Genomic DNA, 56,680 nt, shown 5'->3' on the forward strand with positions numbered 1-56,680 from the left:
AAAAAATTATCACCCCTGCAAAGACTTTGAATCAAAATATTGAACAGAATTCGGTAAACCTATGGTTTACAGCAGGAAATAATATTAATCCATGCAAAACAATTGGAACTCCCCGCTGTTTAAGCAAACTTTTTAGCTGTTCAAACCTATCAGGTTTCCTCAGACAAACCCACCCCTGTACGGGCAAGCGATTGAAATGGAAAGCGGAAATCAATTAGATAGTAGCACTAAAACCGCTTTAATGAAAAAACAATAACATTAAATATATCCTAAAGGAATAAACAAATCCTAACCATGCATAATGGTATCGAGATTTCGAACAATAATTAATACTTTTATAGCTTTAAAATGCCCTATAAATGAAATTGATGCTCAGATTATACGCTATCCTACTATTTATTGGCATAGCTGAAATTGGCTATGCTCAAAATTTTAAAAACGAGCTTGTTATTATCTCTGAAAACGATGCTTATATCGACATTACCAGCGACCGCTATTATACTAATGGAGCTTTTATTAAATTCAGGCATGCTTTAAATGGAGAAAAGCTTAAAGCAGGAAGAAGTAAAGAGATTATCGGCTTTGAGCTTGGTCAAAAAATATACAACCCTTATTATAGTTTTGTACCTAATCCGGCTTTGCACGACAGGCCTTTTACAGCATATCTATATGGAGAGGCAAACTATAGCCGCTTTTACGACAACAAACAACTGTTAAAGGTTTCTGCCCAGCTTGGGGTTACCGGAAAAGATGCTCTTGGAGAAAAATTTCAGAAGGCCTTTCATAAACTGGTTGGCCAAAACCAGATTGAAGGATGGGAATATGGCTTAAACAGCGAGCCGACACTGAGCCTCGGTGCTGAATACAACAAACTTTTAGTAAGCACCAACAATAAGGTATTCGATGTTACAGGAACAGCTTCGGCTGCACTTGGCAATGTGATTACAAAGGCTAATCTTGGTGCCATGTTCCGTTTGGGAAGATTTAATGACATGGAAGGCTCTGCTGCTTTCAACAGTTTGGTGAGCAACAACAATAGCTATAAAGTTCCGCGTAAATACGAACTTTTCCTTTCAGTTAGTCCACAATTACATGCTGTTGCATTTGATTCGAGCTTGCAGGGTGGTTTATTTAGAAGTGACAAGGGGCCGATCACTTTTAAACCAAAACCATTTGTTTTTACCACACAGGTAGGTTTAACTTTTGCCATTGCAAGGTGGACAGCCAATTATACAGCCACCTTTACTTCAAATGAAGTTAAAAACAGTGCAACGGGATACCGATATGCCTACTACAGCCTCGCTTACCGTTTTAGTAAAAGTTAATATGAAAAAACAGTTACTCTCTTTTGCCTTACTTTTTACTGGTTTGTCTTTTACTAAAGCGCAAATTGTGCCGGAAAATCATTCGATTGTTTTTAAACCGGTATTCGGCACACACATCAATAACGATCAGGGACATTTGTTCCAGGATCAGATTACAGGATTTGATGCCGCCTATTTTAAAGATATTAGCCAGAATAGCGATAAATGGATTGGCTTTAGCGGGGCAAAATCATATGGAATTGGCTTTGTTTTCAGAGACCTGAGTAAACTGAAGGGCAATAAAGATACTTCTGCCCATGCCTTTGGCCAGATTTATGGCGCCGTATTGCAGCTAGATTTCCAGCTTTTTAAAATTGGAAAGGCTAAGTTTAACTTTACACCGGGTGTGGGCTTGGGTTACACCAATAAATACTACTTCAATAATACCAAAAACCGTTTTCTGGGCAGCCCGATTAATGAAACAATAAAGGCCGACCTGGGTGTGGAGCTGCCACTAAGTAAGTATACGGATTTAATGGCCGGTTTCGGCTTCCTGCATGTATCAAACGGTGGTGCAACAGTACCTAATGGTGGCTTAAATACCGGAAATGTATATATAGGACTAAAACTTGGCAATCCAAAAGAACTTACTGCCGAGAGAAAAAGCACATATACTACTTTACAACGCAACTCCATTGAGCTTAGCGCAGGTTTGGGCGCCAGGGGGGTATTTGGCGATAACACCAAAAGTCTTTATAAAAGTGGGCTGTACGCAGGCTATAATTTTTACTTAAACGATATCATGTCGTTAAAAGCGGGAGCCGATGCCGTTTACTATTACAGCGTTTTTGATCCTGATCGCTATGGCGAAACCTATCAGAACTACGGCACTTCTTATGACAGATGGCGTACAGGAATAAGCATTGGTGCCGATATCAATTTATGGCGGATAACTGTTGCAGCTCAGATTGGAAAATACATCCATTACAACAGGCTGATGGAGAAAGCAACCTGGTACTGGACATTTGGTCCAACCTTTAACGTTACCCCTCACCTGGGCTTACAGGCAAAAACCTATATGCACTTTGCACAAGCCGATTACGTAAACTGGGGCGTAGTGTACCGGTTTTAGTACTGCCCGGTGCTCAATAACACTAAAGTACAGGCCTCAACAGGCTCTATATCATGCTGATCTAATAATTTCTCCAGCTCGTAATTTTCAGTTCCGGGATTGAAAATCACTCTTTTTGGCTTTGTAGCTAAAATATAATCGTGGTATTGTGCCTGCAGATCAGGGCCTATATACAGGGTGATGGTATCGATATCATGATGGATTTCTCCGGGCTTTTCAATTTCAACGCCTGCAACCTCTCCCTTTTTTATCCCCACGTTAACAATTTCATGATTAAAACGCCTGAGCATATTGGCCGCTTTATAAGCATATCTTGAAGGATCTGGCGAAGCGCCAATAATTAATGTCTTTTTCATTTTAAATTGATTACACAGATGGAGAGACTACATGAATTAATATTTTGACAATAATGCAATCTGACCTGAGTGATAGGCATGATGCTGCGCTAAACCGCTCACCAGTTCAATATTGGTTACCCCTGTGCCTAAAGCTGGATTACGCTCGCTCTTTACTTCATCATTCCACTGGTTGTTTTTCAGGCTTTCGCAAAGGCGGATCAGTTCTTCGTTCGCAATCTTAAAATCGAAGATGATACGCTCCCAGGCCTGCGGTGTCCTCGCTTCAGGTTCAGGCCAATCTCCCCTCTCAGGCTCAGCAGCTGGCTTACCGGTTAATCTCGAAGTAACTTCTTCTGTCCAGGCCGTTAAATGCAAGGCTATTTCGGCAATGGAATGTGCGCCTGGCACAAAATGGCTGAATGCACTTTCAGGATTCACATTATTCAGTATCTGCATAACATGATTGCCATGCCAAGCATCACCATTAAAAGCTTTTTTTATTTCGTTCGTAATATTAAACATATCAAAACAACAATTGGTATACTATAAAGTTTGTTAAGACCTGCTCAATATTGCATTTGCACAGTTGATTCCATCAATCGCTGCCGACACAATTCCGCCTGCATAACCTGCCCCTTCAGCACATGGATATAAACCTTTTACCTGTGGATGCTGGTAGGTTTCTTTATCCCTCGGAATCCTTACCGGAGAAGAAGTTCTGCTCTCAACACCCACTAAAATAGCTTCATTGGTATAATAACCCCTAATTTTTTTTCCAAACAAAGGTAATGCTGCACGCAAACTACCAGACACAAATTCAGGCAGGATATTATCAAGCATCGAACTTTTGGTGCCTGGCAAATAAGAATTTTTTGGCAGATCGAGCGACAATTTGTTGTTCACAAAATCGACCATACGCTGTGCTGGAGCAACCAGATTTCCACCCCCCGCTTCAAAAGCAGCTTTCTCTATTTCAGATTGAAAATTCAGCATCCTTAGTGGATCATAACCTAGAACATCATTTAAAGTTACCTGAACAACGGTCCCTGAATTTGCGAAGGGATTGTTCCGTTTAGATGGCGACCAACCATTAACCACGATTTCTTTTTCACCCGTAGAACAAGGTGCAATAATTCCGCCCGGACACATGCAGAAAGAAAATACCCCCCTTGCCCCTACCTGCTCAACCAAACTGTAATAGGCAGGAGGCAAAAATTCTGAACGGATGTCGCAATGGTACTGTGCAGCATCAATAATTTCTTGCGGATGTTCGATCCTGACCCCCAGGGCGAAAGGTTTTGCTTCAATCAGGATGTTTTTACTGTTCAACAATTCGTACACATCTCTTGCAGAATGTCCTGTTGCCAGGATAATATCATCAGCCAGGAGTTTTTCTTCAAAATTAATCTCTATGCCTTTTACCTTTCCAAATTCGATTAAAATATCGGTCATCCTGCTATCAAACATCACCTCGCCACCCGCATTCAAAATGGTATCTTTTATAGCAGTAATGATGTGGGGAAGTTTATTGGTACCAATATGCGGGCGGGCATCAATCGCGATATCGGGCTCTGCGCCATGGTTTACAAAAACCTGCAACACTTTGTTAATATCGCCCCGCTTGTTAGAGCGGGTATAGAGTTTACCATCAGAATAGGTACCGGCACCACCTTCGCCATAACAATAGTTAGATTCGGTATTAACCAAACCTTGCTTATTTATTGCGGCCAGATCTCTGCGGCGTTGTTTAACATCTTTACCCCGTTCGATAATAATGGGCTTTAATCCATTTTCAATGCATTGTAAAGCCGCAAACAAACCCGCTGGACCAGCGCCGATAATAATTACCGGTTTGGCCCCAGTCACATTTGGATAGTTGATGGTGTAAATTTCAGGAACGGCTTCCTCATCCACAAAAACTTTTACCTGTAAACGGAAAATCACCTTTCTGGAACGGGCATCGATCGATCTTTTCAGAATTTCGTAGCCTTTAATCCTTGTTTCCGAAAGTTTTAGCCCTTCAGCAAGTTTTTGTTTAATAACTTCAGTTTGCTCAACCTGTTCTGGGAGCAAAGTAATTTCGACGTTTTTTTGCATACCTGGTCAGGTTTTTATCCCGAACGGTACAAAGATAGGCAACTATAAATAATAATTAATACAATTTAGTGCAATGGAGGTTCGAAAAGATATTATGGCATCCAGAAAGCATTTATTGATTTGCAAAGCAATTGCAGTATTCTATGGGCGACTTTCTTCCCGCTCTATCTCCAGCCCCGATGAAAAATCTGGGGCATCTGTTACATCCGGTTTAGGTGGCGACCTTGTTGCTACTATACAGGTTTTCCTTGTTATAGCTTAAAGTTTTTAGTCACGGTCGGAGCGAGCATCCTGTTTTCTCTATCGCGATAAAGCGGAGAGCAGGACGAACATTAAAAAAGCTAAAAGCTAAGTGCTCCAAAACAAACGAACCATACCAGATATACACAGGTTTATTATTCAATTACTCAATCAAAATGTCCCGATTTTATCTTATCGAAATCAATGAGTAGCTTGTCAACCTGTCAGGTAAAAACCGAAACTGTAACAAAGGCATGCAATTTGATATCTAATTCGTAAATTGAACCATAATTCAATTTGCTTAAAAAGACAAAAACCATAAAAATGAAAAGATTAATATTTGGAATTCTGGCTGCAGTAATTGTAGTAAGTACTTTAAGTTCGTGCGGTTATAACAGCATGGTAAAACTTGATGAGAACGTTAAATCGAAATGGGGAACTGTACAAACCCAGTATCAGAGAAGAGCAGATTTAATCCCTAACCTGGTAGCAACCGTAAAAGGAGCAGCTAAATTTGAACAGGGTACACTTACTGCCGTAACTGAAGCACGCGCTAAAGCTACGCAGATGACGGTTAGTACGGATGATTTATCACCAGAAAACATTAAAAAATTCCAGGCTGCACAGGGAGAATTAAGTCAGGCATTAGGTAAATTATTATCCATTACCGAGAATTATCCTGAATTAAGGGCAACACAACAGTTTAGTGATTTATCGGCTCAGTTGGAAAGTACTGAAAACAGAATTACAGTTGCTCGTAAAGATTTTAATGATGCTGTGCAGGAGTATAACGGTAAAATCAGGTCGTTCCCTACCAATTTAACAGCCGGAATGTTCGGTTTTAAACCAAAAGGATATTTTGAGGCTGATGCTACCGCAAAAAATGCACCTAAAGTAGAGTTTTAAAAATCTAACGATAATATTGAAGGGTAATGGATGTTTATAATTAAACGTTTGTTACCCTTTTTAATTCTTATACAAATAAGCTCATGCCATTATTTTCAGATATAGAACAAGAAAAAATAGCAAGCGCGATAGCTGATGCTGAGAAAGCCACTTCTGGCGAAATCAGGATTGCGGTTGACAAGCTTTGTGCGGGAGATCCGTACGAAAAGGCCATCGAATATTTCAGCAAGCTGGGTATGGATAAAACCGCCCGGAGAAACGGGGTACTGATTTACCTTGCTCATGCCGACCATAAATTTGCCATTATAGGCGATGTGGGTATTGATAAGGTAGTACCAGAAAATTTCTGGGAAACAACTAAAATTGCGATGACTGCTCATTTTGCCAAAGGAAATTTAGCCGAAGGCATTATTGCCGGCATTGCTCTGGCGGGAGAAAAGCTGGCTTTATTCTTTCCTCCACAAAAAGGCGACATTAATGAGCTGCCGAATGATATTGTTTTTATGGATAATTTAGAAAATTAATAAGCGATGAAGAAAATATTCCTTTTATCGCTGCTGAGCCTGTTTTTCAGTTTTGCGTTTTCACAAGATTTCCCGGAAAGACCCAATACGCTGGTTAATGATTATGCGAATGTGTTATCAGCCGATCAAAAACAGGCACTCGAAAGCAAACTGGTCGCTTTTAACGATTCGTCTTCAACACAGATTGCCATTGCTATATTAAAATCGGTTGGCGATTATGACATTAATGAATATGCGGTAGAACTAGGTAGAAAATGGGGTGTTGGCCAAAAGGGCAAAAACAATGGTATTATGATCGTTGTTGCTGTGGGCGACCGAAAAATTTCGATACAAACCGGCTACGGCTTAGAGGGTGCTTTACCTGATATTTATGCCAAACGGATTATCGATGATGATATTAAACCCAATTTTAGAGCCAGTAACTATTATGCCGGTCTGGATGAGGCAACAACATCAATTATAAAATACGTACGCGGTGAATATAAGAATGATAATCCAAAGGTATCTAAAAGTAAGGGAGGCTCCGGAAGCATTATCATTATCATCATTATTGTAATTGTTATCATCATTATTATGAGAAAAGGCGGTGGTGGAGGCAGCCAGGTGATTGGAGGCCGCGGCGCTTCTAACGCTTTGTTCTGGGCAATGCTTTTTGGCAGCGGCGGCGGAGGCCGTGACAGCGGATGGGGCGGCGGTTCATCCGGAGGTGGAGGCTTTGGTGGTTTTGGAGGTGGAAGTTTTGGCGGTGGAGGTTCAAGCGGAAGCTGGTAAGCTGGTTCATTAGCCATTTGTTTACTGGTTATTCGGTTAACTGGTAAATTGAAAACTGATTATTGGCTCACAGTTAATCAATTCCTATCTTCGGACCTCTGGCACCAGACTTCGGACTAAAACATGACAACAAAATGTACAGAAGAGATTTAATCACAGCAGAAATACAGAAACTAGCACAGGTTTTGGCGCGCATTATGGGGCTTAAATTAGAAGGCAAGTTGGCAGAAGCCGGTCAGCTTTTTGATGAAACAATAGAAACTGGTTTTCAGCTACCCAAAGAAATTCTCGAGAACAGAGACCTCACATTTTTTGAAAACTGGCTGAATGAAAATAATCTTCTGCCCGAAAAGCTCGATTCTTTAAGCGAATTTTTGTATTACGAATTAGGAATCAGTGCAGAGAGAAACCTGCTGATTGCCCCGAAGCTTAATTTGGTTTATCAATACTTGTCAGATCGACATAAGATTGTACATTTGGTAAACCTGCACCGCCAGCAAACGATACAACAATACCTGCGCTAAGCAGCATCAGGCACATGGCGCTAAACAAAATAAACAACATAAATAAATGATTATAGAAAAGTGGCAGAAACTTGCCTCTAAATATTTAGTTAGGGAAAAATGGGCTACCTTGAGGGTAGATGAGGTTAAACTTCCGGATGGAATTATAAAAGATGATTATTATGTTCTGGAATACCCAAACTGGGTAAATGCCATTGCATTAACGGCCGAAGGAAAAATTATTATGGTGCGCCAGTACCGCCACGCGGCTGATATTGTTTCACTCGAAGTTCCTGGTGGGGTAATAGATGGAGATGAATCGCCTGAGTTCGCAGTTAAACGGGAGCTTTTAGAAGAAACGGGCTACAGTTTTGAAACCTGCAAATTTATAGCTGAGCTTTATCCCAATCCTGCAACATCAAACAACAGGACATTTACCTATTTTTTAACGGGCGGGGTTAAAACCCACGAACAGCATCTGGACGAACATGAAATTTTAAACGTGGAAGAGTATACCGTTGAAGAAGTAAGACAACTGATCAGAAATAATAAAATAGCACAGGCCCTGCACGTTGCGGCTTTATGGTACGGCCTAGCCGAGATAGAAAAGCTTTAATGGTTAGGAAATCAGATAAAAAAATAAAGGCCCGATATAATATCAGGCCTTTATTGCATTTCATGATTTTTTGAACATGAGCTAAATATTTTAACTTAACGCTCCTGCTTTCTTTTAGCTGAACTTGGTTTAGCTCATTTTTAATTTCTTCTGGATATCGTGTACGTAAGCTTTAAACTTTTTATCGGTATCGATTAAATCTTCTACCGTTTGGCAAGCATAAATTACGGTACTATGATCGCGGCCACCAAAGAAAGCACCAATTGTTTTCAATGATGATTTGGTATGGCTTTTAGATAAGTACATGGAAATCTGACGTGCCTGAACAATTTCGCGTTTACGTGTTTGCGATTTCACCATATCAACCGGAACCTCGAAATACTCGCAAACCAATTTCTGGATGTATTCCATTGAAATTTCTTTTGAGGTATTTTTGATGAAGTTCTTCAACATCTGCTTAGCGAGGGCTAAATCAATTTCTTTCTTATTCAAAGTAGCCTGTGCCAAAAGAGATACCATTGCCCCTTCTAATTCACGTACATTGTTATCAATGTTGTGTGCCACATATTCTACCACCTCGCCCGGTAACTCAATACCATCAGCATACATTTTCTTTCTTAAGATAGCGATACGCGTTTCCAGGTCAGGAATTTGCAGATCAGCAGACAAGCCCCATTTAAAACGGCTCAACAAACGTTCTTCCAATCCGGCTAAATCTTTCGGTGCCTTATCAGATGTTAGGATCACCTGTTTGCCCGATTGGTGCAAGTGGTTAAAAATATGGAAGAAAATATCCTGTGTTTTCTCTTTACCGGCAAAGTTGTGCACATCATCCATGATGATAACATCCATTGCCTGATAAAAATTAACAAAATCGTTAATGGTGTTGTTTTTTAAGGAGTCTACAAACTGCTGACAGAATTTCTCACAGCTTACATAGATCACCAATTTATCCGGCATACTGCGTTTAATCTCATTACCGATTGCCTGTGCCAGGTGGGTTTTACCCAGGCCTACGCCACCGTAAATCATTAATGGGTTAAAAGACGTGCCTCCTGGTTTAGCCGCAACGGCATAACCTGCAGAACGTGCCAGGCGGTTGCAATCGCCCTCGATGTAATTTTCGAAAGTATAGTTTGCGTTTAATTGCGGATCAACATTTAATTTTTTTAATCCGGGGATAATAAAAGGGTTTTTGATATCCTTATTGATGGAAACCGGAATTGGCATCGATTGTACCTTTGCCTCCGCTCCATTTCCATTTGAGGGCATATTGGTAGTATAAGGATTACCGCTGTTTGATGATTTATCTACAACGATGTTATATTCCAACCTGCCATCCTCTCCAAGTTGTTTTTTTACAGTCTTGCGTAGCAAGCCTACATAGTGTTCTTCAAGCCATTCGTAAAAGAACAAACTTGGCACCTGTATGGTTAGAACCTTGCCTTCCAATTTAAGAGCCGTTATTGGCTCGAACCAAGTTTTGAAACTTTGATTCGGAATGTTATCCTTAATAATTTGAAGACAGTTCTTCCACACTTCTGTACAAGTTTTTTCCATTGCGATTTCTATAATTTATTGGTTTACAGTGCCGATTCGAATTAAACGGATGGTCCGTATCGGGACTACGAATATTGATAAAATTATCAACATTTTAAACAAAAATTTCAAATAAATTGTAACGTGCTGATAAGGAATATAGTAGACCGCTTAACCTCAATTTTTTATGTTGATAACTATTTATTAACACTGGTTATCCACACTTACAATTATTTAACCTGATTGTTCCAGATTAATTTCAAATCGCCGATAAAAAGCAAATTTTAAGCCATTCTAGATGGTAATTAACCGTTTTAGTAGCGCAAATATTAGAATCAACTGGAAATCAAAGCAATAACAATATACAAATAAATATCATAGCACCAACATCGTCAATAAACCATCTAAATCAAATCATACTGGTTCTTTTCCTGTATTAATTTAACGACAGTTAAACCCCTTTTAAATAATTTAATTGAACAGCTTATCTTTTTGTTTCATGTAGCTTCCTCATAAAATGGTTTAAGCTTATTTTAAACGGGAAATGTAAAAAAACGAAAACTTAGTATGTTCCAAAGCAAGCCCTGAACACGTCTGCAATTTCGCCAAGGGTAGCATACTTTTCAACGGCATCAATAATAAAATGCATCAGGTTGGCTTCACCTTTGGCAGCTTCGCTCAGTTGTTGCAATGCTTTTTCCACTTCAACCTGATTACGGCTTGATCTCAAATGCTCTAGCTTGTCAGATTGAAGTTTACGGATCGAATCATCTATATTGAAGACCTCGGCCAAACCTTCTTCTTCCTGGGTAAATTTATTTACGCCAACTGATATCCGCTCGCCGCTTTCAATCTCTTTTTGATATTGATAAGATGCACTGGCAATTTCGTTCTGCATATAATCACTTTCTATCGCATTCACCGAACCTCCCATGGCATCTATCCGATCTATATATGCCCATGCAGCTGCTTCAACTTCATCTGTAAGACTCTCTACAAAGAATGATCCTGCCAATGGATCTACCGTATCGGTTACCCCGCTTTCGAAGGCAATAATCTGCTGGGTACGCAAAGCGATCTTAGCTGCCGATTCGGTAGGCAAGGAAAGCGCCTCATCGTAGCCATTGGTATGGAGTGATTGTGTACCGCCCAAAATAGCTGCCATGGCCTGATTACTGACCCGGATCACATTATTTAAAGGCTGTTGTGCGGTTAAAGTAGAACCTCCGGTTTGGGTATGGAACCTCAACATCTGGGCCTTTTCATCTGTAGCCCCTAAATCTTTGGTGATTTTTGCCCACATCCGCCTTGCTGCCCTAAATTTGGCGATTTCTTCAAAGAAATTATTGTGACAGTTAAAGAAAAACGATAATCGTTTTGCAAATATATTAATATCTAAACCTTTATCCAGTGCGGCTTTCAGGTACGTTTTTCCATTGGCCAATGTAAAAGCGAGCTCCTGTACTGCTGTTGATCCGGCCTCGCGGATATGGTAACCAGAAATGGAAATCGTATTCCACTTGGGCACTTCTTTACTACAGAACTCAAAAATATCAGTGATCAAGCGCATTGATTGTTTTGGAGGATAAATATAAGTTCCCCTTGCAGCGTATTCTTTTAAGATATCGTTCTGAATAGTACCCGAAATTTGCTTTAAATCTGCTCCCTGCTTTTTTGCAAGTGCAATATACATGGCCAATAAAATCGAAGCTGTAGCATTGATGGTCATCGATGTGGTAATATCCTTCAATTGAATGCCATCAAACAGGATTTCTATGTCTTTTAGCGAATCGATGGCTACCCCAACCTTTCCTACTTCACCGTCGGCCATTTCATGATCCGAATCGTAGCCGATCTGTGTAGGGAGATCAAACGCAACCGATAAGCCTGTTGTTCCCTGCGCCAATAAATAATGATAACGTTTGTTGGATTCTTCAGCAGTAGAAAAACCGGCATACTGCCTCATTGTCCATAAGCGGCCACGGTACATATCCTTTTGGATACCCCTGGTAAAGGGAAATTCGCCCGGACGCTCATCCATCGGTTTTGCCTCGGTGTATAAAGGCTTTATTTCAATGCCAGATGTAGTGGTATGTTTTTTATCGCTCATTTGGTTAGTTCATTAGTTCAGTGGCTCATTAGTTTATTGGTCAATAGTATAATAGCCATACTTAATTGGTTAACTGGGGCAATTAAGCGATTAATCTTAAAAAAGCCTGTGAATGTCCTTCTTAATTAACTCAATCGTTAAATCGTAGGGGTTCTCCTCTATGCCTGCCATGTGCTGTAAAACTGCTTTACTCAATTCAATTCCGCTTGCATCTGCGGGTAAACCCTTCACAGCGTTATTGACCATGGCGATGGTATCATCCTTCAATTTACGCACCACATTCCAGGTTACACTATCTATATACAATTGCTGGGTAATGTTATGCTGGTACTCTGAACGCACTTCATTTAAGATGCCAGCCTGTAAAACGGCAATACTGATACCCTGCTGATGTAACCGTACGAAAAGGTTAGCAGGATTAATGCGATCGATAAATATGATTAAGCGTTCATGTGCCTGTAATCTTAAGGGTAAAATATGCGCCCTGCTCTCTTTATTCAGTTCGATATTTTTAAGATCGAAAAATCGTTGAATATCGCTCTTTAAAATATAATAAACAGCCATTAGTGCAGCAAAAATGCCGGCAAATAAGATCACTACATCAATCAGGATTTGTTGGGTATTCATAAGTATTGTTTAATTACGGTAATATTAACAGACCGCTAAAAGCAAAAATGTGCATTATTATTTATATTTGTAACAGATAAAATTTAAATAACATGAGCATAACAGTTGATACAGCATTTGCACCGGTTACTTTTTCGGAAGGAGCGGCCAAAGAGTTATATAAGTTAAGAGATCAGCAGGAGATTGGCGAAGATTACGGTTTACGCGTTGGCGTAGAGGGCGGTGGTTGCGCTGGCATGAACTACGTTTTAGGTTTTGACCAGAAAAAAGACGGCGATCAGGAATATGTTATCGATGGCATTAAAGTTTTCATGAATAAAGCGCACCAGATGTACCTGATGGGCATGATGATCGATTGGCAGGATGGCTTAAATTCACGTGGTTTTACCTTTATTAACCCTAATGCAACCAGCACCTGTGGCTGTGGCACAAGTTTCTCGGCATAAATAAAATATTATTGTAACATATAGTGCAGTCCCCTTGTCTAAACATCGGGACTTTTTTATTTTTAAAGGCATTGCCCGTCAAACGCTTATCGCAAGACTAAATGAATTACAGAGAAAACATCAAACTGGCATTAGAATCAATTAAAGCTAACCGCTTGCGTACCATGCTTACCGCTTTGATTATTGCCATTGGTTTAATGGCTTTGGTTGGGATTTTAACCACACTTGATGCGGTAAAAAAAAGTATGACGGATGCTTTTAGCAGCATGGGAGCCAATTCGTTTACGATCAGGAACCGCGGTACGGGAATCAGGATCGGAAATGGTAAAAGGCCAAAACCTTTTAAGGCCATCCGCTATGAAGATGCGATTAAATTTAAAGATAGCCTAAATACCCCGGCCACGGTTGCGGTAAGTGTTTTTGCCAGTGGTGGCTCTACTGTAAAATATGGTAGTTTAAAAACCAATCCCAACATCAACGTTCAGGGAATCGACGAAAATGGTTTGGCTTCTCAAGGCTTAAACCTCTCTCTGGGAAGAAATTTTAGTGTTTCCGAAATACGGTTGGGCAGCAATGTCTGTATTGTAGGTGGCGAAGTGGTTGAAAAGCTGTTCAAAGATTCTGACCCATTGGATAAACTGATCAATGTAGGTAACAACCGGTTTAAAATTGTTGGTATATTGGAGAAAAAAGGATCAAGTATGGGCTTTAGCGGCGATAGGGCCGTATATGTGCCGCTGTTAAAAGCAAAGCAGATTAATGCCAATGCCAACCCATCTTATACCATAACCGTAATGGTTCCCAGCAATGAGATGCAGGAAAATATTATTGGAGAATCTACTGCACTGTTCAGAAATATCCGGAAAGTAAAAGTAAATGAAACCAATAACTTCGAAATCACCAAAAGTGATGCAATTGCACAGACCTTATTTGAGAACCTGGCATTTGTGGCTATAGGTGGCGTTGCCATTGGTATCATTACCTTAATCGGAGCATCAATCGGATTAATGAACATCATGCTGGTATCGGTTACAGAGCGTACACGCGAAATCGGTATCCGTAAGGCCATAGGTGCAAATCCGAAAGTAATCCGTCGCCAGTTCTTAATCGAGGCAGTAGTGATCTGCTTAATTGGCGGTATATTCGGTATTTTTCTTGGGATTGTTTTAGGTAACCTCATTTCCCTGGCCATGGGCGGAGCATTCCTGATCCCTTGGTTATTTATTATCGGTGGCTTCGTGCTATGTATATTCGTAGGCATTCTTTCCGGGTATTACCCAGCCAAAAAAGCTTCGAAACTGGATCCTGTAGAGGCATTAAGGTACGAATAGGGAAGTTAATTAGTTTATTGGTCAGGGGTTCACTAGTCAATAGTTACTAGTCAAACTATAAGCCATAAAGCCGAACAATATGGTTACATCACGAGGACGAAACTAGCAATTGGCAACATGCAAAACCAATGAACAATGCCAAATGAACCAATAAACCTTACAGCAATGCGTTCTTAAGCTGGTGTTGTGTAAGCAGCTGTTGCATTAAAGGTGTGCTTAGGCTATCTTCAAGTGCTGCTGCATGTTTTAAATGGTGCATGTCGCTGCCTAAAAAATCGACCAGGTGGTTTTCTGCCATTTCTTCTGCTGTTTTTTTTGCTCCTGAACCGTAGTAACCGGTTAAAGCAATCGAATTGAGCTGTAATAAACAACCCGTTTCCCTGATCTGGTGGTAATTTTCGAAAGAACTATAATAGTATGGGTACCTTTCGGGATGAGCCAAAACAGGTTTGTAGCCTGCATTCTGTATAATTTTAATAAAATCGAGAAGATTTTGGGGTGGATTGATATAAGAAAGTTCGAACAGCAGATAATTTTCGCCAAAGGTAAGCACTTCCTTCTGCCTGATTTTTTTCTCTAAAGTTTCGTCCAGGTAATATTCGGCAGCAGCATCAACTTTCAAATCGATTTCACTTTCTTCGAGGCCTTTTCTTAAAATATCCAATCCACGGTTGATCGTATCTGGTGTATTGCGGAAATAATCGGCCATAATGTGTGGTGTGGCAATCAGTTTCTGATAACCTAAAGCTTTAAACTTTTTGGCAAGCAACAGTGCATCTTTAAGATTTTGTGCACCATCATCAATCCCCGGGATAATGTGCGAGTGCATATCGGTTTTAATACCAGAGAAATTAAATTCGGGTGCTATTTTTTTCTTTTTAAATAATCCGAACATAATGGTAGGTCATAATTTTAACTGATCTTTTTTGGCAAATTACCGGCTTCTGCCGCACCAGCCAATTTAGAGGAATAGATTTTATCGAGCAGATGGTTCAGCTCTTCACTTAAATCGAACTGCAGGTCTTCGTGCAGCTTTTTGAACTTATTGATGGTTACCGCAACCGTTTTGATGTAATATATACCAAAAAGCATCATAAAATCACGGTAACCAAAAATTGATTTTTTATAATCAAAAGGGACAGCATTGAGGATAAACAGTTTCAGTTCTACTTCCCCAATAGGATCTTTGGTTACTTTATAAAAATGATTAACCGAGGTAATCATCTTCCTTACTTTTGCCAATGCCTCTTTGGCATTCAGTTTTTTCAGTTCAGGAATTTGTTTATCAACATCAGTTTTAATCCTTTCTTTACGGTCCTCCAGATCGGTTTCATCCTCTAATAATTTATAATGAAGGTGTTCGGTAAGCACTTTATCTTTAGCCACCAAACGCAACAACAGCTTGTCTTTTTCTTTAACAGGCAGTTCGGTAATGGCGGTTTTTAAATCTTTGTGCTCCGATAACTTCATCTAAAAAGGGTTAGCCTTGATGTATTTTTCCCACTCCCATGCCGAGCGCATCATTTCGTTGATATCGAGGTTTGCTTTCCAGCCCAGTTCTTTATTCGATTTTTGCACATCGCCATAAATCTGAACAATATCTCCTGCCCTTCTCGGACCAATTTTGTAATCCAGTTTTTCTCCGTTTACTTTTTCGAAAGCCGTAATAATTTCTAAAACTGACGATCCTTTACCCGTACCAATATTGAAAACATCGTAATTACCGTTAGGGTTTCCTTCTTCCAGTTTTTTAATGGCCGCAACGTGTGCTTTAGCAAGATCTACCACGTGGATGTAATCGCGGATAGCCGAACCATCAGGAGTATTGTAATCATCACCATAAACCGTAATCGGACCACGTTTGCCAATGGCCGATTGCGTAATAAAAGGAACCAGGTTTGCTGGAACTCCGTTAGGCAATTCGCCAATCAAGGCAGTTTCGTGGGCACCAACCGGGTTAAAGTAACGCAGCGCGATTACCTTTAAATCAGGTGTTACCGCAGCAGTTTCTGCTAATATTTCTTCGGCAACCTGTTTGGTGTTGCCATAAGGAGATTCGGCCTTTTGCACCGGTGCGGCTTCAGTAACCGGTAAAGTTTCAGGCTGCCCGTAAACCGTACATGATGAAGAAAACACAAAATTAATTTTCCTGTTGAACGAGGTTAGCAGGTTAATTAATCCATAAAAATTGTTTTTATAGTATTTTAACGGTTGTTCTACTGATTCGCCCACCGCTTTTGAAGCTGCAAAGTGGATAATTCCTTCAATGTCGGTATGGCTATGTGCAAATTCCTGTACTGCTTTTTCATCCTGAAGATCAATTTCGTGAAAATCGAACCATTTGCCGGTGATGGCATGTAGCTGGGTTAAAATTTTGATATTCGAGTTAGAAAGATTATCAATAATTACAACTTCGTATCCTGCATTATGTAACTCTACAGCTGTGTGCGAACCTATGTATCCTGTTCCGCCAGTAACTAATATTTTTGCCATTTTAACGGTTAAATGTGGTAAAATCTTTATGTTCTATTTTTTCTAATGCCTCTGGAGGCAACGACTTAAAATATTCGTATGTAATTTTCAATCCTTCAGCACGGCCAATTTTGGGTTCCCAGCCCAATATCTGCCTTGCTTTTGTAATATCTGGCCTGCGCTGTTTTGGGTCATCCTGTGGTAGTTCCTTGTATACAATTTTCTGCGTAGTGCCGGTAAGTTTGATAATTTCCTCGCAAAACTGTTTAATGGTGATTTCGTCCGGATTACCGATGTTTACCGGCTGGGCATAATCGCTCATCAGCAAACGGTAAATGCCCTCGATCAGGTCATCCACATAACAGAACGAACGGGTCTGGCTTCCATCACCAAAGATAGTTAAATCTTCTCCTCTTAAGGCCTGTCCGATAAAAGCAGGTAAAACTCGGCCGTCATTCAGGCGCATTCTTGGTCCGTAGGTATTAAAAATCCTCACAATCCTTGTTTCTACCCCATGAAAAGTGTGATAGGCCATGGTAATGGCTTCCTGGAAACGTTTAGCCTCATCGTACACGCCACGCGGACCAACAGGGTTTACATTGCCCCAGTATTCTTCGGGCTGAGGATTTACACTCGGATCGCCATATACTTCAGAAGTTGAAGCAATTAGCATCCTGGCCTTTTTACTGCGGGCTAAGCCTAACAGGTTGTGTGTACCTAAAGAACCTACCTTAAGGGTCTGGATAGGGATTTTAAGGTAGTCGATCGGACTTGCAGGAGAAGCAAAATGTAAAATATAATGAAGCTCACCGGGAACATGCACAAACTTGGAAACATCATGGTTGTAAAATTCAAAATTTTCCAATTTGAACAGGTGTTCTATGTTTGCCATATCACCGGTAATGAGGTTATCCATCCCAATAACATGATAGCCTTCTTTTATAAAACGATCACAAAGATGTGAGCCTAAAAATCCGGCGGCACCGGTTATCAATATCCTTTTATTGCCCATTTTAGTCTATTAATTTTCTACCGATACTGTTATAATAATAGCCAAGATCGATCATTTTTTGCAGGTCGTACAAATTGCGTCCATCAAAAATAACCTTACTTTTTAAGATGTTATCAATCTTTTCGAAATCAGGGTTACGAAAAACCGACCACTCTGTTGCAATTAACAGGGCGTCAGCATTTTCCAAAGCATCGTACTGGTTTTTGGCATAATGTACCTGATCCCCGATTACCCCTTTTACATTGTTCATCGCTTCCGGATCAAATACGGTTACAGTAGCGCCATTTTTAATCAATGCCTCAATAATATATAAAGCCGGTGCTTCGCGGATATCGTCAGTTTCCGGTTTAAAAGCCAGGCCCCAAAGCGCAAAATGCCTGCCTTTGATATCGCCTTTATAATATTTAAGCACTTTATCTACCAGGATTGTTTTCTGTCTTTCGTTTACTTCCATGACAGATTTCAGGATCTGGAAATCATAGGCATAATCATCAGACGATTTTACCAGTGCCTGCACATCTTTGGGGAAACATGAACCACCGTAACCCACACCCGGGAAAAGAAAACGTTTACCAATACGTTCGTCAGAACCGATTCCTTTTCTTACCGCATCAACATCGGCCCCTACCAGCTCGCAAAGATTGGCCACCTCATTCATAAAAGTGATTTTTGTAGCCAGGAAAGAGTTTGCAGCATATTTGGTCAGTTCAGAAGAACGTTCATCCATAAAAAGGATCGGGTTTCCCTGGCGTACATAAGGTGCATACAGCTCGGCCATCAGTTTTTTGGCCTTTTCGCTTTTTGTACCCAAAACAACACGGTCTGGTTTCATAAAGTCATCAACGGCGACACCCTCCCTTAAAAATTCGGGATTCGAAACCACATCTACCTCAATCGAAGTATTTTCGGCAAAAACAGCTTTTACTTTATCGGCCGTACCTACCGGAACAGTTGATTTATTTACAATTATTTTATATTCAGTAATAAGTTTTGAAATATCTTTTGCAGCGCCCAAAATGTAAGAAAGATCAGCTGCACCATCGCCGCCCGGAGGGGTTGGTAAGGCCATAAAAATAATTTGCGATTCTTTTACAGCATCAGCAAGGTTTGTGGTGAAGGTTAATCTTTCCTGTTCTATGTTCCTATGAAACAAAAGATCTAAACCCGGTTCGTAGATCGGTACTTCGCCGGCCTGCATCTGTTTTACCTTTGCTTCGTTAATATCAACACAAATTACATCATTTCCTGTTTCAGCTAAACAGGTTCCGGTAACTAAACCTACATATCCGGTACCAATAACGGCTATTTTCATCTCTTAATTTATTTTTAGCAGTTATGGAGCAATCATCGAAGCCTGTTTATTCGGTTGAATGCTAGGCGAAATCGAGATGGTTCCATATATTTTTAAGCTTTTTAAATATATTCGCTTTATCTTGGCACGAAGATATGAAATTACTTTACATCATCGGAATTCAGGCTTACACTTTACTCATCAGGATATTTTCATTATTTAATCCTAAAGCAAAACTGTTTATAAACGGGCGTAAGAATAGCTACGCTGCCATTGCTCAGAAAATTAATCCTGCCGAAAAACATATCTGGTTTCATTTTGCCTCTTTAGGTGAATTTGAACAGGGCCGCCCGGTTTTAGAAAAACTGAAATCACGCTATCCAGAAAAAAAAATCGTGGTTACTTTTTTTTCTCCTTCGGGCTATGAAATCAGGAAAAATTATCCATTGGCAGATGTATTTTACCTCCCGGTTGATACTGCCAAAAATGCCAGGCGTTTTGTAAACAGCATTAATCCAGAAATGGCCATTTTTACCAAATATGAGTTCTGGCATTTCTATTTTAAGGAATTAAAAGATCGGGGTATACCCTTGTACCTAATTTCCGGAATTTTTAGAGAAAGTCAGGCATTTTTTAAATGGTATGGTGGTTTCTACCGCAATATTTTAAAATCGGTTACTTATTTCTTTGTGCAAAATGAAGAAAGTTTAAATCTTTTAAAATCGATCGGTCTTCATCATGTAACCATTAATGGTGATACCCGTTTCGACCGTGTTTATGAAAATGCGCAATCTTCCAAGCAACTCCCACTTATCGAAAGTTTTATTGGCAACTCGCCTACATTGGTTTGCGGGAGTACCTGGCCGGAAGATGAGAAAATATTATCGGTCTTGCCAGAAAAATACCCCAACTGGAAGTTTATTATTGCCCCGCATGAAATTCACGAAAGCCATATTGAAAGTATTGAGAAACAGTTTTCAGCTGGTAGTTTGCGGTTTTCGGTTTTGAGTTCTGCAGATCAAACACCAAATGCCATCCCCCAAACACTTATCGTTGATAATATCGGTATGCTCTCTGCGCTTTATCAGTACGGAAATATAGCTTATATTGGTGGAGGTTTTGGTGCCGGTATCCACAATACTTTAGAAGCTGCAGCATTTGGATTACCTGTAATTTTTGGACCTAAATATGATAAATTTCAGGAGGCAAAAGATCTGATTGCCCTTGGTGCGGCAAAAAGCATCAGCTCATCAGGAGAATTAATCGACGCTTTTGACAGTTTTATTGAAAATAAAAATGCAGCAGCATTGGCCAAAAAATATGTGGCTGATAAAAAAGGGGCAACCGATCAGATCATTTCGATGATTACGAAATCAAATCGGCCTTAGCAATTTCTTCAACAATTTTAGCAATATCCTGATCAACAGAAACCGTAAATACATCCGGTTCATCAAACTGCGGTTCTTCCAGCGTGTCGAACTGGCTTTGCAACAAACTCGCAGGCATGTACTGGTGCGAACGTTTCAGGATTCTATCGTGAATCAGATCGAAACTTCCTTTTAAATAAATAAAACGGATAGAATCATTATCTATTCTCAACAGGTCGCGGTAGGATTTTTTCAGTGCAGAACAGGCAATAATACAGGTTGTACCATGTGCTGCGTGCTCACGCCCCACCTTAGCAATCAGCTGAAGCCAATCCAAGCGGTCGGCATCCGTTAATGGGATTCCGGCAGCCATTTTATCTACATTGCGTTGCGAATGCAGGTTGTCGCCATCTATAAATTCGGCGTTGAGCTTTGGTGCCAGGGCTTTTCCAATAACGGTCTTGCCACTTCCGGATACTCCCATTAAAACGATAAAGTTAGCCATCTTTAAATCTAAAACTATTTAATCATTCCGGCAAGTGCCTCAATAAAAACGGGGCTATCGTTCAAACTTTCTACCAGCTGTACATGCTCGCCGCCTAACGTTTTAAATTCTTCATGGTACTCTACTGTAATTTCGTAAAGCGTTTCTAAACAATCGGCCACAAAAGCGGGACTGAATACCAAAAGGCGTTTTTTACCTTCTGCAGCCAATTTCTTTAATACATCAGTGGTATAAGGCTGCACCCATGGCTCTTTACCTAAACGCGATTGGAAACAAACCGTATACTGGCCTTCTGACAGGTTTAACTCCTTAGCAATTAACCTTGCTGTATCATGCCCCTGAGCAGAATAACAGAACTTATTTGTATCATTCAAGGTTTGGCAGCAATCGGCACTCTTTAAACAATAATTTCCGGTATGGTCGCACTTTAAAAGTTGACGCTCCGGCAAACCATGGAAACTGAACAATACATGATCGTAACTTTCTACATTGTGCTTTCTGGCATTTTCTGCAAAAACTTTAATCATGAGTTCGTTATCATGAAACGAATTGATAAAAGATATTGGTGGTACAGTTTGCCATTTGCTCACCAATTCCATCACCAACTGTATTACCGAACCCGTACTCGCTGATGCGTACTGAGGAAACAATGGAATAACCTGTATGCTCTCTACCAATCCTGCTTTTAAGTTGGCCAGGGCCGAAGCAATAGATGGACTTTGGTAGCGCATGGCCAGTTCAACATGGTAATCATCTCCTAACCTTTCCTGTAGCATTTTAGCCTGTAACCTACTGTAATACAATAATGGCGAGCCATTCTCATTCCAGATTTCTTTGTATAATTTGGCAGTTTTAGGGCTTCTGAATGGCACAATGATTCCCTTTACCAACAATGTCCTGTTCAACTTCGGAACATCGATTACCCTTTCGTCCATTAAAAACTGATCTAAGTATTTTTTAACGTCGGCTGTTGCCGGACTATCAGGTGTTCCTAAATTTACCAGTAAAATTCCCTTTTTGCTCATTTATACAAGAATATGTTTTGTGCGGCAAATATCGCCTTTTTATTGTTTTTTACCTATGATAAAAAGTGATGCCCAAACATTTTTTGGTCAGAAAAGTGTTATTTCGTACTCCAAAAGTTTAAAAATGATTGAATAGAAATAGATCTGTGTAAAGAAGTGGCGACAATGTTCGATTTATTGGCAGATACCAACATTTGATACCGTGATCAGCATTACTACTCCTTCATTTTATACAACTGCCACCAGGGCATGCCCGGCTTTTGGTGGTGTTCGAAATGATATCCAAAAAAATAACAGGTTATAAAAGCTACAAAATGGTTTTTCTGTAAAGTGTCAGAATAGTATTTGTTATCGTGTTCACCTTTATGTGGGCGGTAGGTGCCAAAATAAAATAATTGAAAAGTGCTCAATAACGACGGAAGCACCCAAAACAGCAACAGGTTTCTTTCATCCACCCAGATTTTTAACACATTATAGGCTGCTGCCATGATGATCAATTGAATAATGGTAACATAATTTAACATGAAACCGAAATACCATCTCCAAAAACCATGTGGTGCATAATCAGGATCTTTTTTGGTATGTACATGATTATGGTGCTGATGGTGTTTAGTATATAAGCGGTTATAGAAGAAGCCGGCGTAAAGAAAAACAGATAAATAACCGATAAAATTATTGGCTTTTTTATTGGGCGAAACTGTACCGTGCATGGCATCGTGGGCGGTAATGAACAAACCCGTGTACAAATGCATCTGAACAAAAACCATAAGATAAACCAAGGGATTGTCCCAGTTAAAATTCCAGTTTAACAAGAAAAAAAGGGAAGTAAACCAACAGCCCATTACGGTTAACGCAACCACGATTCCGGTATATGGATTTATTGTTTTCAATGAATTTATTTTATTCGTCATGCCGAATTTAGTTCAGCATCTTTCTCAGCTATAAAGCCCTTGAAATAAATTCAGGGTGACGCCCAATTAGAGAAATCTAGTATTTTTCTAAAGCAGCCTTTACTTTTTCCATTAACCACATTGGTGTAGAAGTGGCCCCGCAGATACCAACTTTATCATTTTCGGCAAACCAGGCCTGATCTAATTCTTCTACATTAGAAATGAAGTACGAATTGTCATTGTGTTTTTTACAAACATCGTAAAGTACTTTTCCATTAGATGATTTTTTGCCTGAAACGAAAACGATTTTATCGTAATGACGTACAAACTCTTCGAGTTCTTCGTAACGGTTAGATACTTGCCTGCAAATGGTATCGTTAGCCTTAACTTCATACCCACGGCTTAATAATTCATCTTTAATATGGTAGAATTTATCGGTGCTTTTAGTAGTCTGGCTGTACAATGTAAATTTAGCAGGAAGTTCAACATTATCTAATTCAGCTAAATCCTGAAAAACAATGGCCTTTCCATCTGTTTGTCCTTGGAGACCGATTACTTCAGCGTGGCCATGTTTCCCAAAAATAAGAACCTGCTCGTCATCATCATGAGAGTTTTTGATCCTGTTCTGCAATTTCAAAACCACCGGACAAGAAGCGTCAATCAAGGTAAGGTTATTTTCTAAAGCAAGCTGATAAGTTGAAGGTGCCTCGCCATGCGCCCTGATCAAAACCTTTTCATCCCTTAAGTTTTTTAAAACCTCATGATCAATAATTTTTAACCCGCGGTTGGTTAAACGTTCTACTTCTTCATCATTATGAACGATATCGCCAAGGCAGTATAAATAACCTTTGTTATCCAGAATATCTTCAGCCATTTCTATAGCATATACTACGCCAAAGCAGAAGCCTGATGATTTATCGATATTGACCTGTAAGTTGTAACCCATTGCGATACAAAATTAAGCAAAAATATTTGTTCCGGTTGTCATGTATAAGACAACAAAAAAGATTAACTGCGAAGCAAACATCGCTGTGCCGATATATTTCTGCTGTTTTAAGCCCAAAGCGTAATAAAACTTCAATAAGATTACCGAAACAATAAACCAGGCTACATAATTTTGAACAGGGATTTCGTGCCAATCCCAGTGCCAGTAATCAAATTTCATAGCTACAGGCTCTAAAAAGAAATCGAAACCAACGAGAATAACGGCACCAATAAACGATGCCAGGATACTGTTTCTAATTTTCATGCTCCTGATCATCTGCCCCACGCTGAAGATCAGGATTACCCAGTTTATCCCCATAAGTAAAGGAACCGCAGCAATTTTATAGCCTAAAGTATTACCGTAATAATAACTACCAAATATTTTACCGGTGCTTACCCCCAATACTTCTACTAAAAAACCACAAAGAAAAACACCTGAAACAAATAGCAGTAAGCGCTTAACATCTGCATCATAAGTAAAAACAATGACACTGAACATCAATAGCAGATGAAAAGGAACAAGCTTGATAAAATAAGGCTGTGTGGCAGGTATTAAAAAGCCGAGCAAGCCAACCAAATGAAAAACAACAATTATTGCAACCGCAATTCTTTTAACCTTTAAATCGTTTTGATCGTTCTGCCCTTCCATGTGCCTGTTTTAAAAGTATACTTAGTTATTGAGATGATTGAAATAATTAAGAAGAACAACATCTGAAATGCGTGTAAGACCAAATTTATGATTACATTCTGCCCTGATAAATAAGAGATCATTATTCTACTTAATAAGATTAAAGTTAACGGCAATATGAGTAAAGCTACGTTAAAGTTTAAGATTAAAATTATCGGCCCTAAAGTGACCAAAAGTTGGTAAAGTAATAATATTATGATGTTATTCCCAAAACCTGCCAGTAAATTTTTACTAAAACCGTTTAAGCTTTCAGCTAAATTTTTATACATCCTGCAATAGATCAGTCCGTTGGCCAAAAGTGCTTCTGCATTTAATTTTTCCTGTTTTACCAGTTTCATTATTTCTACATCTTCCACAACACGGCCTTTAACCTTTGCGTGCCATTGGTTTTCTTGATACTGATTGGCGTTAAAAAACATACATTGTCCGCTAGCTGCAGCAAAGGCCGGATTTTTCGAAAGCCTAACCAAACGCAGGGGCAATAAATTCAATAGCATAAAATGCATTAACGGTACGGTAAGCCACTCACCTATTGATTTTATGGTTTGGTTGGTAAAAACGCTTAGCAGCGCAAGGTTTCCTATTTCCATCCGGTTGATGAGGCTATTGATCAATCCCCTTTTTATAGATTCATCTGCATCTATAAACAACAGGTATTTCCCCGAAGCCAGTTCGCTGAGCTGGTGGCAGGCATAGTTTTTACCTAGCCAGTCTGGCAAAAGCTCCTTTCCATTTACCACTTTAAACTGTGGATTAGCCGTGCAAAAATTTTCAACTATAGAAAGTGTATTATCCGTACTGTTATCGTCTAAAACAATAACTTCATAATTGGCATAATCCTGGTCTTTAATGGATATGAGCAGCTTCAGTATATTATCGGCTTCATTTCTGGCGGGAATTAAGATGGAAACTTTATCATGGTAATGTTTAACCACCCTAGGCAGTTTAGGATTGGAAAGAAAATTGAAAACGGTAACCGAAAACCGGATGACCAGAAAAATTAAAACGGCGTAAATAAAAATTGTCATTCAATTAGCTGATTTTGTTTAACTGCCGATTGATCATAATGTTTATTATAGGCACTTTTTAACAATTGCAGACTTACATATTCTTCATTTTCCCAATGTTGCAGATACGTATAAGCTGATGGTTTCCTCTTCGCAAAATAATCTATAAAAGTGGCTGCAAAGATAATGTTAAGTTTTTTCTTACTGGCGTTGATCATTTGTATCACCCCTTTTTCAAAACTGATACTTTTTATATGATTTGAATACAACTTACCTTGTGGAAATACCAGTACAAGATTTGCAGCATCATCCAGTAGTTTTCCGGCATAATCTAAGGTGGCCAGTACGTCTTTTCCCTTATTTTCGGCAGCAAAGGCCCCCAGGTATTTCAAAAAGCTCACTTTGGTATAATTTTCAGCATTCACCAATACATGAAATTGCTTTTTAAATACTTTTTTATTGATGTAGAAAAGAAAAAAGCCATCCCACCAGCTGAAATGGTTAGCCAAAACCAATATGGAAGCATCAGATTTAACCTCCATTTGATCATAATGAAATGCCGCAAAGTCTTTTTTGATGATAAATCGAATGTACCAGGAGAAAAAGTTGAAAATCAAATTATTTTTTCTGGGATGATACATTCCGGAAAATTGCAAAAAATTGAGCTGAAATGCAAATTTTAGACGGTTTAAAGTCCTCGTTTGTAACGAGGATCAGCGGGATCCACATTTGTAATGTAGCATAAAATTCTTAACCGATGCTTTAATCAGCGATACAATCGCCGTTCACGTACGTCCTCGTTACAAACGAGGACGATACATTTATCATGATATCTTTAAATATTTACTTATATTCACATAAATCTCCCAAATATCCTCATCATAATGGAGGATTATAATTGAATAAGAATTAAAAACTTTTATTATGGGAGGAAGCAGATATATCATTACTGATCAGCATCAAACTTACTTTATAACCTGTACCGTTGTTGGATGGATTGATTTATTTACAAGGCCGGAATACAAAGACACAATTGTTGATTCATTAAATCACTGTATCGAGAATAAGGGTTTAATCGTAAATGGTTGGGTCCTGATGACAAATCACATTCATTTCATCGCAAGATGCGAAGCTCCAAACAAAATATCTGATTTCTTAAGGGATTTTAAAAAATTTACATCTAAAAAACTTGCAACGGCAATTAAAGAAATACCTGAAAGTAGAAGAGATTGGCTTTTGGATAAATTTAATTTTGAAGCCAGAAAGACTAATCGGGCCGAAAATTATAAAATATGGCAAGACGACAATCATCCTATCGATTTACAAGAAATCGATGCTTACCAAAAACTACATTATATACATGATAACCCGGTTAAAGCTGCAATTGTAGAAATTCCAGAGCATTATATTTATAGCAGCGCCAGAGATTATGCAGGGCTTAAAGGATTGCTAAAAATTGAGTTGATTTAAAAGATAAATCATGGTCCTCGTTTGTTACGAGGATCAGTGGGATGCACATTTGTAATGTGGTATAAAATTTTTAACCGATGCTTTAATCAGCGATGCAATCGCTGTTCTCGTACATCCTCGTTACAAACGAGGACGATATTGCCATTGCCATCACTCATCCTGCCTCTTCCATCTTACACCCGCCCTAGCTCAAATAAACCCGGTCTTCTTCACCTTCCACATCCATCACCACATCTACATGTTCTTTTAAAATGGTTGCCAGTTCAAGGCCAACAAAATCAGTTGCGATGGGGAAAATTTTATGGCTGCGGTCTACCAATACCACCGTGCGGATTTTTTTATGCGGGGTGTTTAAGAAAACGCCCAAACCGTAAGCCAGGGTTTTACCACTGTTCAATACATCATCAACAATGATGATTACTTTATTTTTCCAATGGCTTTCATCCAGATCGGTTGAGGCAACCAATTTGCTACTCTCTTTTTGCAGATCGATACGCAGTAAGGTTAATTTAAAACCAGAGATTTTTTTGAGTACCTTTTCTAATCTTAATGCCAATTTATAGCCGCGATCCCAGATACCGGCCAATACAATTTCTTTCTCATTCAGGTTGTCTTCCAAAATCTGATAAGCGATGCGGTCTATTTTCTGCTGAATCTGTTTCTTGTTAAGAATAAGTAATTGCGATGCCATTTTATAAAAAGGATTGAATACAAAAAGAACGATTTTAAGGCTGAAATTCAAACTATTTGAAAAATAATTTCGATTGTTTGCAACGTTTCTACCAGAGATGCGTCTAATGGGTAACCAAAACATAAAAATCATGAAACATCATTCCGCAAACATTCGTGAGATGATAGCTTCAGAATCATTTAACGAAATACAATTATGAAAAGCATTATTAAATCATCCGTTTTTTTATTTATAGTGGTAACCAGCTACATGGCTAAAGCACAGGAAACAAAAAATTTCCCGGTAAAAAATTTTAGCAGCATAGGAGTAAGCAGCGGAATAGATTTATACCTCACACAAGGCAATAGCGAAGCCGTGAGTATAAAATCGGATGCAGAAACCTTAAAAGATATTATTGTTGAGCAAAATGGTGATAATGTGAACATCAAATTTAAAAATGGCATTAAATGGAGCAGTATCTTTAAAAACCGTGAGATTAAAGCTTATGTAAATTTCAAAACATTAAATGCACTTGCTGCATCTGGCGGATCGGATGTTTTTACCCAAAACCAGATCAAAACCGATAAGCTTGCCATTAGTTCTTCTGGCGGTTCTGACTTAAAATTAACGTTGATCTGCAAGGATCTGTCCATCCAATCGAGTGGGGGCAGTGATCTGAGTTTAAAAGGTAAAGCTGAAAATATGACCATTCAATCAAGCGGCGGTAGTGATATCGATGCCTATGGATTGATTACTGAATATGCAAAAGTGCAGGTTTCTGGCGGTTCTGATGTAAATATATATGTAAATAAAGGCCTGGAAGCAGCTGCAAGTGGTGGTGGTGATGTGAGCTATAAAGGAAATGCATCACTTAAAAAAACATCAAGCTCTAAGAGCGGAGATGTTCACCATGTAAATTAAAAGTTTAGTTTAGTTAATAATAGCTCGCCGTTTTGTGGATGCAAAACGGCGTTGTCTTTATAAAAGGATTTTACAGATTCAGGGATTACAAAGGTTTCGGCCGTTATTGGCTATAACAAGGAAAGCCTGAACCCTACTCTTTCTAACCCCTACCCTTTTTATACGGATAGTAAATAAAGTTTGCACCTTCTGGAACAATTACGAACACACACATAAAATCTTCGGGCTTTTTGTAAACCTTTAAAAATGGTTCTTTCTTTTCTTTTTTGATGATTCCTTTTTCTACAAATTCTTCTAAAGTAGAAGCCTGTATAGTCCAATCCGTATTGAGTTCTTCCTTATTTAAAATGAGTTCTCCAATATTTACTTCGTGCTGGTGCGCAATAAAAATAGGATAAGCCGAAATGCCTTCAACCATAATTTCTATTGCAACTTCTTTAATTGCGTCTGCGTAAAACTCCAGGTCTTTTTCTAAACTTACCAACGGACTTTCCCGTTTCTTCTGCGGTTCTCCGTCTTCTTCTGGTGTTGCGTGTAATAATTCTTCTCTATCCATTTTTTTATTATTGAAAGTTAAATGTTGAAACGATTTTAAAATTCCATCATACATCTTCCATTTTACATCTTACGCTTTCAACCTTAAAAGCACTACATTTTCTACATGCTGTGTGTGTGGAAACATATCTACCGGTTTAATGCGCACCACATCGTATTTTTCTTTTAAAAGTTCTAAATCGCGTGCCTGTGTTGCCGCGTTACAACTTACATATACAATTTTTTCCGATTCCATTTCCAGTAACCGCTGCACTACATCGGCGTGCATCCCTGCACGTGGCGGATCGGTAATCACTACATCTGGTTTACCATGTGCCAATATAAATTCAGAAGTCAGGATATCCTTCATATCGCCTGCATAGAAAACTGTGTTATCAATTCCGTTCAATTCAGAATTAAACTTGGCATCTTCGATTGCCGTTGGTACATATTCTACTCCAACTACCTGTTTAACTTCTTTTGCAATAAAATTGGCAATGGTTCCGGCACCGGTGTAAAGATCGTATACCAGCTCATCGCCTTTAAAGCCAGCAAAATCACGGGTAATTTTATAAAGTTCTAATGCCTGCTCTGAATTGGTCTGATAGAAAGATTTTACGCCGATTTTGAAACGGATACCATCCATTTCTTCGAAAATATGATCGCGACCTGCAAATACCACCACTTCCTGATCGAAAATCGTATCGTTTTTCTTTTGGTTAACGATGTATAAAAGTGAAGTAATCTGATGGAATTGGGCCTTAAGAAAATTCATCAGGCCATCAATCTGTTCTTGCTCCGGATAAGCAAATACCACCGCCACCATTACTTCACCAGTGGTAGAGGTACGGATAATGAGGTTACGTAAAACCCCTTCGTGGTTGCGGAGATCGTAAAACGACAGCCCGTTTTCCAATGCATATTTACGCACTGCATTTCTGATCGAATTAGAAGGTTCATCCTGGAGATAACAATGTTGGATATCTAAAATCTTATCAAAACGCAAGGGTACGTGAAAACCCAATGCATTCATATCAAAATCTTCATCGCGTTCTACATCGGTTTTTTCCAGCCAGCGCTTGTTCGAGAATGTGAATTCGAGCTTATTGCGGTAATAACGGTTCTTGGCAGATCCCAGAATAGGCTCTGCATTTGATACATCTATTTTTCCGAGGCGCTGTAAAGCGGCCTCAACATTTTTCTGTTTAAATTTAAGTTGGGAATCATAGCCCATGTGCTGCCATTTGCAACCTCCACAGGTTCCGAAATGAGGACAAAAAGGCTCGGTACGTAGATCTGATTTTTCGTGCAATTGCTCGATGATGGCTTCGGCAAAATTCTTTTTCTTTTTGGTCAGCCTAACATCTACCACGTCGCCTGGAACGGCTTTATCAACAAAAATGACCAACTCGTCGGCCTTGCCAACACCTTTTCCTTCTTCAGCAATATCGATTATATGTACATTTGGAACAATAGTTACCGTACCAGGTTTTCTTCTACTCATTATCTTGCAAATATAGAAAAAAGAGGATAAAGGTTGAGGATAGAAGGTTGAGGGTTTAAATTAAGAAAGATCAGGCAATATTTTTCCACTCAGCTAATAACAACTGATTCAGCATATTTCTGATATTAAAAACTATCTTCCAAAAAATTTAAATGCTGCACCCCAGAAACCATCCAGCCAGTTAAATTTTAGGTCAAATTTTTCATCTACCTGTACAGAAAATTCAAGTATTTCTTTGCTCATGATAAAAAACCTATCTATTTAAACAATAATACAAAATTTATACCGAAAACCACAATGGTACAAATTAATTTTATGTTAATTTTACACGATCTCCGTTAAATAACTTCATCGCAGTTAATTTAATTACTGTTCCTGTTGATTTTCAAACCTTTATTTGATAACTCAATATAAAATCCGTAACTTAAAGTATCATTCACATAAAAATGGAGGTTCATTATGAACGTAATCCGTAAAATTGAACATTGGGGAGATGTTCATCACTCAAAATGGCTGGATTATCTGCGCATTATCCTTGGCCTGATTATTTTTGGAAAAGGTGTTTCTTTCATTAGCGACACATCCGTACTCCAGAATATGATTACACAGAACAATGTATTTGGTTTTTCAGGTGTACTGATCAGTGTAGCCATTCACGTTGTTGCCTTTGCACATCTGGTTGGCGGCATTTTGATTACACTGGGCCTGGTTACCCGCTTTGCAGTGGTTATCCAAATCCCTATCTTACTGTTCGCTGTGTTTTTCATTAACCTTACCCCGGGTTTCTCTACGCCCAATTCAGAACTCTGGCTTTCGGTGCTGGTGCTGTTCCTGCTCATTATGTTTTGGGTGGTTGGCTCTGGTCCGTTATCGGTTGATGAAGGATTAAAACGTAAAACGGGCAAACGTTACGCCTAAGTAACATTAAATATTCTTAGTATCTTTCGCTTTTATTGATTGATCATGAAAACGAAGATACTTTTTCTACTGCTTTTTGCGGGAGTGGCATGTTACGCACAAAACCCGACAGATGGATATTTTAAACTGACCAGAACAGGTTTTCAGGAAAAAAATGCATACGAAACTACAGCTTTTGTAGAAAAATATTTCCGTGTACCAGGCAATACTGGTTTCAATGCCAGCATCCATTATGTAGAAAATATCCTAAAAAAAGCTGGCTTTGTAGCGCAGAAGCAAAATGAAACCGAAGCCCCTTTAACTTATCGCATCGAAAAAAGGGCGATGAAAAATAATACCTGGGAGCCTGTTGATGCCAATATTGACATTGTCGGCGAGGCCCACCCGCTTATTTCTTACCAAACCAACCGCAACATGATTCCGATCAATTGCGGCTCAACCCCTGCTGGTGGCGTTACGGCCAATGTGGTTTACCTCGAAAAAATAATTCCGGCAGAAATAGAGAAAATCGATTTAAAAGGAAAAATCCTGTTTTCAGAGAATAATCCCTCGCGTTTACTTCAAATTGCAGCCAAAGCCGGTGCCATTGGTGTTTTAGGCTATTCCATGCCAAAATATACCCAGCCAGAGATTCATCAAACCTCAATCCAGTTTGGCAGCATGAAACCCAACAGTGACGTATGGACGCTGCTCTTATCTTATGCGGCTAAAGAAAAACTTAAAGCCACCTGTTTAAAGGGTGAAACGAAATTGAAAGTAAATATCCAGACTAAAATTTATCCCTCAGAAGAATTAACCATTATCGCCAATGTGAGGGGCAGCATAAATTCTGCTGAACGTTTCGTATTTAGTGCCCATGTACAGGAGCCGGGGGCAAATGATAATGCTAGCGGCGTAGGTACGCTGGCAGAAATGGCAAGGTTAACTGCCGAATTATACCAGGCTAAAAAAATCAATCCCAAGCGCAGTCTCACATTTTTGTGGGGCGATGAAATAGTATCAACGAGAAGATACATTATAGAAGATACTACACGTGCCAAAGGCATTTTATGGGGCATGAGCCTGGATATGGTTGGCGAAGACACCAAAAAAACAGGAGGTTCTTTCCTGATCGAAAAGATGCCTGATCCATCTGCCATCTGGACGAGGGGAACAGATAAACATACCGAATGGGGTGCCGGGGATGTTGGCGAAAAGGACCTTTTCCCACATTATTTTAACGATTTTATTTTTGACATCTGCAAAACGCAGGGAAAATTTGCCAACTGGACCGTTAACTATAATCCTTTTGAAGGCGGCAGCGATCATACCCCGTTCTTACAACATAAAATACCAGGTCTATTGATGTGGCATTTCACGGATGTGTTTTACCATACAGATAACGACCGGATCGATAAAGTTTCGCCAACGGAAATGAAAAACGTTGGCATAAGTGCCTTAACTGCAGCTTATACATTGATTTCTGCAGATGAAAACACGGCTATAGCTACTGTTTCGCAAGTTAAAGCAGATGCCCTGATACGCTTAAAAACCGAATTCGAGCTCAGCAAAAAAGCAATTGCTGCAGGGAAAGCGGCCAGTGAAGAAAAACACATTATAGAGGTTTGGAGCAAATGGTATGTTGATGCACTGGCAACCATCAATAAAATGCCTGTAAAAGCAGAAACCACAAAAGTAGGTTCGGCCATTAAATTTGCGACCAACGAGATCGAAAAGCAAACTGAGGTATATTTAGGGGAATTGAAATAGGTGAATGACTAAACCAAAAGCCATTGTTATTGGTGCCGGAATTGCCGGAATTGCATCTGCCATTCGCCTATCTATAAAGGGTTATGATGTTGATGTTTTTGAAGCTGGCTCTAAAGCAGGGGGCAAACTAGGGGAAATAAAAATGAATGGTTTCAGGTTCGATGCCGGGCCCAGTCTTTTTACCATGCCCCAGTATGTGGATGAACTTTTTAAACTGGCGGGTAAAAATCCCGAAGATTATTTTAAATACACGAAACTAAAAGAAATTTGCCGTTACTTTTACGAAGATGGCCTAAGGTTAAATACCACCTCTGATCTTGATCAATTTGCAAAAGAAATAGAAGAAAAAACACATTCGACCGCAGCGGAAGTCTATCGTTATTTAAAAAAAAGCAAAACAATTTATGAGGTTACACACCACGTTTTTTTAGAAAGGAGTTTGCATAAACTTAGAAGTTATCTACATTGGGATACCTTAAAATCGATATTCCGTTTTGGCCAGATAGATGCCTTTAGAACCCAGGCCAGTGCAAACCAATCCTTTTTTAAAGACAGGCGGATAACGCAACTTTTTAACCGTTATGCCACTTATAATGGCTCAGATCCATATCAGGCACCAGCTACCTTGAACGTAATTCCACATTTTGAATATCATTTTGGCGCTTTTATCCCAAAAAACGGAATGTATGGCATTGTTGAAGCTTTGTTGAAATTGGCCGAAGAACTGGGTATCAGGTTTAATTACAACCAAAAAGTAGAAGAAATTTTATATAATAATGAAAGCAAACCTAAAATAAATGGGGTAAAAGTTAACAATAGAAGCTATAAAGCAGATGTGGTGGTCTCTAACCTTGATATCTGGTTCACTTATAAAAATCTACTTACAGGCATAGCTGAACCGAAAAAATTATTAACCCAGGAACGAAGCAGCTCCGCGTTAATTTTTTACTGGGGCATGGATGGCAGCTATAGTAACCTAGGCCTGCACAATATTTTCTTTGCCGAAGATTATGAAAAGGAATTTAATGCCATCTGGAAGGATAAAACTATTAGCAGCGATCCTACCATCTATATCAATATTACCTCCAAGCACCTAAGAAATGACGCACCTGCAGACAGCGAAAACTGGTTTGTAATGATCAATGTACCTGCAAACAGTGGTCAAAACTGGGATCAGCTGATTAAGGAAGCAAGAGCAAATATGATCAAAAAAATCAGCCGGATGCTGAACAGGAATATTGAAAAAGATATCATTTGCGAACAGGTGCTTGATCCCCGGAGTATTGAAAGCAAAACCGGATCCTATCAGGGTTCTTTGTATGGCAACAGTTCAAACAGTCAGTTTTCTGCCTTTTTAAGGCATGCTAATTTCAGCTCAAAAGTTAAAAACCTGTACTTCTGCGGAGGCAGCGTACATCCGGGTGGTGGCATCCCCCTGGCACTGTTGTCGGCTAAAATTATTGATGATGATATCAGTCCGGTAGTTTATTAGTTCATTGGTCATTGGTTCATTAGTCAATAGTTTAATGGTTCATAGCCTATAGTTCAGTAGGCATTGGTTCATTGGTTCATGGTTGACAGACTTAAAACAATCGCTAAAACTCAATTCCCCAAACTTTTTAATGGTGATTGTTTAATTGGTAAATTAACTCCAAACTTAACGATCACCAATCGACTACAGACTGAAGATTCCAGACTAAGGACTGCAAACTAACGACTTCTCTTAATAGCCTCCTCCAGCTTTTCCCCATCAAGATCAAATGCGTCGACAATGATTTTTGCCTGGGTATAAAAAGGATCTCGTTCCTGAAGTTTTTCTTTAATGAAGACCAAAAGTTGCTCATCATCCAGATCTTTAATCAACGGGCGCTTTTGACGGTTATGTAAACGTGAAACCAAAGCTGCAGGTTCCATTTGTAGGTATACCGTTTCTCCATGTGCATTCATCCATTCCATATTATCAAAGAAACAAGGCAATCCACCCCCGGTAGCCACCACACAGGTTTCGGGGTAATTGTATGTTTTAAGCATTTTGCTTTCATAATCCCTGAAACCGCTTTCTCCGAATTCTGCAAAATATTCGGCAATGCTTTTGCCGGTTTTTGAAACAATTTCGGCATCAAGATCTATCACCGGGCAATCTAAACGATGTGCCAGCTGTTTTGCCTTGGTACTTTTGCCGCAGCCCATATATCCAATAAGGAAAATTTTCATTTGAAGTTCTTATGGCCGACCTATAACAAATGGTCGCGTTTTAACATAATATAATCGGTTACAGGTGGTGTAAAACCAGCCTTTTTTAACAAAGTTACCACCTGTCCGCGATGATAAGTAGAATGATTAAATAAATGAAATAAAATTTCATCTATGCGGTTTTCATATTGATCTCCCCTCGTATTCGCGTAAAAAATCCGTTTATCTAAAGGTTGAATATTCAATACCTCCCTGATCAGCTTAAAATTTTCTGCAGAAAGGAGTTCAAAATTTTCTTTTGGATGGATATCCCAAACACCATAAAGTGGTTTTTTACCGGAAATCCTTTGCGCCCAAATATGCTGTGCATTAAGCACGTGACTAAACAAACGTTCCGCATCTGGCAATTTAATCGTTGCTGATTTAAATATTTCAATGATACGGGAATCGGCAAGCTCGGTATAATTGATGATTTCTTCTTCTTTCATTCTAACTTAATTTAACCCTTGGATCAACATAAGCATATAAAATATCAACCAGGATATTGATGACAACAAATACGAAAGCGATAAAAAGAATAGATCCCATTACAACCGGAAAATCGGACATTTCTAAGGCGGTTACCGTTGTTCTCCCTAAGCCATTATAGCCAAAAATATACTCTACAAAAAAGGAACCTGCCAATAAAGAGGCAAACCATCCCGAAATGGCTGTAATTACGGGATTCATGGCATTTTTTAAAGCATGTTTATAAATAATGGCATTTCTGCTTAATCCTTTGGCACGCGCGGTCCGGATGTAATCCTGTGCGAGCACATCCAGCATGGCACTCCTGGTGAGCTGCACAATAATGGCCAGGGGTCTCAGCCCCAAGGTAATCATCGGTAACCATAAATTTCTTAGGGTCAGAATTTCGCCATTAAACGGATCGTAAGAGTATAAGCTCCCACTCATTTTTAAACCCGTGTAGTTGCTTAATACAAAACCAAATAGCCAGGCTATGATAATCCCCGCGAAAAAAGAAGGCGCAGATATCCCTAAAATGGCAAATGCATTGGCCGTTTTATCAATCCATGAATCTTTATGAACCGCTGATAACACACCTAAAAACACACCGATGACGGTGGCAAAAATCATAGCCGTTAAAGCAAGAATAAAGGTATTGGGCACCGTTTCTGAAAGAATTGCCGTGACATCGCGCTTGGTTTGGTACGAACTCCTCAAATAAGGCCATTTTAGCGCTAGCACTTTCTGATCAAAAGCAATCAGTTTTACATAATGGTATTTTTGCTGACTGACACTATCGTTATCCAAAATACTAACCGGCGATAAATCATTGATATATAAAACAAACTGAACAGGTTTGGAGCGATCTAAACCAAACTCTTTACGCACCGCCTCCAGCGATTGTACATCAGCCCGTTGCCCCATCGTCATCCGTGCCGGATCACCAGGCAAAATATTGAACAGCACAAAAACAACCAATATGACCCCACCCATTACAAGTAATCCATACATCAGTTTTTTAAGTGCGTATCCGATCATGTTATTTATCGAAATATTTTCTGCTCAATTGGTCAAAAGTCGGAACATTGTGAAAATGCCACTTATTAATCACCACCCCATTCTTCATCAATAATACACCTGGATTTGCCCTCACCATACTTTTTAAAGGCACTGCATCTGCATAAAAAACTTCAGAAAACAGGTTGTTCTTTTTGATAAAAGCCTGAGCATCCTGTGCCGAATTGGAAGTAAGCAATACCGTACGGATATTAAATTGTTGTGTAGCATTTAGGGCCAGCGCATTTAATTTACCAATGGCCGCCTCATTTGTGCTGTGAAGATCGTAAGCTACAAAAATCAGGTTATAATATGGGTTTTCAATCAGTTCTTTAGTATAATCGGTACCTGAAGCATCGGTAATATTGAGGTCTTTTATTTTAGGCTCAAATCCTTTTTTGATGAGTTTTTTAGTCGGTTCGCCTATAATTTCCCAGTTATTATCTTTCCAGATTTCCGTTTTCAGGTAATCTTTATCGCTCATGTCTTTTTCTTCCTTGGTTTTCTTGTTCTGAAGGTGATACATGATTTCGAATTCATCAGGCTTTTCTCCAGGAGGAATCACCATTAACGATGGAAGGTGTGCACCAACTTTATAAGGTAAAAAATCGATAATGGGCAGCACATTATAGGTGTAAAGGCCAAAACCTAGTGAAACAGCCGTTACAGCAATAGCAATATTTCTTTGTGTGCTTTCTTTTTTAAACAGGGGACTGATCAGCTCTTTTTTTAAGAAAATCACAATAATCAATACCAACAGAATAAGGTCTTTACTGAACGATTGCCAAGGGGTAAGTGGAATAGCATCACCAAAACAACCGCAGCTGGTCACCACTTTAAATGCGGCAGAAATAAAGGTCAACAGTGTGAAGAAGATAATGAGCAACAATAAGCCCCAGGCCACTTTTTTACTCCAAAAACCCAACAACAATAACACGCCTAAAACAATTTCCAGAGTACAAAGCAAAATGGCAATACCTGTAGCCATTCCGTTAAGAAAGTTCAGGTGAAAAACTTCAAAATATTCCTGAAGTTTATAACCAAAACCAAGCGGATCGTTTGCTTTGATCAAACCTGAAAATATGAATAAAGCACCAACAAAGAATCTGGAGAATCTTAAAAGTAAATTTTGCATCGGTATAATTGTTTTCTAGTGGTGATGGTATAATTTTATTTAACGCCTAACTTAATCAGCGCAAAAACCGAATAGTTAAGCATATCCTGGTAATTCGCTTTTACACCTTCAGAAGCAAGGGTCTGTCCTTCGTTATCTTCTATCTGTTTAACCCTAAAAATCTTCATCAGAATCAGATCAGTCAATGAGCTGATGCGCATATCTCGCCAGGCTTCACCATAATCATGATTTTTGGCAAACATTAAATCTTTGGTTTCGGTTACTTTTGCTTCAAACAATTTTTCAACTTCAGCATAAGGCATTTCGTTGGGGTCACTTTCAGTCAGTTCGAGCTGCATCATGGCAATCGCACAGTAATTAACAATACCAATATATTCGGATACCACACCCTCTCCCACTTTACTCACTTTTTTTTCTTCAAGGGTACGGATACGCTGTGCTTTTATAAAAATCTGATCAGTGATCGAACTTGGTCTTAAAATCCGCCATGCAGTACCATAATCTTTAGTCTTTTTTAAAAATAATGATCTGCAAACCGCAATCACTTCATCAAATTCTGTAGAGGTATTTGTTTGTGTCAAAGCCAATAATTATTTAGTTTTTAGTGTATTTTTGTCGTGAAAAAACAAAAGCTAAAGATACATTTTTAAAGCGAAACCCAAATCCCCGAAAGGGTTTATTATGGCAGAAAAAAACTTTTTTGAGCCCAAACAAAGCTTAAATATAAAAGGCAGGCTTATTGATTTAAGCACACCAAAAGTGATGGGGATTTTAAACATTACCCCCGATTCTTTTTACAGCAACAGCCGCACAAAAACGATAGACGAAGCTTTAACAAAAGCTGCCCAATTTTTAAATGAAGGGGCAACATTTATCGATATCGGCGGATATTCATCAAGGCCGGGTGCTCAAGACATTTCTACAGATGAAGAAATAGACCGTTTGGTTCCGGTTGTAGCAAGTTTAGCTTCGGCATTTCCGGAAGCGGTTATTTCTATCGATACCTTTAGGGCAAAAGTGGCTGAAGAAGGCATTTTGGCCGGTGCGCATATCATTAACGACATTGCTGCAGGTGATATGGATGAAAAAATGTTCGAAACAGTCGCCAAACTGCAGGTGCCTTATATGATGATGCACATGCAGGGCACACCACAGAACATGCAACAGAACCCGGTTTACAATAATGTTCTTTTAGAAGTGATTGATTACCTGGCCAAAAAAATTGCCATACTCAAGACATTGCATGTTCACGACGTTATTATCGACCCTGGTTTTGGTTTTGGAAAAACGATAGCACACAATTACGAATTGCTGAACCAGATGGAAGCTTTTAAGGTATTCAAACTTCCTATTTTAGTGGGCTTTTCTCGTAAAGGAATGATCTATAAAGCACTTGGCACTTCGGCGGCAGAGGCCCTGAACGGAACTTCGGTACTCAACACCATTGCGCTACAAAAAGGAGCGGGCATTTTAAGGGTACATGATGTAAAGGAAGCAGTGGAGTGTGTGAGGTTGGTAGAAAGGTTAACTGGTTAATTGTTTAAATCGGTTAATTGAACAACATTGTTTAAAGGTTAAACTGGTTAATTGTTTAAATCGGTTAACTGAGCAACATTGTTAAAATGTTAAACTGGTTAATTGATTATTTACAATAAAGACTTTAATACACATTTAAAACTTCTATTCTCCGCTTAAATTCAATAACTAAAAGTCTAAATTTTAATTATAATGCACGTATATTCCTTTGAAAAATTAGAAACCTGGCAAAAAGCCAGGATGTTTAGAAAAGACATTTATAATTTGACCAGAAAATTCCCGAAAGATGAAACATTTGGTTTAACCAGTCAGATTAAAAGGTCATCCAGCAGCATTGGAGATTGTCTGGCAGAGGGCTCAGCGAGAATTACTTCTAAAGACAAGGCACACTTTATATCAATGTCTTATTCAAGTGCAATAGAAACCATTAATCACATTATCGGGGCTTACGATCTCGATTATATTAATGAAGAAGAATACATTGCATTTAGGTTAAAACTCGATGAATTAACAAACAAGTTAAATGCATTACGCAAATCAATCCTAAAGAGTTAATCCTTATGCATCTAAACAGTTAACCGGTTTAAACAATTAACCAACTTTTAAACAATCAACCTATCTTGTAAACTGAATTCTGTTTTGCTATCTTGCCACTAAATGAAAGGTTTTGATTTTGACTTCCTTAAAGTATCGCCAACTGATATCGTTGACATCATTTTGGTGGCCTTGTTAATTTATTACGTTTATACCCTGATCCGCAATACACTGGCTGTTAACCTGCTTGTGGGGATGTTTATTATTACAGTTTTTTACTGGATAGTAAAGGCTTTACACATGGAATTATTAACTGCAATCATTGAAAAATTTATGAGTGTGGGGATCATTGCATTGATTGTAATCTTCCATCCGGAGATCAGGCGGTTTCTTTTACTGATTGGCAAAAATGCCTTCTTACAGAAGAATAAAGCCTGGTGGGGTTATTTATTTGGCAGAAAAGAGATTGAAAGGAACAATTTAACGAGGATAAAGCCCATTATCGACGCCTGCAAAAGCATGAAGAAAACACGTACAGGTGCTTTAATGGTGTTTGTTAAATTTTACGATGAACAGTTTTTTGCCAATAGCTGTGAACTTGTTGATGCCAAAATATCAAAACGTTTACTGGAAAGTATCTTCCAGAAAAACAGCCCTTTACATGATGGCGCTGTTGTAATTTCTGAAAATAAAATTAAAAGTGCCAGTTGCATTCTGCCTTTAACGGATAACGACCAGTTGCCATCGCAATTTGGCTTAAGGCACCGTGCAGGGATCGGTGTTTCTGAAACCACTGATGCTGTTGCGGTAATTATTTCGGAAGAAACAGGAGAAATTTCTTACGCGAAACAAGGCCGGGTAAGGATGAATGTTTCCTTTGGCGAACTGGAGAAATTGCTGAATAAAGATTTTTAGTAAGCACTACCCTGATAAAGTTCAATAAAAAAGTCGCCATATCGACTGAAGCGCAGCGGAACGCCTGCGGAGAGATCTATCTCTAGATAATACGTTAACTTCTTTGTCAATGATGTTGAATTTACACAATAAATATTCCTCAGGATAACGAAAATTATTAAACGCAAAAAGGCGAATGCTTCCATTCGCCTTTTTTATATTTAAGAATTACTTATTGGTGTAATCCCTCAATCCGGGTATCTTTTATTAGCAATATTGCTCAAAAGCACCGATCAGGTTATCAGCGATCATTTGTGCCGGACGACCTTCAATCTGGTGGCGCTCAATCATGTGTACCAATTTACCATCTTTAAATAATGCCATTGCAGGAGAAGATGGCGGGAAAGGCATCATATAGTTTCTGGCCTGATCTACTGCTTCTTTTTCCATACCTGCAAAAACGGTAACCAATTTATCAGGGTGTTTTTCGTGAGCTGCTGCTGCTCTTGCCGCCGGGCGTGCATTAGCCGCTGCACAACCGCAAACAGAGTTCACCACTACCAACACAGTACCTTCGCCTTTAATGGCCTGATCTACTTCAGCTGCATTTTTTAATTCTTGAAAACCTACGTTAGTTAATTCCTTACGCATTGGCTCTACTAAATATTCTGGATACATTATCTTAGTTTTTTATTTACAATTTTGAACGATACAAAAATAAGAAAATCGGATGGCATGTACCATCCGATTTATATTTTTAAGGTAAAATTAAAATGATGCTTTATTGAAGACCTTTTAAGATTTCCTGCATTTTATTTGGATCGCTTAACATTCCCATACCAAACATTATAATGATAACAATATAATAAAGCAGGGATAAAATATTAAAGATTAAACCTATAATGGCACATATTCTGCCCGCATTTAAGTTTTTATACGAGCTTAAAGTATAAATTGCTGGATTGATCGCATACAGAGCCCTGTCTTTCTTACTTAAAACCAATGCAATAATTGCAGGGATCAAACCTATAATACCGTAGCAGCAGCAAAATGCAATCGAAAGAATCCCCAGTACAAGCACTACGGTCGAGTTTGGCAGACTTTGCTGCCCAAAGCCAGCTCCAAACTGGCCAAACGGCGGAGGCTGCTGAAATGGTGGAGGTTGTTGAAACGGCGGCGGTGTTACAGGCCCCTGGTCAAGCGGCTGAGAAGGTGCCGGCTCAGGGTTTTGATTCTTTGAAAGATCAATAGGTTTATTTTCTTGGGGATTTTCCTGTTCTTCTGACATAGGCATATTTAGATCAATTGATGAGTGTATATTTTGTAAATGTAGTTGATTAAAATAATTAGTACAACACCTGCAAAAATGATTTTTATTAATTGCGCCCCAAATTTAAAATCTAATTTCAGGTGAACAATGGTAAACAATACCATAAAAATAAGCGGGATCGTTGCAGGATACAATTTAAAGGAAGCGACAAAATCCCCTCTTAACAGCGCTAAAACCGACCGCTGTAAACCACAGCCCGGGCAATCTATCCCAAAATTTGCTTTGAAAGGACAGCTTAGAAGATGCTTTTCCAACCAATCGGTAAAACTATGTTGCGGTTGAGCCATCTGTATTACCAATAAATTTTATTTGGGTATCTTTCCATGCCTTATATTTTTCGAGGTCTTTAACCACTTGCCTGTATACCAGGTTTAAGATATAAATATCATCAATAAAGCCTAAAACCGGCACAAAATCCGGAATCACATCTACAGGCGACAAGAAATAAATTAAACCGCCTAAAATGGCAATGATTGATCTTTTAGGGATTTCGGTATAATCTCCGTTTACATAATCTTTAGATACGGCGAAAAGCAATACCAGCTTAGCCCAAATCCCTTCTAAATCACCTTTATTGGTTACCGCCTTGCCAAGGGCATCTTTAATTGTATCGCTGACTTTGGTTTTATCATTTAAGATGATGGTGGCTTTGCTTTGCGATTTCTTAAAGAAGCCCAGTATTTTCGCCTTATTCAATTTCATGATTAATCCTTTACAAATTAACGGCCAAAAGCATCGTAATTGTCTTCCGCGTATTTAGTAAAACGGTCCAACAACTTAATATTTTTATTTTCTATTGATGTTAAATCATGATCAACGTTGTTTTTAACAGGAACGTACCATTCTACCGGATCGAAAAAATTTCTAAAAGTCTGTTTTTTAAACGCATATCCATGCCTGGCAAAAATGGTATTCTTGATGATCTGCAGATCGAGTTTCCTTAGGTTTTTTACATCCTCTTCCTTAAGTACTGTGGTTGAAGCATTTAATTTAAAAATCTGATCGGATGCGCTCCTGTAAAATGGATTGGCCTCGAGGGTGTCGATTTTTCCGTCTTCTGCGGTATCCACTCTTTTTATCATCTTGTGGTCGCTCCAGTCTACGTAACTGCTTTCGCTGGGCAACATCAGGTTAGCATTGTAAGCAAATGCTTTTTTAATCAGCTTAAACTGTCTTTCGGGCCATTTCAATTCGGTTTTAAAGGCATTCCATTTGCCCATCAAGGTATCGCCAACTAAGGTGATTTCGAACTTGCCATCGTATTTTTCTGTGCCCGGCTCATCTAACACAAAAGTGATTTTACCTCCATCTTCCGATAATTTACCCAATAACGGGCGGCTGTTGCCTGAAACCACACTTTGAGCAATTACGGTATCTTGGGTAATCTTTTTAATATTGATATTGAGTTTTCTTACCGCATCGGTCATATCTCCATCGTATTCCAGCTCATCCTGGGAGTAAAAATCGCCCACCCAAAAACCGTATAGTTCTTTGTGGATTTCCGGTTGGGCTACCTCAATAACCTTTTTTTGTTCATTTGCTTTTTTATTATCTCTACACGATAGCATTAAAAATGAGATCATAACGAGCGCTAAGATTTTTTTCATAGGGTTTTATTTGTTTTTACAGATCAAACATTTTTTTTGATCAGCCATTCAGCAATCAGTAAATTGGGTATCCATCCCAGCCAGGCAATAATCTGGTACACATCCATCGGCGCCGGCTGGAATAAATATACTAAAATAACTTTCCACAACCTTAAGGTAACTGCCGAAGCTGCCAAAGCAAAACTGCGGTACATAAACTGTTTATGGGCAGTTATTTTTCTTTTCAGGATTAAGAGGGTTGCTTTTAAGGTAAACCAGAACCATAAAACACCCAAAATTATAAAAGAGGTTTTTGCTATTAAACCTCCGTTTGCAAACCAACCGATAAAAATACCGGAGGGGGAGGCCAGCAATAATACCAGGCTCACATATAAATAGCCTAGCCATCTGTGTATTTTAGGATATTTAACTAAAATTCTGGTATTAAACTGTGTAAAACCTGCAAGTAACACAAATATAGCGCTGTACACATGCACATAAAATACAGGGAGGTAAGCTTTGATTCCGGTTACTTCGGTTTGTTTAATCTGCAGAAACGACACTTCACTGTTCATGGGGATGTAGCGTAAAGTAATCCGTAACATAAGGATAAAAAAGTAGGCAAAAAACAATAGCCAGGCCATCCGTTTATAGCTGATACTTTTCATCTATTTTCTATTAAAAAGTGGTAATAATTTTTTATCAAAAGCGATTGCAATTAGTTTATCGTTGGCCACATCTTCTTCGTAAAGCTGTTGTTTTTGAGGATCAAATACAAACCTTGCAATAATGGGCATCCTATCGGCGTAACTTTCGTGCAGGTTAAAATGATAGTTTTTTGAATAGGTTTCAGAAAGATCCGTTTTAGGATTTGGACTACTTTCGAGCATAATGCCGTAAGAGGTACCACCATTTTTAACAATCCTTTCGTAAAGGCCTTTGGTAAGCTGCTTATACCTCGGCGAAGTTTCTACAATCTTATAGGCAATCTGTGCTTTATAATTCTCTTTAACCTGAGCTTTGGATTGATAAACTGAAGATCCCAGAATTAAAAGAAAAAATAGGATGTTTTTCATTTTGAGTAGAGCTAATTATAAGATTGTCATACTGAGGCCCTAATTAAATTTAAGAAGATTTTATCATCTCCAAAATATCTTCTACATATTTACGCTCATTAGCTAAACGGGGTACCTTATGCTGCCCCCCCAATTTATCCTTCGCTTTTAACCAATTGTAAAAAGTATGCGCAGGGGCATTATGTACCTTAGGGCGGGCCAAAGCCATATCTTTAAAACGTTTCGCGTCGTAATCCGAGTTAACCTCACGTAAGGTCTGATCCATCACATCAACAAACTTTTCAAAATCATTTGGCTGTTTATCAAATTCAATGATCCATTCGTGCCCACCGGCTTTTTCATCTTTAAAGTAGATTGGCCCTGCGGTATAATCTTTTATTTCTGCACCGGTTTCCTGGCAGGCTTTGGTTAGGGCCTGTTCTGCATTATCAATGATCACTTCTTCGCCAAAAGCATTGATAAAATGTTTGGTACGCCCTGTAATTTTTATGCGGTATGGGGAAAGTGATGTAAACTGAATAGTATCGCCAATCATATAACGCCATAAGCCCCCATTGGTCGAAATCACAATGGCGTAATTTTTATGCAGTTCTACCTCACCCAGCAATAATGCCTTAGGATTTTCATCTCCTATATTTTCCATCGGCACAAACTCGTAGAAGATACCATAATCGAGCATGAGCAACATTTCTTCTGAATTATCCTGATCCTGGATACCAAAAAAGCCTTCTGAAGCATTATAGGTTTCGAGATAATACATCTCAGCGGATGGGATAAGCTGTTTAAACTGCTCGCGGTAAGGGGCAAAATTTACCGCTCCATGAATATATAGCTCCAGGTTTGGCCAAACCTCCAGTAAATTCTGCTTTCCGGTAAGTTCGAGCACTTTTTTAGCCAGCACGATGGTCCAGGTTGGCACGCCAGAAATGCTGGTTACGTTTTCGCTGATGGTGGCTTCGGCCATCCTATCCATCTTGATTTCGTAATTATCCATCAAAGCAATAGACATGTCGGGCGTACGGTAATATTCAGCCCATATCGGGAGGTTTTTGATCAGCACAGCTGATAAATCGCCATAAAAACAATCTTCGTTTAACTGGTTAACCTGATGGCTGCCACCCAAAACCAAACCTTTACCAGTAAACATCTGGTTATCAGGACGATTGTTACAATAAATGGAAAGCATATCTTTACCACCTTTAAAATGGCATTCTTCCAAAGACTCCGGGGAAACCGGGATAAACTTACTTCTATCGCTGGTGGTACCAGATGATTTCGCAAACCATTTGATATCAGACGGCCAAAGAATATTCTGTTCTCCATTGAGCATACGCTCGATATAAGGTTTTAAAGTATCGTAATTTTGAACAGGAACACGCTCCTGATATTGCTGTGGGGTTAAAATGCTTTTATAATCGTAAAGTTTACCCCATTCTGTATTCTCAGCACTATCAATTAATGTATGAAACCACTCTTCCTGAACATCATGCGGATATTTCATAAAAAGCTCGATCTGATGGATCCGCTTTTTCATTAACCAGGTAAAAATTGAATTTACAAATGCCATCTTTAAATGTTAAAGTGAATAAGCCTCATTTTACCCGGGATTTTCATACTTACCCATTGGTCACGTGGTGATTCGCACATATTTTTATACACAGTAAATAATTTTATAACTTTAGTTTTAAAGTCGCGCTTAGGCAACATATCAAATCAAAATTTGTTTGTTGATCAAATACTTTTGTAGGCGAAAGAATGGTTAAACATCAAATTTTTTTCTTTTCAAAACGAAGTTTGATCCCAAATACACTTTTCTCACCATTTCGTTTTCGGCAAGCACTTCGGGAACACCCTGTTCTAAAATTTTCCCTTCAAAAAGCAGGTATGCCCTATCGGTAATAGACAATGTTTCTTGTACGTTGTGGTCGGTAATTAAAATGCCTATATTTTTATGTTTCAGTTTGGCAACAATACTTTGGATTTCCTCTACCGCAATCGGATCTACCCCGGCAAAAGGTTCATCCAGTAAAATAAAATTAGGATTTGCAGCTAAAGCCCTGGCAATTTCGGTACGCCGGCGTTCTCCACCTGATAATAGGTCACCACGGTTTTTTCGTACTTTATGCAAACTAAACTCGTTAATAAGTTCTTCGAGTTTATCACGCTGTTCTTCCTTGGTCAATTTGCTCATTTCCAAAATGGCCAGTATATTATCTTCTACGGTAAGTTTTCTAAAAACAGATGCTTCCTGTGCTAAGTAACCGATTCCTTTTTGCGCCCTACGGTACATCGGATCTTCGGTAATGTCTTCTTCTTCCAAGAAAATCCGGCCCTCATTTGGCTTGATCAGCCCTACGATCATGTAAAAAGAAGTTGTTTTACCCGCCCCATTGGGACCTAAAAGCCCAACAATTTCCCCTTGGCTTACGTTGAAAGAAACATTATTAACAACGGTACGCTGCTTATATTTTTTAACCAGGTTTTCGGCTTTTAATATCATATATCGATTTATATTCTTGGGCTGTCACATTGAGCTTGTCGAAATGTCCTTCGACAGGCTCAGGATGACACCTTCAAATAACTATTTAACTTTTATTCCTTTAATGTTTAACTGCAAACGTTTCTTATCTCGCCATACGTTTTCTTCTAACGTATAACAAACCGAAAACGGTACCCTCGGCTGTAAAAGATTCTGAAATTCTGCCAGTCCGAATGCAATGCCTTCAAAAATAGGCGAATTTTGTTGTTTTATATTAATTTTTAAATGATTTTGGCCAACTGCCATGGCATGTTGTGAGAGGTACACATTATGCGTAACAAAAACTGGCGACATATTTTCTGGTCCGAATGGTCCCATCTGGGATAAAATCCTGTAAAACTTACCATTTATCTGCGACAGTTCGATTTCAGCATCGATCCTGATCATTGGTGTTAAAAGCTCTTCTGTGATACTGGCAGACACAATTTCTTCGAATTTATCGGCAAAAGCATCGATATTATGCTCCTGCATAGTTAAACCGGCAGCAAATTTATGTCCACCGTACTGATCCAACAAATGGGCGCATCCGCTTAACGCTTCATATAAATCAAACCCTACCACCGAACGGCACGAACCAGCCACATGCCCGTTAGATTTAGTGAGTACGACCGTTGGACGGTAATATTTTTCCGTTAAACGCGAGGCCACAATCCCGATCACGCCCTTGTGCCAGCTTTCGTTAAACACCACGGTCGTTTTCCTGTTAATAAGGATTTCACTTTCGCCGATCAGTGCCAGCGCTTCGCGGGTAATGTCCTGATCGTAGGTTTTACGTTCGGTATTTTTAAGGTTGATGAGTTCGCTTTGCTCCAACGAGTTACCATCTACCTGGCACAGCAGCATGGCAACGGCATGTTTAGCATGATCGATCCTTCCGGCAGCATTAATTCTGGGCCCCAGGGTGAAAACCACGTCAGTAATGCTGTAATTTTCAGTTTTTCCCGAAACCTCCATTAAAGCCCGCAAGCCTTCACAAGGATTGGTGTTTAATTTTTTTAAACCATAGTGAGCCAAAATGCGGTTCTCGCCTATTACCGGTACAATATCAGCAGCGATGCTTACCATCACTAAATCCAGGTAACGGAGATAGCTTTCTTTCTGAAGCCCGTGTTTCTGGGCATAGGCCTGCGCCAGTTTAAAACCGATACCGCAGCCTGCGAGTTCTTTAAAAGGATAGGCACAATCGGCACGTTTAGGATCTAAAACGGCAACCGCCTGTGGCAGTGTATCACCAGGTAAATGGTGATCGCAGATAATGAAATCAATGCCTAAAGTATTGGCATAATCAATTTTATCGACGGATTTTATTCCGCAGTCTAAAGCAATAATAAGCGAAAAGCCATTTTCATTCGCATAATCAATTCCTGCGGTAGAAATGCCATAACCTTCCAGGTAGCGATCGGGAATGTAATATTCGATATTTTCGGTAAGCTGCGAAAAAAAACTGAAGGCCAGTGCAACCGAAGTTGTACCATCTACATCATAATCGCCATAGATCAATATTTTTTCGTGGCTGGCCAATGCAGTTTCGATACGGGCAATAGCAACATCCATATCCTTCATTAAAAAAGGATCGTGAAGATGGTCAAGCTCTGGCCTGAAAAAATCTTTTGCCTGATTGAAATCACAGATATTCCGCTGCACAAGTATTTGTGCCAAAGAGCGGTCTATGTTGAGCTGTTCTGCTATTTTTGCTACCGTATCATCATTAAAATCTGACGTCAGCACCCATCTTTTTTCCATTTATTCTGTCTCCGAACAGTAAATATACATTTTAATTGGATATGATGATGGCAATCTTTAATCACCTTAGGAACAAATGCCTTAATAGCAAAAAGTTAGGTTTTACTTCGAATTTCCGGGGTATTCCTGGTAAAGTTTCATCAAATGTGCTTTTTGGCTTGCATATTTTGCATCATCAATTAAATTAACACGTTCGGCCGGGTCCCATGATAAATTGTAAAGTTCGGGTACTTCCTGATTGTCTTTTTTGGTGATGCGTAACTTCCAATCGCCATCTTTTACTCCTTCCAGTACATAATTGTGGTAATAAATAGGTCGATGTGTTTTGTTATAAGTTTTATTGGTTAGCAACCCTGAAACAGACTCACCATCATACACTTTCTGCGGCAATTTACTTTTGGTCCACTCGGCCAGTGTAGGAAAAACATCGAGATTAGAAATGGGCTTGGTTAACTGGGTATTGTTAAGCGTGTGCCCCTTCCAATACACGATAAACGGAACACGATGACCACCCTCGTACGAGATTCCTTTTGAGCCTCTAAAAATCCCTGCCGAGCCTACATGGTAAAATTTGGTAAAACCATCATCATACATGCGCTGTGGAGCATTTATCCATGGACCATTATCGCTGGTGAAGATAAAAATGGTATTATCTGCCTGTCCGAAGGCCACAACCTGTTTCCAGATTTCGGCCAGCCCAGCATCCATGTCTTCAATTACATCGCCTAGCTCACCTCCTGCAGACGGTATTTTCCTGCTTTTTTGTGCGGCAAAAGCCACTGGCAGGTGCGGCATATTCTGCGCCAGGTAAAGGAAAAACGGTTTCTTTTCCGCTGCACTTTTTTTAATGAATTTTATCGACTCGCGGGTGTAAGAAGTGGTTAAAATACTATCGTGCGGTTTATAAATCTCAGCTTTGGTATTTCTGAAAATCTTGATCGTGGTATCGGTTTTTACATAGGGCGCCCTGTAATCGTGACTGTATAAAAGACCGTAAAATTCATCAAATCCTTTTTTATTGGGTAATGAAACGCCATGATCGCCCAGGTGCCATTTACCGATCAATGCTGTTGCATAGCCCGATTGTTTAAGCATTTGTGCAATGGTAATTTCATCTTCAGGAATCCCCTCTTTTTCGCCGGGACCAATTGGTCTTGGCAAATCCATCCTACTGCAATACCTACCTGTTAGTAACGATGCCCTTGAGGGGGTACAGGTTGGCGAGGTAGTTACAAAGTTTGTAGCTTTTATTCCTTTCGCTGCCATTCCATCTAAAAACGGTGTTTTTATCAACGGACTTCCATAACATGAAATATCGGCATAGCCCATATCATCGGCCAATACAATAATTACATTTGGTTTTTGCTGTGCTCTTAATTGTGTAGAAAAATTTATAATCAGTAGCAGAATTAAGATTCGAAGATTCATGTGTGAAATTTAAGCATCATATTTTACAAAAAAAGGAAGTATTGAAGCTTTTACCAAAACAAATACTCAAGTTTAGATTGTTACCTTTGTATAAACATTAATAAATAACATTTTGCAAGTTCATACCCTATACGAAGGAACCTATTCTGTTGATGCCTCAAAGAAATTTGTGCCTTTCGATCCCGCAATACATCATTTTAAAGACAGACCCGCTTCATTATTCATCAATGTTCAGCCTTTTTTGGTTGAGGTGAAAAACGACCTTGTACTTTTTGATACCGGTTTAGGCTTTAGTGATGATCATGGCGAACTGATTTTACATAAAAACATCCGTAATGCGGGCTTCGACCCTACTGATGTAACCAAGGTTTTAATGTCGCACTTACATTACGACCATTCAGGCGGCATGATCCACAAACATGAAAATGGAAAAGTAGAGCTAAGTTTCCCTGACGCGGAATACGTAATTAACCGTGGCGAATGGGAAACCGCTTTTAGCAGCACTTCCTCGTCATACCATCCTGATATTTTCGATTTCGTACAACGCAATGCCCAGCTTAAATTTGTTGAAGGCGATGGCGCATTGGACGAAACCATTGCTTACGAATTTACTGGTGCACACTGTCCCAACCACCAGGTTTTTCTTTTAACAGAAGGTAAACAAACGATATTTTTTGGTGGTGATGTACTGCCTGAACCTGAAGAACTCGTTAAAAATTTTATTGCCAAATATGATTTCGACGGCCGAAAAGCGATGGAATTACGTAAAGAATTTGGTAAAAGAGCAGCCGAAGCAAACTGGGAATGTTTATTCTACCATGGCAAAAGTGCAGCTACCGGATTTGTGGACGAAGTTGAAGGCGGATTTAAGATTAGATAGGTTTAGGGTTTAGGGTTTAGGGTTTAGGGTTTAGGGTTTAGGGTTTAGGGTTTAGGGTTTAGGGTTTAGGGTTTAGGGTTTAGGGTTTAGGGTTTAGGCTGAACAACTCCATAATGGTTTTAGTATGCATTGAAGCATAAAAATCAATTTATCTTTATTTATAAGCTAACTTAAAAATTCGTCATCTCGACCGCAGCGGAGAGATCTTTGTACCATACTGCACTTCGCATCCTCAATTCCCTCAAATTAATGATAATGAAATAGTTAAACAAAAATACACCTTAATTATTTTTATAATTTTTATCTGAAAATGGACATTCAGTACAGCTTCGGAAACAGCAGTCCCGTTATTCGCTCTAGCTCCGATGAAAAATCGGAGGCTGCCGCTGCTACCGGGTTTAGAAACAAAGGTTTTGTACAAGTAAGCACTCGGCCAGAAATAGTGCCATAATATGCCATCTCGAGCAGATTAAAGTGAATACGAAGCCGCGGGCAAGGTCGCTTAGCGCTCCTTCGGGTTAAACGCTGCGGCCTTCGCGTTTAAACTAAAAAGCCCCGACGAATGCCGGGGCTTCTATTTTCCGAGACTGGAAAAATTATTTTTTAGCTACCAATTTAACAGACAACTCGAAGTTATCATCAATTGCTTTGTCGCCAATGCTATCGAAGAATGATTTCGAACCGTATTTAATGTCATATTTAGTTCTGTCTACAACGATTTTACCAGCTAAAGCTGAAGCTGTACCATCTGCATTTACAGTTACAGTTGCAGGGAAACTTAATGGTTTAGTGATACCTTTGATGGTTAAATTACCAGTTACAGTTACATTGGCACCTGAACCAGCAACTTTAGTAATTACGAAAGTTGAAGTTGGGAATTTAGCTGTACCGAAGAAATCGTCTGCTTTTAAGTGACCTTCTAATTTTGCACTGCCATCAGCATCTTTAATTGAAGTCATATCGATAACAAAAGTACCGCCGGTTACGCTTTTACCGTTAACGGCTAAGCTACCTGATTGTAAAGCAACTGTTCCATTGTGAGAACCTGTTACTTTTTTACCGATCCAGGTAATGGTCGATTTTGCTGCATCTACAGTATAAGTTACCGGTTTTGTTGGGTTTTTAAAAGCTGACAATGCTACTACTGCCACTAATAAAAAAATTGAGCTAATTTTTAATTTCATTTTCTAGTTTTTTAAAATTTGGTACAAATATAGATGAACTAACAATCTCATGTTGTTGACCTATGTTAAGTTTTTTCAAAAATAATCGATTTATTTAAAATCATTCTATTGACTGAAGAATTGTAACAAAGTTTAATTTGTTTACTTTTTTATCTGGATGAGATAATCGTTAATTCAATTCATAACGTTTACTCCTGTTCTCATTGGTGATAGCAACTATTTATTTTATAAATTTATACCATGGCAAAGAAAAATTTACCGGAAAATTTAAAAAATGGAATTGAAGCCCTTTCAGCTATTTCGATGGATAATGTTCGTGTTCATTTCAATGCTGATAAACCGGCACAATTGACTGCTTCGACTTATGCACAAGGCACGGATGTTCACATCGCTCAAGACCAAGAAGAACATTTACCACATGAGGCATGGCATGTAGTAGAACAAAAACAAGGTCGGGTTAAAGCAGCAGCACAATTAAAATCTAACACAATTGTTAATGACGATGCAGGCTTAGAAAAAGAAGCAGATGAAATGGGATCAAAAGCTGCTAAATTATAAATAAAGTAATAGCTTAGTTAAATACCGTTGACCCGGTTCTTGCATCTCTAAACCAGCAGCGAAAATCCCTTTTGTTTTGTAGCAACCTTGAATATGATGTCATGCTGAGGCACGAAGCATCTGCAACCTATGAAACAGATGCTTCGTGCCTCAGCATGACAGTATCACAAAAGATTGAAGCAAATGGCAGGACTGCACTTTCCAATGAAAACCGGCGCTCATACGGGCAAAAAAAATCTGCAAGCTTTATGAACTGAATCCATAAAACTTGCAGATCAATATGTTCGTGGCGACACGAACCTAGGCATTTTGAGGGAATTATGGCAATGGAAAGGAAAAACCTTAAACCCTCTACCTTCCCGCCTTCTACCTTACTAAGGAACTATCTCTTCCAAATAACTCTCAACCGGCGGACAAGCGCAGATTAACGACCTATCGCCATGGCTATCGTTAACGCGACCAACCGAAGGCCAGAATTTGTGCGCTAACACATAAGGGAGCGGGAACGCAGCAGTTTGACGGCTATAAGCATGATCCCACTCATTTGCGGTGATTACCGAAACAGTATGTGGTGCATTTTTTAAAGGATTATCCGCTTTGTCGAAAGTTCCATTCTCTACCGAAGTAATTTCATTTTTGATGGCAATTAATGCATCACAAAAACGGTCTAACTCATGTTTAGGCTCTGATTCAGTTGGCTCAACCATTAAAGTACCCGCAACCGGGAAAGAAACCGTTGGTGCGTGGAAACCATAATCCATTAAGCGTTTTGCAATATCGGTTACTTCAATACCGAAAGCTTTGAAAGCGCGACAATCTAAAATCATTTCGTGTGCACAACGACCCTGAGCACCTGAATAAAGTACCGGGTAGTGCTGCTCTAAACGCGCTTTCATGTAGTTAGCGTTCAAAATAGCATATTTAGTGGCGTTGGTTAAACCTTCAGCACCCATCATGGCAATATATGCGTGAGAAATGATCAGGATTGAAGCTGAACCCCATGGTGCAGATGAAACCGCAGAAATAGATTTTCCTTTGTCGATATCAACCACAGCATGGCCTGGTAGATAAGGAACCAGGTGTTTAGCCACACCGATCGGGCCCATACCCGGACCACCGCCACCGTGAGGGATACAGAAGGTTTTGTGCAAGTTTAAGTGACAAACGTCGGCACCAATATTAGCCGGGCTGGTTAAGCCAACCTGTGCGTTCATGTTTGCGCCATCCATGTAAACCTGTCCGCCGTTAGCGTGAATGGTTTCACAGATTTCTATAATGCTCTCTTCAAATACCCCGTGTGTAGATGGATAAGTTACCATTAAACACGAAAGATTGTCTTTATACAATTCTGCTTTAGCTTTTAAATCTTCAACATCGATATTTCCGTTTTCTAAAGATTTAACCACGACAATTTTCATATCGGCCATGGCTGCAGAAGCGGGGTTGGTTCCGTGTGCCGAAGCAGGGATTAAAGCCACGTTACGGTGGAAATCGCCTCTATCGTGGTGATAAGCACGGATAACCATTAAACCAGCATATTCGCCTTGAGCACCAGCATTTGGCTGTAAACTCATGGCCGCAAAACCGGTAATTTCGCTTAACCATTTATCCAGTTCGTTGAAAACCGAATAATAACCCAACACCTGATCGGCAGGAGCAAACGGGTGGATCCGACCAAAGTGAGACCAGGTAACTGGGATCATCTCGGCCGTTGCATTTAATTTCATGGTGCAGCTACCCAAAGCAATCATAGAGTGGCAAAGCGATAAATCTTTTGCTTCCAATGATTTGATGTAACGCAACATCTCGTGTTCTGAGTGGTGTGAGTTAAAAATCGGGTGGGTTAAATAAGCTGAAGTACGTTGTAGAGCAGCCGGAATAACGGTTTCTACATGTTCAACTACTTCTACCTGATCGCCGGCAAAACCTTTAGCTCTTGCAAAGATTTTGGCAATTAACGTAATGTCTTCAAAAGTAGTGGTTTCATCAACCGAAATGGTCACTGTATTACCTACGTAATTTAAGTTGATTTCGTTATCCAGGCAGTAAGCGTGAATGCCACCTTTTAAATCGCCTAAATCGAAACGGATGGTATCGAAATAAGCTGAATTTAACTGCTCGTAACCTAAGTTTTTCAAAGTGGTAGCCAAACTGATGGCTAAACCATGTGTACGCTCAGCAATGGCTTTTAAGCCTTTCGGACCGTGATATGCGGCATAAAAACCAGCCATAATCGCCAATAATGCCTGTGCAGTACAGATATTTGAAGTTGCTTTATCTCTGCGGATATGCTGCTCGCGCGTTTGTAAAGCCATACGCAAAGCGTAATCGCCATGGCTATCGATGGTTACACCGATAATACGGCCCGGGATTGAACGTTTATATTCTTCTTTGGTGGCAAAAAAAGCAGCATGCGGACCACCAAATCCCATCGGGATACCAAAACGTTGTGTAGTACCTACCACAATATCAGCACCCCACTCGCCCGGAGGCGTTAATAAGGTTAAGCTTAAAATATCGGCAGCAACCGTTAATTTAATATTTAAATTGTGTAATTCGGCAGCAAAGTTTTTATAATCGAAAACCTCACCATTACCAGCAGGATACTGCACAATGGCACCAAAGAAATCTTCGGTAGCCACGAAATCCAAATGATTTCCGATAACGAGTTCGATGCCATAAGGATTGGCACGTGTTTTTAAAATATCTATCGTTTGTGGGAAAAGCAATTCAGAAACAAAGAATTTCTTAGCTGCCTGATTTTTTCGCGTGCTGTACTGCATAAACATGGCCTCAGCCGCAGCTGTACCTTCATCCAATAAAGATGCATTTGCAATTTCCATTCCGGTTAAATCGATAACCATGGTTTGGAAATTTAACAAAGCCTGTAAACGGCCCTGAGCAATTTCTGCCTGGTATGGCGTATATTGGGTATACCATCCTGGGTTTTCGAATACGTTACGTAAAATTACACCAGGGGTAATGGTATCATAATAACCTTGACCGATAA

Annotated in this window: 60 protein-coding genes (1 of these 60 cut by a window edge); 20 read left to right on the plus strand and 40 right to left on the minus strand. The window is 39.3% G+C overall.

From position 1 onward, the window contains the following. Nucleotides 1-368: 368 nt before the first annotated feature. Together ACFSR6_RS19350 and ACFSR6_RS19355 are read left to right on the plus strand one after the other, a co-directional pair. Entirely contained in the window at nt 369-1,325 is a 957-nt protein-coding gene (locus ACFSR6_RS19350) for a lipid A deacylase LpxR family protein (RefSeq protein WP_379081942.1), read from the plus strand. Next, a complete protein-coding gene (locus ACFSR6_RS19355; protein ID WP_379081945.1) occupies nt 1,252-2,436 on the plus strand; it encodes an acyloxyacyl hydrolase in 1,185 nt (394 codons plus the stop codon). The genes ACFSR6_RS19350 and ACFSR6_RS19355 overlap by 74 nt, the downstream gene beginning before the upstream one ends. On the opposite strand, the gene ACFSR6_RS19360 is transcribed toward ACFSR6_RS19355, so the two are convergent. Genes ACFSR6_RS19360 through ACFSR6_RS19370 form a run of 3 tightly spaced genes read right to left on the minus strand, consistent with a single transcriptional unit; the run spans nt 2,433 to nt 4,871 of the window. Further along, nucleotides 2,433-2,792: a CoA-binding protein gene (locus ACFSR6_RS19360; protein WP_379081947.1), complete on the minus strand. Its 360-nt coding sequence runs from the start codon at nt 2,790-2,792 to the stop codon at nt 2,433-2,435. The genes ACFSR6_RS19355 and ACFSR6_RS19360 overlap by 4 nt on opposite strands. Before the next feature lie 36 nt (nt 2,793-2,828). Continuing rightward, nucleotides 2,829-3,296, minus strand: a complete 468-nt coding sequence (locus ACFSR6_RS19365) for a DinB family protein (RefSeq protein WP_379081950.1) — start codon at nt 3,294-3,296, stop codon at nt 2,829-2,831. A gap of 33 nt (nt 3,297-3,329) precedes the next feature. Beyond that, nucleotides 3,330-4,871 (minus strand): NAD(P)/FAD-dependent oxidoreductase, encoded by a 1,542-nt coding sequence (locus tag ACFSR6_RS19370; protein ID WP_379081952.1) that lies wholly within the window; start codon nt 4,869-4,871, stop codon nt 3,330-3,332. A gap of 564 nt (nt 4,872-5,435) precedes the next feature. Between ACFSR6_RS19370 and ACFSR6_RS19375 the strand changes: the two genes are divergently transcribed. From ACFSR6_RS19375 to ACFSR6_RS19395, 5 genes are all read left to right on the plus strand, one after another. Continuing rightward, entirely contained in the window at nt 5,436-6,017 is a 582-nt protein-coding gene (locus ACFSR6_RS19375; RefSeq protein WP_379081954.1) for a LemA family protein, read from the plus strand. An 83-nt stretch (nt 6,018-6,100) separates the two neighbouring features. Beyond that, entirely contained in the window at nt 6,101-6,541 is a 441-nt protein-coding gene (locus ACFSR6_RS19380) for a TPM domain-containing protein (protein ID WP_379081957.1), read from the plus strand. A 6-nt stretch (nt 6,542-6,547) separates the two neighbouring features. Then, nucleotides 6,548-7,312 carry a TPM domain-containing protein gene (locus ACFSR6_RS19385; protein ID WP_379081959.1) on the plus strand — a complete coding sequence of 255 codons (765 nt, stop codon included), beginning with the start codon at nt 6,548-6,550 and terminating at the stop codon, nt 7,310-7,312. A gap of 134 nt (nt 7,313-7,446) precedes the next feature. Then, nucleotides 7,447-7,836, plus strand: coding sequence for a hypothetical protein (locus ACFSR6_RS19390; RefSeq protein ID WP_379081961.1), 390 nt, complete (start codon nt 7,447-7,449; stop codon nt 7,834-7,836). Nucleotides 7,837-7,882: 46 nt separating this feature from the next. After that, nucleotides 7,883-8,431: an NUDIX hydrolase gene (locus ACFSR6_RS19395; protein ID WP_379081964.1), complete on the plus strand. Its 549-nt coding sequence runs from the start codon at nt 7,883-7,885 to the stop codon at nt 8,429-8,431. Nucleotides 8,432-8,560: 129 nt separating this feature from the next. Here the strand turns inward: ACFSR6_RS19395 and dnaA are convergent, their stop codons facing one another. The 3 genes from dnaA to ACFSR6_RS19410 all read right to left on the minus strand — a co-directional run bounded on the left by dnaA (nt 8,561) and on the right by ACFSR6_RS19410 (nt 12,707). Next, entirely contained in the window at nt 8,561-9,991 is a 1,431-nt protein-coding gene (gene dnaA, locus ACFSR6_RS19400; protein ID WP_010601383.1) for a chromosomal replication initiator protein DnaA, read from the minus strand. Nucleotides 9,992-10,532: 541 nt separating this feature from the next. Continuing rightward, complete coding sequence (locus ACFSR6_RS19405; protein WP_379081966.1) at nt 10,533-12,080, minus strand: acyl-CoA mutase large subunit family protein; 1,548 nt, start codon at nt 12,078-12,080, stop codon at nt 10,533-10,535. Between the two features lie 96 nt (nt 12,081-12,176). Next, nucleotides 12,177-12,707 carry a DUF7935 family protein gene (locus ACFSR6_RS19410; protein ID WP_379081968.1) on the minus strand — a complete coding sequence of 177 codons (531 nt, stop codon included), beginning with the start codon at nt 12,705-12,707 and terminating at the stop codon, nt 12,177-12,179. A gap of 92 nt (nt 12,708-12,799) precedes the next feature. Between ACFSR6_RS19410 and ACFSR6_RS19415 the strand changes: the two genes are divergently transcribed. Then, nucleotides 12,800-13,153, plus strand: a complete 354-nt coding sequence (locus ACFSR6_RS19415; RefSeq protein ID WP_379081970.1) for a HesB/IscA family protein — start codon at nt 12,800-12,802, stop codon at nt 13,151-13,153. Between the two features lie 101 nt (nt 13,154-13,254). Then, nucleotides 13,255-14,484: an ABC transporter permease gene (locus ACFSR6_RS19420; protein WP_379081973.1), complete on the plus strand. Its 1,230-nt coding sequence runs from the start codon at nt 13,255-13,257 to the stop codon at nt 14,482-14,484. Nucleotides 14,485-14,641: 157 nt separating this feature from the next. On the opposite strand, the gene ACFSR6_RS19425 is transcribed toward ACFSR6_RS19420, so the two are convergent. From ACFSR6_RS19425 to ACFSR6_RS19445, 5 genes are read right to left on the minus strand one after another with little or no spacing between them, the layout of a single operon-like run. Further along, nucleotides 14,642-15,379 carry a tyrosine-protein phosphatase gene (locus ACFSR6_RS19425; RefSeq protein ID WP_379081974.1) on the minus strand — a complete coding sequence of 246 codons (738 nt, stop codon included), beginning with the start codon at nt 15,377-15,379 and terminating at the stop codon, nt 14,642-14,644. 17 nt (nt 15,380-15,396) lie between these two features. Then, nucleotides 15,397-15,954, minus strand: a complete 558-nt coding sequence (locus ACFSR6_RS19430; RefSeq protein ID WP_379081977.1) for a hypothetical protein — start codon at nt 15,952-15,954, stop codon at nt 15,397-15,399. After that, entirely contained in the window at nt 15,955-16,977 is a 1,023-nt protein-coding gene (gene galE / locus ACFSR6_RS19435) for a UDP-glucose 4-epimerase GalE (RefSeq protein WP_379081978.1), read from the minus strand. 1 nt (nt 16,978) lies between these two features. Beyond that, a complete protein-coding gene (locus ACFSR6_RS19440; RefSeq protein ID WP_379081980.1) occupies nt 16,979-17,968 on the minus strand; it encodes a UDP-glucuronic acid decarboxylase family protein in 990 nt (329 codons plus the stop codon). Nucleotide 17,969: 1 nt separating this feature from the next. After that, nucleotides 17,970-19,280, minus strand: coding sequence for a UDP-glucose dehydrogenase family protein (locus ACFSR6_RS19445; RefSeq protein ID WP_379081982.1), 1,311 nt, complete (start codon nt 19,278-19,280; stop codon nt 17,970-17,972). 134 nt (nt 19,281-19,414) lie between these two features. Here ACFSR6_RS19445 and ACFSR6_RS19450 point away from each other — a divergent pair, with 134 nt between their 5' ends. Further along, the gene (locus ACFSR6_RS19450; protein WP_379081985.1) at nt 19,415-20,647 is read left to right on the plus strand and encodes a 3-deoxy-D-manno-octulosonic acid transferase; all 1,233 of its coding nucleotides are present in this window, start codon (nt 19,415-19,417) and stop codon (nt 20,645-20,647) included. Here ACFSR6_RS19450 and ACFSR6_RS19455 read toward each other — a convergent pair. The 7 genes from ACFSR6_RS19455 to ACFSR6_RS19485 all read right to left on the minus strand — a co-directional run bounded on the left by ACFSR6_RS19455 (nt 20,625) and on the right by ACFSR6_RS19485 (nt 26,267). Further along, the gene (locus ACFSR6_RS19455) at nt 20,625-21,131 is read right to left on the minus strand and encodes a gluconokinase (protein ID WP_379081987.1); all 507 of its coding nucleotides are present in this window, start codon (nt 21,129-21,131) and stop codon (nt 20,625-20,627) included. The two genes, ACFSR6_RS19450 and ACFSR6_RS19455, sit on opposite strands and share 23 nt — an antisense overlap. Before the next feature lie 14 nt (nt 21,132-21,145). Then, nucleotides 21,146-22,156, minus strand: a complete 1,011-nt coding sequence (gene hemH / locus ACFSR6_RS19460) for a ferrochelatase (RefSeq protein WP_379081989.1) — start codon at nt 22,154-22,156, stop codon at nt 21,146-21,148. 215 nt (nt 22,157-22,371) lie between these two features. Beyond that, nucleotides 22,372-23,046: a fatty acid desaturase gene (locus ACFSR6_RS19465; RefSeq protein ID WP_379081991.1), complete on the minus strand. Its 675-nt coding sequence runs from the start codon at nt 23,044-23,046 to the stop codon at nt 22,372-22,374. Nucleotides 23,047-23,143: 97 nt separating this feature from the next. Further along, nucleotides 23,144-23,992 (minus strand): 4-hydroxy-3-methylbut-2-enyl diphosphate reductase, encoded by an 849-nt coding sequence (locus ACFSR6_RS19470; RefSeq protein ID WP_379081993.1) that lies wholly within the window; start codon nt 23,990-23,992, stop codon nt 23,144-23,146. Nucleotides 23,993-24,004: 12 nt separating this feature from the next. Beyond that, complete coding sequence (locus ACFSR6_RS19475) at nt 24,005-24,679, minus strand: carotenoid biosynthesis protein (protein ID WP_379081995.1); 675 nt, start codon at nt 24,677-24,679, stop codon at nt 24,005-24,007. Beyond that, complete coding sequence (locus ACFSR6_RS19480; RefSeq protein ID WP_379081997.1) at nt 24,649-25,746, minus strand: glycosyltransferase family 2 protein; 1,098 nt, start codon at nt 25,744-25,746, stop codon at nt 24,649-24,651. Before ACFSR6_RS19480 ends, ACFSR6_RS19475 begins: the two co-directional genes overlap by 31 nt. Next, nucleotides 25,743-26,267: a 1-acyl-sn-glycerol-3-phosphate acyltransferase gene (locus ACFSR6_RS19485; protein WP_379082000.1), complete on the minus strand. Its 525-nt coding sequence runs from the start codon at nt 26,265-26,267 to the stop codon at nt 25,743-25,745. Before ACFSR6_RS19485 ends, ACFSR6_RS19480 begins: the two co-directional genes overlap by 4 nt. A 382-nt stretch (nt 26,268-26,649) precedes the next feature. On the opposite strand from ACFSR6_RS19485, the gene ACFSR6_RS19490 reads away from it, so the two are divergent. Continuing rightward, nucleotides 26,650-27,195: an REP-associated tyrosine transposase gene (locus ACFSR6_RS19490; RefSeq protein ID WP_379082002.1), complete on the plus strand. Its 546-nt coding sequence runs from the start codon at nt 26,650-26,652 to the stop codon at nt 27,193-27,195. A 184-nt stretch (nt 27,196-27,379) separates the two neighbouring features. On the opposite strand, the gene ACFSR6_RS19495 is transcribed toward ACFSR6_RS19490, so the two are convergent. Continuing rightward, entirely contained in the window at nt 27,380-27,886 is a 507-nt protein-coding gene (locus tag ACFSR6_RS19495) for a phosphoribosyltransferase family protein (protein ID WP_090502125.1), read from the minus strand. 195 nt (nt 27,887-28,081) lie between these two features. On the opposite strand from ACFSR6_RS19495, the gene ACFSR6_RS19500 reads away from it, so the two are divergent. Further along, complete coding sequence (locus ACFSR6_RS19500) at nt 28,082-28,786, plus strand: head GIN domain-containing protein (RefSeq protein ID WP_379082005.1); 705 nt, start codon at nt 28,082-28,084, stop codon at nt 28,784-28,786. A gap of 142 nt (nt 28,787-28,928) precedes the next feature. On the opposite strand, the gene ACFSR6_RS19505 is transcribed toward ACFSR6_RS19500, so the two are convergent. The 3 genes from ACFSR6_RS19505 to ACFSR6_RS19515 form a co-directional block, all read right to left on the minus strand. Beyond that, entirely contained in the window at nt 28,929-29,342 is a 414-nt protein-coding gene (locus ACFSR6_RS19505) for a hypothetical protein (RefSeq protein ID WP_379082008.1), read from the minus strand. Between the two features lie 69 nt (nt 29,343-29,411). Continuing rightward, a complete protein-coding gene (gene rlmD / locus ACFSR6_RS19510) occupies nt 29,412-30,824 on the minus strand; it encodes a 23S rRNA (uracil(1939)-C(5))-methyltransferase RlmD (protein ID WP_379082010.1) in 1,413 nt (470 codons plus the stop codon). Nucleotides 30,825-30,956: 132 nt separating this feature from the next. Continuing rightward, nucleotides 30,957-31,067, minus strand: coding sequence for a phenylalanyl-tRNA synthetase subunit alpha (locus ACFSR6_RS19515; protein ID WP_379082012.1), 111 nt, complete (start codon nt 31,065-31,067; stop codon nt 30,957-30,959). Nucleotides 31,068-31,283: 216 nt separating this feature from the next. Between ACFSR6_RS19515 and ACFSR6_RS19520 the strand changes: the two genes are divergently transcribed. The 3 genes from ACFSR6_RS19520 to crtD are packed head-to-tail and all read left to right on the plus strand — an operon-like array spanning nt 31,284 to nt 34,983. Beyond that, a complete protein-coding gene (locus ACFSR6_RS19520; RefSeq protein ID WP_379082014.1) occupies nt 31,284-31,742 on the plus strand; it encodes a DoxX family protein in 459 nt (152 codons plus the stop codon). A gap of 45 nt (nt 31,743-31,787) precedes the next feature. After that, complete coding sequence (locus ACFSR6_RS19525; protein ID WP_379082017.1) at nt 31,788-33,491, plus strand: M28 family peptidase; 1,704 nt, start codon at nt 31,788-31,790, stop codon at nt 33,489-33,491. A gap of 4 nt (nt 33,492-33,495) precedes the next feature. Then, complete coding sequence (gene crtD, locus ACFSR6_RS19530; protein WP_379082020.1) at nt 33,496-34,983, plus strand: 1-hydroxycarotenoid 3,4-desaturase CrtD; 1,488 nt, start codon at nt 33,496-33,498, stop codon at nt 34,981-34,983. A 218-nt stretch (nt 34,984-35,201) separates the two neighbouring features. On the opposite strand, the gene ACFSR6_RS19535 is transcribed toward crtD, so the two are convergent. The 5 genes from ACFSR6_RS19535 to ACFSR6_RS19555 are packed head-to-tail and all read right to left on the minus strand — an operon-like array spanning nt 35,202 to nt 38,963. Then, nucleotides 35,202-35,705: a shikimate kinase gene (locus tag ACFSR6_RS19535; protein ID WP_379082022.1), complete on the minus strand. Its 504-nt coding sequence runs from the start codon at nt 35,703-35,705 to the stop codon at nt 35,202-35,204. A gap of 20 nt (nt 35,706-35,725) precedes the next feature. After that, entirely contained in the window at nt 35,726-36,172 is a 447-nt protein-coding gene (locus ACFSR6_RS19540) for a DinB family protein (RefSeq protein WP_379082025.1), read from the minus strand. A 1-nt stretch (nt 36,173) separates the two neighbouring features. Next, complete coding sequence (locus ACFSR6_RS19545) at nt 36,174-37,229, minus strand: ABC transporter permease (RefSeq protein WP_379082026.1); 1,056 nt, start codon at nt 37,227-37,229, stop codon at nt 36,174-36,176. Between the two features lies 1 nt (nt 37,230). Next, complete coding sequence (locus ACFSR6_RS19550) at nt 37,231-38,382, minus strand: BT_3928 family protein (protein WP_379082028.1); 1,152 nt, start codon at nt 38,380-38,382, stop codon at nt 37,231-37,233. Nucleotides 38,383-38,417: 35 nt separating this feature from the next. Beyond that, nucleotides 38,418-38,963 (minus strand): DUF1599 domain-containing protein, encoded by a 546-nt coding sequence (locus ACFSR6_RS19555; protein WP_379082031.1) that lies wholly within the window; start codon nt 38,961-38,963, stop codon nt 38,418-38,420. A gap of 100 nt (nt 38,964-39,063) precedes the next feature. Here ACFSR6_RS19555 and folP point away from each other — a divergent pair, with 100 nt between their 5' ends. From folP to cdaA, 3 genes are all read left to right on the plus strand, one after another. After that, entirely contained in the window at nt 39,064-39,918 is an 855-nt protein-coding gene (gene folP / locus ACFSR6_RS19560; RefSeq protein ID WP_379082034.1) for a dihydropteroate synthase, read from the plus strand. A 192-nt stretch (nt 39,919-40,110) separates the two neighbouring features. Further along, nucleotides 40,111-40,473 carry a four helix bundle protein gene (locus tag ACFSR6_RS19565; RefSeq protein WP_379082037.1) on the plus strand — a complete coding sequence of 121 codons (363 nt, stop codon included), beginning with the start codon at nt 40,111-40,113 and terminating at the stop codon, nt 40,471-40,473. A gap of 102 nt (nt 40,474-40,575) precedes the next feature. Next, nucleotides 40,576-41,367: a diadenylate cyclase CdaA gene (cdaA, locus tag ACFSR6_RS19570; protein ID WP_230145952.1), complete on the plus strand. Its 792-nt coding sequence runs from the start codon at nt 40,576-40,578 to the stop codon at nt 41,365-41,367. Nucleotides 41,368-41,613: 246 nt separating this feature from the next. Here the strand turns inward: cdaA and ACFSR6_RS19575 are convergent, their stop codons facing one another. From ACFSR6_RS19575 to ACFSR6_RS19625, 11 genes are all read right to left on the minus strand, one after another. Next, nucleotides 41,614-42,024 (minus strand): BrxA/BrxB family bacilliredoxin, encoded by a 411-nt coding sequence (locus ACFSR6_RS19575; protein WP_183764962.1) that lies wholly within the window; start codon nt 42,022-42,024, stop codon nt 41,614-41,616. A 103-nt stretch (nt 42,025-42,127) separates the two neighbouring features. Continuing rightward, entirely contained in the window at nt 42,128-42,634 is a 507-nt protein-coding gene (locus ACFSR6_RS19580) for a CCC motif membrane protein (protein WP_379082039.1), read from the minus strand. 8 nt (nt 42,635-42,642) lie between these two features. Beyond that, complete coding sequence (locus tag ACFSR6_RS19585; protein WP_379082041.1) at nt 42,643-42,963, minus strand: DUF2752 domain-containing protein; 321 nt, start codon at nt 42,961-42,963, stop codon at nt 42,643-42,645. Continuing rightward, nucleotides 42,944-43,378, minus strand: coding sequence for a YkvA family protein (locus ACFSR6_RS19590; RefSeq protein WP_379082043.1), 435 nt, complete (start codon nt 43,376-43,378; stop codon nt 42,944-42,946). The genes ACFSR6_RS19585 and ACFSR6_RS19590 overlap by 20 nt, the downstream gene beginning before the upstream one ends. 17 nt (nt 43,379-43,395) lie before the next feature. Next, the gene (locus tag ACFSR6_RS19595) at nt 43,396-44,283 is read right to left on the minus strand and encodes a YARHG domain-containing protein (protein ID WP_379082045.1); all 888 of its coding nucleotides are present in this window, start codon (nt 44,281-44,283) and stop codon (nt 43,396-43,398) included. A 23-nt stretch (nt 44,284-44,306) separates the two neighbouring features. Next, the gene (locus ACFSR6_RS19600) at nt 44,307-44,930 is read right to left on the minus strand and encodes a DUF2306 domain-containing protein (RefSeq protein ID WP_379082047.1); all 624 of its coding nucleotides are present in this window, start codon (nt 44,928-44,930) and stop codon (nt 44,307-44,309) included. After that, nucleotides 44,931-45,338: a hypothetical protein gene (locus tag ACFSR6_RS19605; protein WP_379082049.1), complete on the minus strand. Its 408-nt coding sequence runs from the start codon at nt 45,336-45,338 to the stop codon at nt 44,931-44,933. Nucleotides 45,339-45,387: 49 nt separating this feature from the next. Further along, nucleotides 45,388-46,905 (minus strand): GH3 auxin-responsive promoter family protein, encoded by a 1,518-nt coding sequence (locus ACFSR6_RS19610; RefSeq protein ID WP_379082052.1) that lies wholly within the window; start codon nt 46,903-46,905, stop codon nt 45,388-45,390. A gap of 192 nt (nt 46,906-47,097) precedes the next feature. Continuing rightward, nucleotides 47,098-47,838: an LPS export ABC transporter ATP-binding protein gene (gene lptB / locus ACFSR6_RS19615; protein WP_090502159.1), complete on the minus strand. Its 741-nt coding sequence runs from the start codon at nt 47,836-47,838 to the stop codon at nt 47,098-47,100. Nucleotides 47,839-47,919: 81 nt separating this feature from the next. Further along, the gene (recJ, locus tag ACFSR6_RS19620) at nt 47,920-49,620 is read right to left on the minus strand and encodes a single-stranded-DNA-specific exonuclease RecJ (RefSeq protein WP_379082054.1); all 1,701 of its coding nucleotides are present in this window, start codon (nt 49,618-49,620) and stop codon (nt 47,920-47,922) included. A gap of 102 nt (nt 49,621-49,722) precedes the next feature. Then, entirely contained in the window at nt 49,723-51,048 is a 1,326-nt protein-coding gene (locus ACFSR6_RS19625; protein ID WP_379082056.1) for a sulfatase-like hydrolase/transferase, read from the minus strand. Between the two features lie 112 nt (nt 51,049-51,160). Here ACFSR6_RS19625 and ACFSR6_RS19630 point away from each other — a divergent pair, with 112 nt between their 5' ends. Then, nucleotides 51,161-51,928, plus strand: coding sequence for an MBL fold metallo-hydrolase (locus tag ACFSR6_RS19630; RefSeq protein WP_379082058.1), 768 nt, complete (start codon nt 51,161-51,163; stop codon nt 51,926-51,928). Nucleotides 51,929-52,524: 596 nt separating this feature from the next. Here ACFSR6_RS19630 and ACFSR6_RS19635 read toward each other — a convergent pair. After that, a complete protein-coding gene (locus tag ACFSR6_RS19635) occupies nt 52,525-53,112 on the minus strand; it encodes a YceI family protein (protein ID WP_183764989.1) in 588 nt (195 codons plus the stop codon). A 240-nt stretch (nt 53,113-53,352) separates the two neighbouring features. Here ACFSR6_RS19635 and ACFSR6_RS19640 point away from each other — a divergent pair, with 240 nt between their 5' ends. Continuing rightward, nucleotides 53,353-53,670 carry an eCIS core domain-containing protein gene (locus tag ACFSR6_RS19640; RefSeq protein WP_379082061.1) on the plus strand — a complete coding sequence of 106 codons (318 nt, stop codon included), beginning with the start codon at nt 53,353-53,355 and terminating at the stop codon, nt 53,668-53,670. Nucleotides 53,671-54,044: 374 nt separating this feature from the next. On the opposite strand, the gene gcvP is transcribed toward ACFSR6_RS19640, so the two are convergent. Beyond that, nucleotides 54,045-56,680: the 3' portion of an aminomethyl-transferring glycine dehydrogenase gene (gcvP, locus tag ACFSR6_RS19645; RefSeq protein WP_379082064.1), read on the minus strand. Its footprint extends 241 nt past the window's final position; the window shows 2,636 of its 2,877 coding nt (coding positions 242-2,877); its start codon lies off the right edge, out of view; the stop codon is at nt 54,045-54,047.

Origin of the sequence: Pedobacter vanadiisoli, assembly GCF_042684385.1 — a bacterium.
GTDB classification, from domain to species: domain Bacteria; phylum Bacteroidota; class Bacteroidia; order Sphingobacteriales; family Sphingobacteriaceae; genus Pedobacter; species Pedobacter vanadiisoli.

Excerpts from the sequence above, each read along its gene's own strand:
- ACFSR6_RS19350 (WP_379081942.1), top strand. The coding sequence starts at position 369 with ATGCTCAGATTATACGCTATCCTACTATTTATTGGCATAGCTGAAATT.
- ACFSR6_RS19355 (WP_379081945.1), top strand. The coding sequence starts at position 1,252 with ATGAAGTTAAAAACAGTGCAACGGGATACCGATATGCCTACTACAGCC.
- ACFSR6_RS19360 (WP_379081947.1), bottom strand. The coding sequence starts at position 2,792 with ATGAAAAAGACATTAATTATTGGCGCTTCGCCAGATCCTTCAAGATAT.
- ACFSR6_RS19365 (WP_379081950.1), bottom strand. The coding sequence starts at position 3,296 with ATGTTTAATATTACGAACGAAATAAAAAAAGCTTTTAATGGTGATGCT.
- ACFSR6_RS19370 (WP_379081952.1), bottom strand. The coding sequence starts at position 4,871 with ATGCAAAAAAACGTCGAAATTACTTTGCTCCCAGAACAGGTTGAGCAA.
- ACFSR6_RS19375 (WP_379081954.1), top strand. The coding sequence starts at position 5,436 with ATGAAAAGATTAATATTTGGAATTCTGGCTGCAGTAATTGTAGTAAGT.
- ACFSR6_RS19380 (WP_379081957.1), top strand. The coding sequence starts at position 6,101 with ATGCCATTATTTTCAGATATAGAACAAGAAAAAATAGCAAGCGCGATA.
- ACFSR6_RS19385 (WP_379081959.1), top strand. The coding sequence starts at position 6,548 with ATGAAGAAAATATTCCTTTTATCGCTGCTGAGCCTGTTTTTCAGTTTT.
- ACFSR6_RS19390 (WP_379081961.1), top strand. The coding sequence starts at position 7,447 with ATGTACAGAAGAGATTTAATCACAGCAGAAATACAGAAACTAGCACAG.
- ACFSR6_RS19395 (WP_379081964.1), top strand. The coding sequence starts at position 7,883 with ATGATTATAGAAAAGTGGCAGAAACTTGCCTCTAAATATTTAGTTAGG.
- dnaA (WP_010601383.1), bottom strand. The coding sequence starts at position 9,991 with ATGGAAAAAACTTGTACAGAAGTGTGGAAGAACTGTCTTCAAATTATT.
- ACFSR6_RS19405 (WP_379081966.1), bottom strand. The coding sequence starts at position 12,080 with ATGAGCGATAAAAAACATACCACTACATCTGGCATTGAAATAAAGCCT.
- ACFSR6_RS19410 (WP_379081968.1), bottom strand. The coding sequence starts at position 12,707 with ATGAATACCCAACAAATCCTGATTGATGTAGTGATCTTATTTGCCGGC.
- ACFSR6_RS19415 (WP_379081970.1), top strand. The coding sequence starts at position 12,800 with ATGAGCATAACAGTTGATACAGCATTTGCACCGGTTACTTTTTCGGAA.
- ACFSR6_RS19420 (WP_379081973.1), top strand. The coding sequence starts at position 13,255 with ATGAATTACAGAGAAAACATCAAACTGGCATTAGAATCAATTAAAGCT.
- ACFSR6_RS19425 (WP_379081974.1), bottom strand. The coding sequence starts at position 15,379 with ATGTTCGGATTATTTAAAAAGAAAAAAATAGCACCCGAATTTAATTTC.
- ACFSR6_RS19430 (WP_379081977.1), bottom strand. The coding sequence starts at position 15,954 with ATGAAGTTATCGGAGCACAAAGATTTAAAAACCGCCATTACCGAACTG.
- galE (WP_379081978.1), bottom strand. The coding sequence starts at position 16,977 with ATGGCAAAAATATTAGTTACTGGCGGAACAGGATACATAGGTTCGCAC.
- ACFSR6_RS19440 (WP_379081980.1), bottom strand. The coding sequence starts at position 17,968 with ATGGGCAATAAAAGGATATTGATAACCGGTGCCGCCGGATTTTTAGGC.
- ACFSR6_RS19445 (WP_379081982.1), bottom strand. The coding sequence starts at position 19,280 with ATGAAAATAGCCGTTATTGGTACCGGATATGTAGGTTTAGTTACCGGA.
- ACFSR6_RS19450 (WP_379081985.1), top strand. The coding sequence starts at position 19,415 with ATGAAATTACTTTACATCATCGGAATTCAGGCTTACACTTTACTCATC.
- ACFSR6_RS19455 (WP_379081987.1), bottom strand. The coding sequence starts at position 21,131 with ATGGCTAACTTTATCGTTTTAATGGGAGTATCCGGAAGTGGCAAGACC.
- hemH (WP_379081989.1), bottom strand. The coding sequence starts at position 22,156 with ATGAGCAAAAAGGGAATTTTACTGGTAAATTTAGGAACACCTGATAGT.
- ACFSR6_RS19470 (WP_379081993.1), bottom strand. The coding sequence starts at position 23,992 with ATGGGTTACAACTTACAGGTCAATATCGATAAATCATCAGGCTTCTGC.
- ACFSR6_RS19475 (WP_379081995.1), bottom strand. The coding sequence starts at position 24,679 with ATGGAAGGGCAGAACGATCAAAACGATTTAAAGGTTAAAAGAATTGCG.
- ACFSR6_RS19480 (WP_379081997.1), bottom strand. The coding sequence starts at position 25,746 with ATGACAATTTTTATTTACGCCGTTTTAATTTTTCTGGTCATCCGGTTT.
- ACFSR6_RS19485 (WP_379082000.1), bottom strand. The coding sequence starts at position 26,267 with ATGGAGGTTAAATCTGATGCTTCCATATTGGTTTTGGCTAACCATTTC.
- ACFSR6_RS19490 (WP_379082002.1), top strand. The coding sequence starts at position 26,650 with ATGGGAGGAAGCAGATATATCATTACTGATCAGCATCAAACTTACTTT.
- ACFSR6_RS19495 (WP_090502125.1), bottom strand. The coding sequence starts at position 27,886 with ATGGCATCGCAATTACTTATTCTTAACAAGAAACAGATTCAGCAGAAA.
- ACFSR6_RS19500 (WP_379082005.1), top strand. The coding sequence starts at position 28,082 with ATGAAAAGCATTATTAAATCATCCGTTTTTTTATTTATAGTGGTAACC.
- ACFSR6_RS19505 (WP_379082008.1), bottom strand. The coding sequence starts at position 29,342 with ATGGATAGAGAAGAATTATTACACGCAACACCAGAAGAAGACGGAGAA.
- rlmD (WP_379082010.1), bottom strand. The coding sequence starts at position 30,824 with ATGAGTAGAAGAAAACCTGGTACGGTAACTATTGTTCCAAATGTACAT.
- ACFSR6_RS19515 (WP_379082012.1), bottom strand. The coding sequence starts at position 31,067 with ATGAGCAAAGAAATACTTGAATTTTCTGTACAGGTAGATGAAAAATTT.
- ACFSR6_RS19520 (WP_379082014.1), top strand. The coding sequence starts at position 31,284 with ATGAACGTAATCCGTAAAATTGAACATTGGGGAGATGTTCATCACTCA.
- ACFSR6_RS19525 (WP_379082017.1), top strand. The coding sequence starts at position 31,788 with ATGAAAACGAAGATACTTTTTCTACTGCTTTTTGCGGGAGTGGCATGT.
- crtD (WP_379082020.1), top strand. The coding sequence starts at position 33,496 with ATGACTAAACCAAAAGCCATTGTTATTGGTGCCGGAATTGCCGGAATT.
- ACFSR6_RS19535 (WP_379082022.1), bottom strand. The coding sequence starts at position 35,705 with ATGAAAATTTTCCTTATTGGATATATGGGCTGCGGCAAAAGTACCAAG.
- ACFSR6_RS19540 (WP_379082025.1), bottom strand. The coding sequence starts at position 36,172 with ATGAAAGAAGAAGAAATCATCAATTATACCGAGCTTGCCGATTCCCGT.
- ACFSR6_RS19545 (WP_379082026.1), bottom strand. The coding sequence starts at position 37,229 with ATGATCGGATACGCACTTAAAAAACTGATGTATGGATTACTTGTAATG.
- ACFSR6_RS19550 (WP_379082028.1), bottom strand. The coding sequence starts at position 38,382 with ATGCAAAATTTACTTTTAAGATTCTCCAGATTCTTTGTTGGTGCTTTA.
- folP (WP_379082034.1), top strand. The coding sequence starts at position 39,064 with ATGGCAGAAAAAAACTTTTTTGAGCCCAAACAAAGCTTAAATATAAAA.
- ACFSR6_RS19565 (WP_379082037.1), top strand. The coding sequence starts at position 40,111 with ATGCACGTATATTCCTTTGAAAAATTAGAAACCTGGCAAAAAGCCAGG.
- cdaA (WP_230145952.1), top strand. The coding sequence starts at position 40,576 with ATGAAAGGTTTTGATTTTGACTTCCTTAAAGTATCGCCAACTGATATC.
- ACFSR6_RS19575 (WP_183764962.1), bottom strand. The coding sequence starts at position 42,024 with ATGTATCCAGAATATTTAGTAGAGCCAATGCGTAAGGAATTAACTAAC.
- ACFSR6_RS19580 (WP_379082039.1), bottom strand. The coding sequence starts at position 42,634 with ATGTCAGAAGAACAGGAAAATCCCCAAGAAAATAAACCTATTGATCTT.
- ACFSR6_RS19585 (WP_379082041.1), bottom strand. The coding sequence starts at position 42,963 with ATGGCTCAACCGCAACATAGTTTTACCGATTGGTTGGAAAAGCATCTT.
- ACFSR6_RS19590 (WP_379082043.1), bottom strand. The coding sequence starts at position 43,378 with ATGAAATTGAATAAGGCGAAAATACTGGGCTTCTTTAAGAAATCGCAA.
- ACFSR6_RS19595 (WP_379082045.1), bottom strand. The coding sequence starts at position 44,283 with ATGAAAAAAATCTTAGCGCTCGTTATGATCTCATTTTTAATGCTATCG.
- ACFSR6_RS19600 (WP_379082047.1), bottom strand. The coding sequence starts at position 44,930 with ATGAAAAGTATCAGCTATAAACGGATGGCCTGGCTATTGTTTTTTGCC.
- ACFSR6_RS19605 (WP_379082049.1), bottom strand. The coding sequence starts at position 45,338 with ATGAAAAACATCCTATTTTTTCTTTTAATTCTGGGATCTTCAGTTTAT.
- ACFSR6_RS19610 (WP_379082052.1), bottom strand. The coding sequence starts at position 46,905 with ATGGCATTTGTAAATTCAATTTTTACCTGGTTAATGAAAAAGCGGATC.
- lptB (WP_090502159.1), bottom strand. The coding sequence starts at position 47,838 with ATGATATTAAAAGCCGAAAACCTGGTTAAAAAATATAAGCAGCGTACC.
- recJ (WP_379082054.1), bottom strand. The coding sequence starts at position 49,620 with ATGGAAAAAAGATGGGTGCTGACGTCAGATTTTAATGATGATACGGTA.
- ACFSR6_RS19625 (WP_379082056.1), bottom strand. The coding sequence starts at position 51,048 with ATGAATCTTCGAATCTTAATTCTGCTACTGATTATAAATTTTTCTACA.
- ACFSR6_RS19635 (WP_183764989.1), bottom strand. The coding sequence starts at position 53,112 with ATGAAATTAAAAATTAGCTCAATTTTTTTATTAGTGGCAGTAGTAGCA.
- ACFSR6_RS19640 (WP_379082061.1), top strand. The coding sequence starts at position 53,353 with ATGGCAAAGAAAAATTTACCGGAAAATTTAAAAAATGGAATTGAAGCC.